Raw genomic sequence first — 57,671 nt, 5'->3', positions numbered from 1 at the left:
AAGAGGGTGTGCCGGTGGTCGAGATCGTCTTCACCCGCCTGCACGCGGGTGGCAAGTTCGACAAGGGCGCCGGCGGCGCTTACAGCTTCTCGGGCGGCCTGCACGGCGTGGGCGTGTCCGTCACCAATGCCCTCTCCAAGCGCCTGGAGGTGACGGTGCAGCGCGAGGGCCAGACCGCCAGCATCGTGTTCTCGCATGGCGACGTCATCCAGCCCGTGCAGGTGCAGCCCGGCGCGCCGCGCAAGCAGGGCACCAAGGTGCGCGTCTGGCCGGAGGCCAAATACTTCGATGCCCCCGAGTTGCCGCGCGGCGAGCTGGTGCACCTGCTGCGCAGCAAGGCCGTGCTGATGCCGGGCGTGACCGTCACGCTGACCGACGAGAAAAAGGGTGAGACGCAGACCTGGCTCTACAAGGGCGGCCTGCGCGAGTACCTGCAGGGCAGCCTGAACGCCGAACCCATCGTCGAGCTCTTCGAGGGCGCCCATTACGCCAAGGCCAGCGACACCGAGAACTTCGCCGAGGGCGAAGGCGCGGCCTGGTGCGTGGCCTTCACCGAAGAGGCCGCCAGCCAGCGCGAAAGCTACGTCAACCTGATTCCCACCGTGGCCGGCGGCACGCACGAGGCCGGCTTGAAGGACGGCCTGTTCCAGGCCGTCAAGACCTTCATCGAGCTGCATTCGCTCCTGCCCAAGGGCGTCAAGCTGATGCCGGAGGACCTGTTCGGCCGCGCCAGCTTCGTGCTGAGTGCCAAGGTGCTGGACCCGCAGTTCCAGGGCCAGACCAAGGAGCGCTTGAACAGCCGCGACGCCCTGCGCCTGGTGGCCGGCTACGTGCGCCCGGCCTTCGAGCTCTGGCTGAACCAGCATGTGGAGCAAGGCAAGAAGCTGGCCGAGCTGGTCATCAAGCAGGCCCAGAGCCGCCAGCGCGCCGCGCAGAAGGTGGAAAAGAAGAAGGGCAGCGGCGTGGCTGTGCTGCCCGGCAAGCTGACCGATTGCGAGAGCCGAGACCTGAACCTGAACGAGCTCTTCCTGGTGGAGGGTGACTCGGCCGGCGGCAGCGCCAAGATGGGCCGCAACAAGGAAACCCAGGCCATCCTGCCGCTGCGCGGCAAGGTGCTGAACACCTGGGAGGTCGAGCGCGACCTGCTCTTCAAGAACACCGAGGTGCACGACATCGCGGTGGCCATTGGCGTCGACCCCCATGCGCCGGACAGCAACCCTGACCTGAGCGGCCTTCGCTACGGCAAGGTCTGCATCCTCTCGGACGCCGACGTGGACGGCGCCCACATCCAGGTGCTGCTGCTCACGCTGTTCCAGAAGCACTTTCCGGCCCTGGTGCAGGCGGGCAACGTCTTCGTCGCCCGACCGCCGCTGTTCCGCGTGGATGCCCCGGCGCGCGGCAAGAAGCCGCCAGTCAAGCTGTATGCGCTGGACGAGGGCGAGCTCACCGCCATCCTCGACAAGCTGCGCAAGGAAGGCGCCCGCGAAGGCAGCTGGACCATCAGCCGCTTCAAGGGCCTGGGCGAGATGAATGCCGAGCAGCTTTGGGACACCACGCTGAACCCGGACACCCGGCGCCTGCTGCGTGTCAGCGCCCCAGACGCCGAGGCGGCTGCGCAGGTGCTGACCCAGCTGATGGGCCGCAATGAGGCGGCGGCGCGGCGCGAGCTGATGGAGCGCCTGGGCGACTCCGTTGAGGTGGATGTTTGAGCAGAGGGGATCCACCTGTCCAATCTGGCCCGGGCGGGCCGGATTTCGTAATCAGCTTCGCCCCTGGTGCCTTTGTCCGGTACTTGTACGTCGCCACATTTCTTCCCCTGCTGCTGTTTGTGCCCGGGCTCATTTATGCAGTCCTGTTGAAGCGCGCCGAGTTGGTGACCTTCTGGAATTACGTTTCTGTCACTGTGCTTGTGGCAATGTCATTGGCCATGCTCTGCGCTGCACTGGGCATGGTGCATGGGGTGGTTACCGCGCTCCGCTTGATGTGGAAGGCGCATTGGCAAGGGTTTGCAGTTCGTTTCGACGCCCGCGGCGTTAGCGTGGTTGGGCGCGGCCTGATTCCCTGGCGTGACATTTCGGGCCTTGACGTCGTCCAGTCGAAGGAGTCGAAGCAACCGTTCCTGCAGGTTCGCGTGCCGAGTCATGTTCCGATCAGAAGGCACTGGCTGCTTGGGCTTGTTCTGCCCCTCAAGGTCCATCCATGGGATGAAGCCCGTGCCATTCACATCCCTGTCGGAGACCTGGAGCTAGAGCCTCATGGTTTGCAGGAGGGGCTTCGCCCTTGGCAGGCCTGGGCTGAGCGTGACGACCGTGGCTGAAAGAACCTGGTCAAGCTGCAGCCTTTGAGAGCAAGGTGAACCCACCAATGGTTGAGCGATTTGTGACCCCCCGCCTGCGCCCCACCATGCTGAGCGACCTGGACTGGGTCGTCAGCGTGGAGCAGGACGGTGCCAACCGCCCCTTCATTACCCCCTGGGAGCGCACCCAGCACGAAGGGGCGATCCGCTTTCCGGATTGCCGGCACTTCATCGTCGAAAGCCCGGAACAGGACCGCCTGGGCTTCGTCATCCTGCAGGGCTGCCGCAACCCGCATGGCTCGATCGAGCTCAAGCGCCTGGTGCTGCAGACCAAGGGCCAGGGCCTGGGCAGGGCCTGTGTGCGCTTGTTGAAGAAGCTTGCCTTCACGCAGATGCACGCACACCGCTTCTGGCTGGACGTGAAGGCGCTGAACGAGCGGGCGCACCAGCTCTACCTCAGCGAAGGCTTCGTCGAGGAAGGGCGGCTGCGCGAGTCGGTGCGCGTCACCCTGGATGGCGCGGACGGCTACGACAGCCTGATCGTCATGTCCCTGCTGGATCGCGAGTACCAGGCCCGGGTGGCGATGGGCCTGGAATGATGCGGAGCGTCTGACGTCCTGAATCAGCGCCGCGGCGCGGTGCTCTGCCAACCCGCCGGGGCAGGCGGCAGCGGTTTGTCGGGGCCGCTGTGGCGCATCTGCATGACACGGCGCTCGGCCTGCAACTGTTGCCATTGCGTCAGCGTCGGCAGGGCTGCCGCCTGGGCCTTCACGCGCGGCGCAGCGGCGGGCTGCTCCAGATTGGCCGTCCAGCTTTCGCCGGCACGCATGGCAATGGGCGCAGGCAGCAGATCGACTTCGTTCTCACCGGCCCAGGGCGCCAGGTCGGCCACCACGGCGCGCGCCCGTGGGCGGATGGCGGGTTCGCCGATGCGGCCGCGCTGGCCCCAGCGCACGATGATGCTGGAACCGGTGGCGCCGGTCGGGAAATCGTCGGAAATGGCGAAGTCGCGCCGGATGCCCTGGCGCCGTTGCATCAGGAACTCCTCCAGCGTCATCGCGGTGTCTTCGCGCGAGGTGGAGTAGGCGTAGTCGTCCGTCGCCAGGTCGGGGGCGAAGAAGCCGGCGATGTCGGCGGGCGTGTAGGCCTTTTGCTGGGCGGTGGCTGTCTTGCCGCGGAACAGCACGTCGCCCAGCGCCAGCATCGGCTGGGAGCTCAGCGGGTAGAGCGCCTGCACCCGGTCCGATGTGAGCTGGTAGTTCGCGTAGCGCGGGTAGATGTTGTCCCATGCGCTGCGGAAGTTCTGCAGGCTGCTGTAGGCGGACGGTGGCATGAAGTCCAGCGCATGGGTCAGTTCGTGGAACATCAGCCAGGTGGCCTCGTTGCGCACCTCGTCCAGCGGGCGGGTGATGCGCGCGGCGGGGTCGTAGTACTTGAACAGGCGCTGGTTGTCCTTGGTGTAGCGCCACAGGGTGTCGAACTGCAGGGCGTTGCCGAATTCGCTGCGGTAGTCGGGCGCCTCGTTCATCGTGTCGCGCTCCTCGGGCGTCAGCCAGAAGGACTCGCCGTCCAGATAGATCGCCCCGGTGCCGGCGTAATAGAACGACGGCCGGATGTGGGTGGAAAGCACGATGGCGGTGACGCTGCCCAGCATGCGGCGCATGTCGCCATTCGTGTCGTGCTCGCGCAGGAAGGCTTCGAAGTTGCGGCCCAGCCAGTCGTGCGAGACCAGCACGCGGTCCATCACTTCGTCCACCGTGGGGGTGGCACCGCCCTTTTGCTGGGCGATGAAGGGCAGGGTGCTGAGCAGGCAGACGTTGTAGCGCGGCCCCGAGTGGTAGATGCCGGGGTCGTACACGCAGTTGCGCAGCACGCTGGCGTAGGGCCCGTTCGGCTTGTAGGGGTAGGTGCGCGAGATCTGGTCGCCCGCCCACATGGCATTGGTGTCGCTCGCCGGGGCCTGCTGCTTGTATTCCACCAGCACCATGGCCTCGTCGCTGTCCACCTTGCCTTGCGCGGTGTAGAGCGTGGCGCGCAGGCGGATCAGGGTGTCGCGCGCGACCGTGGGGGCGGTGAACAGGGCCTGGCGCGGGTTGCGCGTGTCCAGGGTGACGGTCGGGCCTTCGAGCTGGGTCCAGACGATGGTCTTGAGGCTGTCGCCCTCCGGCAGGCTGGGCCAGGCGCGCAGCGAGACCTTGCCGCCCATGCGCACGGAGTGGCTGGCGCGCAGGGTCAGGCGTGCGGTTTCGCTGCTGGGGGCGGCCGCCACCTGAACGGTCTGGGCTTCCTTGCGCTCCACGCCGAGCGAATCCTTGTAGCTCACCTCGAAGGCGTAGCTGCCGGGCTCCGGCGGGTCGAAGCTGATGGTTTGCGTCTTGTCGGCCGGCAGCGGCACGCTGGCGCCGCCGGTTTGACGCCACTGCACCGAGGCGATGGCACCGCCGCAGCCGGCCACCGTCAGCCCGACGTTCTTGCCTACCTGGGGGGCGAAGCTCGCAAAGCGTTCAAACCCGGCTCCGGCCGCACACAGCCGCGAGGCGGTGCGGGGCAGGGGGGTGATGAACTGCGTCAGCTCGCCCACCGGCTTGATCTCGGTGCCGAAAAAGCCGCCGAGCACGTACACCTGCCCCTCGCGCACGCCCAGGTAGATGCCGGTGCTCTCGTAATAGCGGTACAGGTAGCCGAGCGCGCTGGCCGTGGCCGGTGTGCCGGGAAAGTACTCGGGGTAATAGACCTGCGCGAACTCAAACAGCTGGCGCGCGGCTTCCTCGGGGTCCACGGCCGCGCTGTCCGCCGAGCTGGCCGAGGGGCTCGACAAGGCACGCACGCGCAGCGCCGCAGCTGCCTGCTCGGCGGGTGCTGGGGGCTGAGCCACGTCCCCTCCGCCGCAACCCGTCAAGAGGAGACTGCTTCCCAGAATGGCGCCGCAGAACCAGCGCTGAATTGCGATTCCCACCTTGTGCTCCCGATCCGTCTTGGGCAAAGGGTCGCGAGGGTAGCAGCCAGCGCGCCCAGCCTGGCGGGTCGGCCCCAAGGCGGGTGTGCGCTTTGCCGCACCGCGCTTTGGAGACAATGCGCGCCCTCCCGAGGTGACCCCGATGCCCGAGCAGTTGAGTTTGATGGATGACGTGCCCCCACCCCAAGGCCCTCAGGGCGGCGGGGGTAGCGAGGACGGTGATGCCCTGAATCTGGGCGAATACGCCCAGCGCGCCTACCTGGAGTACGCGCTCTCGGTCGTCAAGGGCCGGGCGCTGCCGGTGGTGAGCGACGGCCAGAAGCCGGTGCAGCGCCGCATCCTGTATGCGATGTTCCGCATGGGCCTGGCCTGGAGCGGCGCGAATGGCGCCAAACCCGTGAAGAGCGCGCGCGTGGTGGGTGATGTGCTGGGTCGCTTCCACCCCCATGGCGACCAGGCCGCCTACGACGCCCTGGTGCGCATGGCGCAGGATTTCGCCCAGCGCTACCCGCTGGTGGACGGCCAGGGCAACTTCGGCAGCCGCGACGGCGACGGCGCCGCCGCGATGCGCTACACCGAGGCCCGCCTGACGCCGCTGGCGCGCCTGCTGCTGGAAGAAATCGACGAAGGCACCGTCGACTTCACACCGAATTACGACGGCTCTACCGAGGAACCGCAGGCCCTGCCGGCGCGTCTGCCCTTCGTGCTGCTCAATGGCGCCAGCGGCATTGCCGTGGGCATGGCCACCGAAGTGCCCAGCCACAACCTGCGCGAGGTGGCCGAGGCGGCGGTGAAGCTGCTGCGCGACCCCAAGCTGAGCGATGACGAGCTGTACGCCGCCATCCCCGGCCCCGATTTCCCCGGTGGCGCACAGATCATCTCGGCGCCCGAGGACATCCGCGCCGCCTATGCATCGGGGCGCGGCTCGCTGAAGCTGCGCGCGCGCTGGAAGGTCGAGGACCTGGCGCGCGGGCAGTGGCAGCTGGTCATCACCGAGCTGCCGCACGGCGTCTCCAGCCAGAAGGTGCTGGAGGAGATCGAGGAAATCTCCAACCCCAAGGTCAAGACCGGCAAGAAGGCCGTCACGCCCGAGCAGCTGCAGCTGAAGAACACCCTGCTGGCCGTGCTGGACGGGGTGCGCGACGAGAGCAGCAAGGACGCCCCGGTGCGTCTGGTGTTCGAGCCGAAGAGCCGCACCGTGGCGGTGGAGGAACTGACCCAGGTGCTGCTGGCCCACACCAGCCTGGAAACCAGCTCGCCCATCAACCTGACGATGGTCGGCCTGGACGGCAAGCCGGTGCAGAAGACCCTGCGCGAGCTGCTGCTGGAGTGGCTGCAGTTCCGCCAGACCACGATCGAGCGGCGCAGCCGGTACCGCCTGCAGAAGGCCGAGGACCGCATCCACATCCTCGAAGGCCGGCAGATCGTGCTGCTGAACATCGACGAGGTGATCGCCATCATCCGCGCCAGCGACGAGCCCAAGGCCGCGCTGATCGAGCGCTTCCGACTCAGCGACCGGCAGGCCGAGGACATCCTCGAGATCCGCCTGCGTCAGCTCGCGCGCTTGGAGGCGATCAAGATCGAGCAGGAGCTGAAGAACCTGCGCGACGAAGCCGACAAACTGCGCGACATCCTCGGCAACCCCGGCACGCTCAAGCGCCTGATGGTCAAGGAGATCGAGGCCGACGCCAAGCAGTTCGGCGACGCGCGCCGCACCCTGATCCAGGCCGAGAAGCGCGCCGTGGCCGAGCTCAAGGTGGTGGACGAGCCCGTCACCGTCGTCATCAGCCAAAAGGGCTGGGCGCGCGCGCTCAAGGGCCATGAGGTGGACATCAACGGCCTGGGTTTCAAGGCCGGCGATGCGCTCTACGACGCCTTCCGCTGCCGCAGCGTGGACACCCTGATTGCACTGGGCTCCAGCGGGCGCAGCTACTCGGTGGCGGTCTCGGCCCTGCCGGGCGGCCGGGGGGATGGCGCGCCGGTGACCAGCCTGATCGAGCTGGAGCCGGGCACCCAGCTGCTGCACTACATCGCCGGCCCGGCCGGGCAATCGGTGGTGCTGGCCGGAAGCGGCGGCTACGGCCTGGTGGCCACGGTGGGCGACCTCACGGCCTCCAAGCGCGTCGGCAAGGCCTTCCTGAGCCTGGAGCCAGGCGAGCTGCCGCTGCGTCCCTGCATGGTCAGCCCGGAGCAGCCTCAGTTGGCCTGCCTGGCCGAAGACGGCCATCTGCTCACCTATGCAGTGACCGAGCTCAAGCTCCAGCCCAAGGGTGGCCGCGGCCTGATGCTGATGGAGCTGGCGCCCAAGGTGACGCTCCAGGCGGTGTGCTGCTTTGCCAGTGGCCTGCTGCTCAGCGGCATCGCGCGCGGCAACAAGCCCAAGGAGGAGCTGCTGCGCCTGTCCGGCCTGGCGGCCCATGCGGGCAAGCGCGCGCGCAAGGGCAAGCCGGTGGAAGGATTCAAACAAGTCACCGGCATGGTGGCGGGGGTCAAGGAATGAAGGCGATCTGGAACGGCGTGGTGTTGGCCGAAAGCGATGACACCCTGGTGCTGGACGGCAACCACTACTTCCCGGCTGCCAGCCTCAAGCGCGAGTTCACCACCTTCAGCAACCACCGCTCGCGCAGCGCCTATGGCGAGGAGCAGTGGCTCAGCCTGTTTGTCAACGGCGACCTGCTGCCCGATGCGGTGTGGAGCTACCCGGCGCCCAGCCTGGAGGCGCTGAAGGACCGGATCGCCTTCGTGCGCGGCGTCAGCCTCAGCGACTGAGTTCCTTGCTGCCGGCCCCGCCGCCGGCGGGTGCGGCCTGCTGCAACAGCCATTGCTCGAAGGCGCGCACCGCCGGGCGCGCGCGGGCGGCCGGGTCCACCCGCAGCTGGTAGGCGCGCGCCGAAGCCACCGGCCCGGCAAAGGGCGTGATCAGCTGGCCGCTGGCCAGCAGGTCGTCCACCAGCGGGCGGCGCCCCAGGGCCACGCCCTGGCCGGCCACCGCGGCCGCCACCGCTTCGGCATAACTGGTGAAGCTCAGGCGCGCGGCCGGGCGCAGGTCGGACAGGCCGAATGCGACCAGCCAGGCCTCCCACTCGGCCGGCATGCCGGCGGTGTCCATGTCCAGGGCGATGTGCAGCAGCGTGTGGCGGGCCAGGTCGGCCGGCTCGCGCAGCGGCAGGCCCAGCTCATCCACCAGGCGCGGGCTGCAGATCGGTTGCATGGCCTCGGCGAACAGCTGGCGTCCGGCTTCGCCCACGCGGGCATAGCGCACCGCCAGGTCAAAGCCTTCGGCCGCCAGGTTGCGGTTTTCCAGCGTGGCGTCCACGCGCACGTCGATGCCCGGATGGGCGCGCGTGAAGGCGGTCAGGCGCGGGATCAGCCAGAGCGCCGCGAAGCCCGGCGTCGTCGTCAGCGACAGCAGCTCGCGCTGCAGCGGCGCGCGCAGCTCGCGCATCGCCCCGCGCAGGCCACCCAGGGCCTGGGTGCAGGCCGCCAGCAGGCGCTGGCCCTCGGCCGTCAGCGCCAGGGCGCGGTGGCGGCGCTGAAACAGGGGCAGGCCCAGGTCCTCCTCCAGCGCGCGGATCTGCCGGCTCATCGCCGACTGGGTGACGAAGCGCTCGGCGGCGGCCTTGGTGAAGCTCAGATGGCGCGCGGCCGCCTCGAAGGCGGCCAGCAGCTCGAGCGGCGGGAGTCGGTCCAGGGGCTTGTTTTGCATGCGCTCAGGGAATGCGATGCCTTCCCATTCATCGTTTGTCAGCAGGGCGTGGACGCCCGAATATGCCGCCACGGCGGCCGAACCACAAGCTGCCCAGGGCCAGGCAGGCCTTCATGAGATGCATGCCTGGCCGGAATCCTGGAGGCATCCATGTGGATCGAAACCCAAGCCAGCCGTTTGACCCTGCAGCCCGGCCAGAGCGCGCGCCTGCTGGCCGCCTTGCACACCCGCGTGCGCAGCGCGGCCGGCACGCTCTGGCTGACCCTCGATGAAGACCCGCGCGACATCGTGCTGGGGCCGCAGGAAAGCTTCGAGGTCGACCGGTGCGCCGGCCTGTTGGTCTGTGCCCTGGGCGGCCCGGCCGAGCTGGAGTGGGAGCAGCCATGAACGCGCTGTTTCCTTCGGCCAGCGCCGGCCTGCTGGAGCGGACGGCGCCCGAGCAGCTGGCCCTGGCAGGCGGGCGCCGGCTCCAGCTCCGCGCCGTCCGGGCCGCGGACAGCCCCGCCTTGCAGGCCTTCTTCACGGCCCTGTCGGTCGATTCACGCCACCAGCGTTTCCACGCCGGCGTCAGCCAGATCGGCCCGGGCCTGCTGCGCCGCATGGTCGAAGTCGACCCGCAGCGCCACGTTGCCCTGGTGGCCGAGACGCCGGGCGCTGCCGAGCTGGTGGCCGACGCCCGCTACGTGCACGGTGCGGACGGCACGGCGGAGTTCGCGATTGCCGTGGCCGACGCCTGGCAGGGCCTGGGCCTGGCCCGTGCACTGATGGCCCGGCTGGGCCGCCTGGCGCGTGCCCAGGGCCTGCGCCAGCTCTACGGCGACGTGCTGCCCGGCAACCGGCGCATGCTGGCCGTGATGCGGGGCCTGGGTGCCGAGCTGCACCCGCACCCCGAGGACGATGAGCTGCAGCGCCTGGTGTTCGAACTGGGGCGCAGCCTGGGGGCTGACTGAGCACGCCAGAACGGCCCGGTGCGCCTGACGGAAGGCGGATGCACCCGCCCGCGCGGACAATGCCGGGATGAAAATTTCAAGCCTTTCCCTGGCACTCGCTGCCGCCCTTGGCCTGGGCCTGGCCCGGGCCGATGACCAGCCCCTGCGCCAGCTGCCCTACACCCCCAGTCTCGATGTCTCGGCCATGGACCGCAGCGTCGACCCCTGTGAAGACCTGTACCAGTACGCTTGCGGCGGGTGGATGAAGAACAACCCCATCCCCGCCGACGAGGCGCGCTGGGGGGTTTACTCCAAGGTGGCGAACGAGAACCGGCTCTACCTGTGGGGCGTGTTGCAGGAGCTGGCACAGCCCGCCGCCACTGCGCGCAGCGCCCAGCAACAACAGCTGGGCGACTACTTCGGCGCCTGCATGAACGAGCAGGCCGTGAACGAGGCCGGCCTCAAGCCCTTGAAGCCGCTGCTGGAGCGCATCGACGCCCTGCGGCACAAGCGTGACCTGCCCGCCCTGCTGGCTGCACTGCACCTGCTGCTGGACAACGAGCGCGCCTTTTTCCGCTTCGCCAGCGGCCAGGACTTCAACGACGCCACCCAGGTCATCGCCTTCGTCTCGGCCGGCGGCCTGGGCCTGCCTGAGCGGGACTTGTACCTGAAGAACGACGCCCGCTCGCGCAAGCTGCGCGCCGAGTACCAGGCCCATGTGGCACGCAGCCTGGCGCGTGCCGGTGCCGCGGCCGAGCAGGCGCAGCGCCAGGCACGCAGCGTGCTGGCCTTCGAGACCGAGCTCGCCCGCGCCACGCTCAGCCCCGTGCAGCGACGCGACCCCTACAAGCTCTCGAACCGCCTCAGTTTCGAACAGCTGCAGGCCCTGACGGCCGGCTTCGACTGGGCCGCTTACCGCAGCGCCCTGGGAGTGGAGCAGGCCCTGCCGGTGCTGAACGTGACCGAGCCGCGCTTCATCAAGCGCTGGGCGGCTCTGCTGCAGCAGACCGACCTGGCCACGCTCAAGACCCTGCTGCGCTGGCAGGTGTTGAGCAGCCAGGCCGAGTTCCTGGACGCCGGCTGGCAAGCCGAGCAGTTCGGCTTCTATGGCAAGACCCTGCAAGGCGTGCCGGCCCAGAAGGCGCGCTGGAAGCGCTGTGTGGAACTGGTGGACGCGCAGCTGGGCGAGGCCCTGGGCCAGGAGTTCGTGGCGCGCAACTTCAGCCCGGAGCTGAAGGAGCGCGTCATCAAGATGACCGACCAGATCAAGGCCGCGATGGCGCGCCGCATCGAGGCGCTGGACTGGATGAGCCCGGCCACCAAGGCGCGCGCGCAGGAAAAGCTCGCCAGCATGGTCAATAAGGTCGGCTACCCGGACAACTGGCGCGACTACAGCGCCTTCCAGGTGCGGCGCGATGACTTCCTCGGCAATCTGCAGCGCGGCAATGCCTTCGAGCTGAAGCGCCAGCTGGCCAAGATCGGCAAGCCGCTGGACCGCGGCGAGTGGGGCATGACACCGCAGACGGTGAACGCCTACTACAACGCCCAGATGAACGACATCAACTTTCCGGCCGCGGTGCTGCAGCCGCCGCTGTACGACGCCAAGCTGGACGACGCGCCCAGCTACGGCAACACCGGCGGCACCATCGGCCACGAGCTCATCCACGGCTTTGACGATGAAGGTCGCCAGTTCGACGCCCAGGGCCGCCTGAAGGACTGGTGGACCACCCAGGACACCAAGGCCTTCGAGCGCCGCGCCGCCTGCGTGAGCAAGCAGTACGGCCAGTACACGGTGATCGACCAGCTCAAGATCAACAGCCAGCTGACCCTGGGCGAGGACCTCGCCGACCTCGGCGGCCTGGTGCTGGCGCTCGAAGCCTGGAAAGAGCAGATCAAGGGCCTGACGCTGGAGAACCGCGACGGCCTCACACCCGAGCAGCGCTTCTTCGTCGGTTTCGCGCAGTGGGACTGCAGCCACGCCCGCCCCGAGTACGCGCGCCTGCACGCCGCCACCGACCCGCACTCGCCCGGCCGCTACCGCATCAACGGCGTGGCGGTGAACATGCCCGAGTTCGCCCAGGCCTTTGCCTGCAAGCCGGGGCAGAAGATGGTCAAGAAGGACGCGGAGCGCTGCCGCGTCTGGTGATCAGGACAGGTAGCGCTGGCGCAGCTCGCGCAGTTCGCCACTCTCGCGCAGGGCCTTGAGGCCGCGGTCGATCAGCGCGCGCAGGGCCTCGCCCTGCGGGTGCTGGCGCGAGATCAGCATGTGGAACTCGCCGCGCGCCAGGCCGGGAATCGGCGCGTGGCCGAGGTCGGGGTCCGCCAGCAGGTCGCGCCCCAGGCGCTTGAAGCCGGCCACGGCCTCCAGTTTTTCGATGCCGATCTCGCAGCGGCCCGCATGAAGCTTGGCGATCACGCGCGAGAAGTCGAGCGCGCCGCGATCCACCTGCTCGTCGCTGAGCCCGTAGGCGCTGTAGTTGTAGCCATGCACGCCGCAGATGTGATAGCGGGTGAGGTCGGCCACATCGCGCAGTTGCAAGCCACGCGGGTAGACCTTGCGTGAGTAGAAGTAGGTGTGGGTGGTCTCGTAATAGGGCTGGCTCAGCAGGAAGCGCGCCTCGCGCTCCGGGCTGAAGCTGGCGTTCAAGGCCATCTGGAACTGCTGGCCCGACTCGACCTCGCGCAGGCAGCGCACCCAGGGCAGCAGCTCCACCTTCAGGGTGATGCGCTGCGGCGCCAGGATGCGGCGCAGCACCTCCACCGAATAGCCCACCACCTTGGCCTGCGCCTGGCCGCGCGCATCGCGTTCGCGGTAGGTGAAGGGCGGCCATTCGGCCACGTCGTCACACACCGCCACCGTTCTCAGGGCCGGGTTGGCCAGGGCGCCCCCGCTGCCAAGTGCGATCAGGGACAGGAATACGGCGGCGAAACGGAGCTTGAGCATCGGCTGTCAGCGTACGGGCGCGCGCCGAAGCGCGCGTGACAGATTGGTACAAAACCGACAAACCCGCCTGTGCATTTCTCACGACCCGAGCGCCCACCGGTTCATTGCGGCACGCATTGGCCAAAGCCTTCGTTTTGAAAGTAGTGATAGGCTGTAATCACGCGAAGATTCCTTCATCAACGAAGCTTTAGAGTGACCACCATGCGCCTTGACCTCACCACCCTCCACCTCGTGCTGGCCATCGAGCGCACCCGCTCGATCACCGCCGGTGCCAAGGCCGAGCATTTGGCGCTCGCGGCCGCCAGCAAGCGCCTGGCGGACCTGGAGACGCGTCTGGGGGTCAAGTTGTTCGAGCGCCGCGCCCGTGGCGTGGAGCCCACCGAGGCTGGCCGCGCGCTGGTGCGCCACATCCGCACCTTGCAGGCCAGCTTGCACGCGATGGAATCCGAGGTGGTCGAGTTCGCACGCGGCATCAAGGGCCATCTGCGCATCGTCGCCAATGGCGGCGCGATTGCCGAGTGCCTGCCGGCCGACCTGGCGGCGTTCTCCAGCCGCCACCCGCAGATCCGCATCAGCCTGGAAGACCTGACCAGCGCGGAAGTGCAGGCCGCCGTGGCCGAGGGCCGTGCGGATGTGGGCATCTTCACGCCGCCGGTGCTGGACAACCGGCTCACGCACCAGATCTACCGCATCTCGCGCCTGGCCGTGGTGGTGCCGCGCGGGCATGCATTGGCCAGTCTGAACGTGGTGCGCTTCGACGACCTGCTGGACCACGACCTCATTGGCCTGCACGCCGGCGCCGCCGCGCAGGAACTGATGCGCGAGCAGGCCGCCGCACGCGGCAAGACCCTGCGCGCCCGCCTGCAGGTGCGCGGCTTCGACGCCATCGCCCAGCTGGTGGAAGCGGGCCTGGGCGTGGCGGTGATGCCGCGCGGCCCGGCCGAGCGCTTCGCCCAGCTCTTTGAAGTGGAATGCCTGACTCTGGCCGAGCCTTGGGCGGCACGCGAATACCGCTTGGCCACGCCGCGCCAGGAATCCCTGCCCACCGTGGTGCAGCGCTTTGTGGAAGCGCTGTGCCCGCCCCAGGCGGCGGCTGCCGCCGAGGCCGCCCTGGCGGCCGCCCGATCCGATTTAGCCTCCAGAAAAGACTGAGAACGTGGCCAAGACCCTGTACGACAAGCTCTGGGACGAGCATGTGGTGCGTCGCGAAGACGATGGCACCAGCTTGCTCTACATCGACCGCCATCTGCTGCATGAAGTGACCAGCCCGCAGGCCTTTGAAGGCCTGAGCCTGGCGGGCCGCAAGGTCTTCCGTCTGGCCGCCAACCTGGCGGTGAGCGACCACAACGTGCCCACCACCGACCGCAGCGCCGGCATTGCCGACCCGGTGAGCAAGCTGCAGGTCGACACGCTCGATGCCAACTGCGACAAGCACGGCATCCGCCAGTTCAAGATGAGCGACCGCCGCCAGGGCATCGTGCACGTCATCGGCCCCGAGCAGGGCGCCACGCTGCCCGGCATGACGGTGGTCTGTGGCGACAGCCACACCTCCACCCACGGCGCCTTTGCCGCGCTGGCGCATGGCATTGGCACCTCTGAGGTGGAGCATGTGCTGGCCACGCAATGCCTGCTCGCCAAGAAGGCCAAGAACATGCTCGTGCGCGTGAACGGCCGCCTGCAGCCGGGTGTGAGCGCCAAGGATCTGGTGCTGGCCATCATCGGCCGCATCGGCACGGCGGGCGGCACCGGCTACACCATCGAATTCGGCGGCGAAGCCGTGCAGGCCCTGAGCATGGAAGGCCGCATGACGGTGTGCAACATGGCCATCGAGGCCGGTGCGCGCGCCGGCCTGGTGGCGGTGGACGACACCACCATCGAGTACCTGCGGGGTCGCCCCCTGAGCCCGGCTGGCGCGGAGTGGGACGCCGCCGTGGCCTACTGGCGCACCCTGCACAGCGACCCCGATGCCCACTTCGACACCGTGGTGGAGCTGGACGCGACCCTGATCGCGCCGCAGGTCAGCTGGGGCACCTCGCCCGAGATGGTGCTGCCGGTGGATGCCTTCACGCCCGAGCCCTCGCGCGCCAGCGACGCCGTGCAGCGTGACGCCCAGAACCGTGCCCTGCAGTACATGGGCCTGCAGCCGCACCAGCGCATCGATTCCATTGCGGTGGACAAGGTTTTCATCGGCTCCTGCACCAACAGCCGCATCGAGGACCTGCGCGAAGCCGCGGCCGTGGTGCAGCGCGTGGGCGGCAAGGTGGCCAAGGGCATCAAGCTGGCCCTGGTGGTGCCGGGTTCGGGCCTCGTCAAGGCCCAGGCCGAGGCCGAGGGCCTGGACCGCGTGTTCAAGTCGGCTGGTTTCGAGTGGCGCGAGCCGGGCTGCTCGATGTGCCTGGCTATGAACGCCGACCGCCTGGAGCCGGGCGAGCGCTGCGCCAGCACCAGCAACCGTAATTTCGAAGGCCGGCAGGGTGCCGGCGGCCGTACCCACCTGGTGAGCCCGGCCATGGCGGCCGCAGCGGCCATGAAAGGGCGCTTCGTGGATGTCCGCAAGCTGAACTGATGCTTCGGGAGCGCGGCATGATTTCGGTATGTCCGCATTTCCCTGAGGCAAAACCATGAAAAAGCTGTTGACCCTGATCCTCACCCTGACCGTTCTGGCGGGCTGCAACACCATGAAAGGCTTCGGCCAGGATGTGCAGAAGGTGGGCGAAAAGATCGAGGGCGCTGCCAAGAAGTAGTTGAGGCCCGGGCTGACCCCTGGGCATGGAGAAACGATGCAAGCCTTTCGCCAGCACCAGGGGCTGGTGGTGCCCCTTGACCGGGCCAATGTCGACACCGACGCCATCATCCCGAAGCAGTTCCTCAAGTCCATCCTGCGCACCGGCTTCGGCCCGAACCTGTTCGACGAGTGGCGCTACCTGGACCGCGGTGAGCCCGGTCAGGACCCGGCCCGCCGCCGCCCCAACCCGGACTTCGTGCTCAACCAGCCGCGCTACGCCGGCGCCAGCATCCTGCTGGCCCGCGCCAATTTCGGCTGCGGTTCCAGCCGCGAGCACGCGCCCTGGGCCATCCAGCAGTACGGCATCCGGGCGCTGATCGCCCCGAGCTACGCCGACATCTTCTTCAACAACTGCTTCAAGAATGGCCTGCTGCCGGTGGTGCTGCCGGCCGAGGTGGTGGACCGGCTGTTCGCCGCCGTGCAGGCCACGCCGGGCTACCAGCTCACCGTCGACCTGGAGCAGCAGGTGGTGCGCACGCCCGAGGGCGCCGAGCACCGCTTTGAGGTCGAACCCTTCCGCAAGCATTGCCTGCTCAATGGGCTGGACGACATCGGCCTGACCCTGCAGCACGCCAAGGAGATCGAGGCCTATCAGGCCAAGCGCCTGGCAGACAAGCCCTGGCTGAAGAAGGAGTTGTCGGCATGAGCGCGAAGCTGATTGCGGTGCTGCCGGGCGATGGCATCGGCCCGGAAATCATGGCCGAGGCCGTCAAGGTGCTGCAGGCCCTGGACCTGGACCTGCAGCTGGAAACCGCACCCGTGGGCGGCGCGGCCTACGAGGCCAGCGGCCACCCGCTGCCGGACACCACGCTGAACCTGGCCAAGAAGGCCGACGCCGTGCTGTTCGGCGCCGTGGGCGATTGGAAGTACGACAAGCTGGAGCGTGCGCTGCGGCCCGAGCAGGCCATCCTGGGTCTGCGCAAGCACCTGGGGCTGTTCGCCAACTTCCGCCCCGCGCTCTGCTACGAGCAACTGACGCACGCATCCAGCCTCAAGCCCGAGTTGGTGGCGGGGCTGGACATCCTGATCCTGCGCGAGCTGACCGGCGACATCTACTTCGGCACCCCGCGCGGCCGCCGCACCGCGGTGGACGGCCACTTCCCCGGCGCCGAGGAAGCCTTCGACACCATGCGCTACTCACGCCCGGAGATCGAGCGCATCGCCCACCTGGCCTTCCAGGCGGCGCGCAAACGGCGCGGGAAGGTCACCAGCGTGGACAAGGCCAATGTGCTGGAGACCTCGCAGCTCTGGAAGGACGTCGTCACCGAGGTGCACCAGCAGTACGCCGATGTGCAGCTCGACCACATGTACGTGGACAACGCCGCGATGCAGCTGGTCAAGGCGCCGAAAGCCTTTGACGTCATCGTCACCGGCAATCTGTTTGGCGACATCCTCAGCGACGAGGCCGCGATGCTGACCGGCTCGATCGGCATGCTGCCCTCGGCCTCGCTGGACAAGAACGGCAAGGGCCTGTACGAGCCCAGCCATGGCAGTGCGCCTGATATCGCCGGCAAGGGCGTGGCGAACCCGCTTGCTACCATCCTCAGCGCCGCCATGATGCTTCGCTACACCCTCAACCAGCCCGCGCAGGCCGACCGCATCGAAGCGGCGGTCCAGGCCGTGCTCGCCCAGGGCCTGCGCACCGGTGACATCTGGAGCGAAGGCACCACCAAGGTGGGCACCCGCGAGATGGGTGACGCCGTCGTGGGCATGATTAAAACCACCCCGATTACCAAGAGCTGACGGCTCTCGGTTCGCCACGCCACCCCAGGGACCCGGCGAGCGAGCCGGGAATCCCAGGGTCCTGATATTCAAGGAAGCAAGGTGAACACGATGGCAGTTTCCAAGAACCCCCTGGTCGGCCTGGTCGGCTGGCGCGGCATGGTCGGCTCGGTGCTGATGGACCGCATGGGCGCAGAGCGCGATTTCGATCTGATCGAGCCGCTCTTCTTCAGCACCAGCAATGCCGGGGGCGCAGCACCCGCGCAGGCCAAGAACGAGACCCGGCTGCAGGATGCATTCGATCTGGAGCAGCTCAAGCGCTGCGAGGTCATCATCACCTGCCAGGGGGGCGACTACACCACCGAAGTCTTCCCCAAGCTGCGTGCGGCCGGCTGGAAGGGCCACTGGATCGATGCGGCCTCGAGCCTGCGCATGGCCGATGACGCCGTCATCATCCTGGATCCGGTCAACCGCCCGGTCATCGACCAGGCGCTGAGCCAGGGCGGCCGCAATTGGATTGGCGGCAACTGCACCGTCAGCTGCATGCTGATGGGCGTGGGCGCGCTCTACAAGGCCGGGCTGGTGGAGTGGATGAGCACCCAGACCTACCAGGCCGCCAGCGGCGGTGGTGCCCAGCACATGCGCGAGCTGCTGACCCAGTACGGCACCCTGAACGCCGAGGTGCGCGCGCTGCTGGACGACCCCAAGAGCGCGATCCTGGAGATCGACCGCAAGATCGTCGAGAAGCAGCGCAGCCTGTCCGCTGCCGAAACCCAGCACTTCGGTGTGCCGCTCGGCGGCTCGCTGATCCCCTGGATCGACAAGGATCTGGGCAATGGCGTGTCGCGCGAAGAGTGGAAGGGCATGGCCGAGACCAACAAGATCCTCGGCGCGGCTCAGGCCATCCCGGTGGATGGCTTCTGCGTGCGCATCGGCGCCATGCGCTGCCACTCGCAGGCACTGACCTTCAAGCTGAAGAAGGATGTGCCGCTGGCCGACATCGAGGCTCTCATCGCCGCCGACAACGAATGGGTCAAGCTGGTGCCCAACACCCGCGAGGCCACCATCAAGGATTTGACCCCGGTGGCCGTGACCGGCACGCTGACGATCCCCGTCGGCCGCGTGCGCAGGCTCGCCATGGGCCCCGAGTACCTGGGCGCCTTCACCATCGGCGACCAGTTGCTCTGGGGTGCGGCCGAGCCGCTGCGCCGCATGTTGCGCATCCTGATCGAGCAATGACGCTTTAAGCCCGTCGCAAACGGCGTGCAACCCCTTGTTGCACCTGCGTTGCCCTCGGGCTACAAGGCGGGGCACTCGTAGTGGAACTACGGGTGCCCGCACCGGTACTGCAGGCATTTCATGAGGTCTGCAACGGATATGCTTGCCAGCCTTGAGTTTTCTCGCTGCAAAGGCGTTCGCGCCCAGGCGGCGACGGGAGTTGCCTTGAACCAGCTTGCCCTTTCGGCGCGCATGCGCTTCACCCTCAGTCACGTGGCCCTGGCCGCGCTCTGTGCCTTCTCGTCCGGCGCCCAGGCCCTGGGTCTCGGGCGCTTGAACGTGCAGTCGGCGCTGGGTGAGACCCTGAGGGCCGAAATCGAGCTGTCCTCCCTCAGCGCTGAAGAGGCGGCCAGCCTGCGCGTGCGCGTGGCGCCGCCGGATGCCTATCGGGCCAGCGGCCTGGAATACAACGCCGTGTTGCCGGGCACCCAGGTGCAGTTGGCACGTCGTGCCGATGGGCGGCCGGTGCTGCGCATCGCCAGCGACCGCGCGGTGCAGGAGCCCTTCCTGGATGTCGTGCTGGAGCTCACTTGGGCCTCGGGCCGGCTGACGCGCGAGTTCACGATGCTGTTCGATCCGCCCTCGTCGGCGCGTGCCCCCGAGGCCGTGACGGCGCCGGTGGTCAGCGCGCCCGCGCCCGCGCCGAGCGCATTGCCTTCTCAGCCTGCCTCGGCGGTCAGTCGGGCCCCGGCGTCGGCCGAGACCCCCCGCGCGCCTCGCCCGGCCCCCGCCCCGGCGGCGGTGGCAGACGGCACGGTGGTGGTGCGCCCGGGTGAATCCCTTTCGCGTGTGGCGGCCCGGCACCTGCCCGAGGGCGTGTCGCTGGACCAGATGCTGGTGGCCCTGTATCGCCAGAACCCCGACGCGTTCATGGGCGAGAACATGAACCTGCTGCGTGCGGGTTCGCGCCTCAAGCTCCCCGCCAACGAGGCGCTGGCCGCGCTGGACAAAGCCGAGGCGCGCCAGGTCATCCGCGCGCACAGTGCGAACTTCGAAGCTGCGCGCCAGGGCCTGGCCAGTACCGCTCCTCGCGCGCCGAAGGACAGCGAGCGCGTCGCCAAGGGCCCGGTTGAGGCCGTGGTGACCGAACCCAAGGCGACCCCCAGCGGGGATCGTTTGACGCTCAGCAAGCCCGCGGTGGCAACCCCGCCGCCGGCGCCCGCCACGCCGCCCAAGCCGGTGCAACCGCCCGCCTCGCAGGTGGCCGAGCTGACGCGCAATGTCGAAGACCTGAAGAAGATCACCGAGGCCGCCAAGCCGGCTGCGAGTGCGGAGCCCGCAGCGTCGGCTGCACCGGCACCGGTGGCCGCGCCGCAGCCTGCATCGGCCACGCCTGCCGCCGTGCCGGTGGCCAAGCCCAAGCCGGTGGCGCCGCCACCCGCGCAGCCGCAGGCGGAAGAAGGGATGTTCAGCTGGCTCGCCACCCCGGTGGGTGCTGCCGGCGCGGCTGGTGTACTGGCCCTGCTTGGCTTTGGTGCCTTCCGCCTGCTGCGCAAGTCCAAGGGGGCGGAGAACCGCGAGACGATGTTCGGCGAGAGTCGCCTGCAACCTGACTCCTTCTTCGGCGTCACCGGCGGCCAGCGGGTCGACACGCGCGACGGTGGCAACACCATGTCGTCGATGTCCTACTCGCTCAGCCAGTTGGATGCGCATGGCGATGTCGATCCAGTAGCCGAGGCCGATGTCTATCTGGCTTATGGCCGCGACCTGCAGGCCGAAGAGATTCTGAAAGAGGCGCTGCGCGCCCAACCCGAGCGTCTGGCCATCCGCCTGAAGCTGCTAGAGGTCTACGCCAAGCGCCGCGATGTGCGCGGCTTCGAGCAGCTGGCCACCCAGTTCTATGCCGACACCAAGGGTGCGGGCGAGGATTGGGAGAAGGCGCAGGAGATGGGTCTGGGCATCGACCCGACCAACCCGCTCTACCAGCCCGGCGGCGGTCCGCGTTCGATGTTCGATGACGAGGCCCCGCGTCCGGAGCCGATGAACGCCACCACCATGCCGCAGGCGGCAGCGGCAATGGAAGAGGCGGAGCCCGATGTCGGCCCGCCGAGCCTGATCGATTTGGATCTCGACCTGGGTACTGCCGCACCGGCCCCGGCTCCGGCCGCCGATGCGATGGCGCGCACGCAGGGCTTGAAGGCGCAGCCCGAGGCCGTGCCCAGTGTGTCGATGGACCTGGACCTGGACCTGCCCGATCTGGGCGCCGCTGTGGCACCCGAGCCGGCGCCGGCTCCCTCGGTGGGCGGCAACAGCCTTCAGTTCAGCTTGGATGACCTGGGTGATTTCGATGCCGGTACCGTGGCCGCGCCGCTCGACAAGGGCACTGACGCCATGGGGCTGAACGACGGCTCGGCCTCCAAGGTCGGTGGCGATTCACTGATCGACGCCATGCAGGACCTCGCCGAGGACGATGGCGACCCGATGCAGCGCCAGTTGGAGCTGGCGGAAGAGTTCCGCCAGATTGGCGACACCGAAGGCGCGCGGGACGTCCTGCAGGAACTGATCAAGCAGGTGGGGAGCGGTCCGCTGTACGAGCGGGCCAAGGCGATGCTCGATCAGCTCCGCTGAGCCCAATGGTCCAATGCAAGGGCGCCTGCGGGCGCCCTTGTTTTTTTCGGAGTGAGTGCATGCGGGTTGCCTTGGGTGTGGCCTATCGGGGCGGGGCCTACTTCGGCTGGCAGAGCCAGCCGGGTGGCCAGACGGTGCAGGACCACTTGGAGCAGGCCCTGAGCCGGTTTGCCGATGAGCCCATCCGCACACTGTGCGCAGGTCGTACCGACGCGGGCGTGCATGGCCTCAATCAGGTCGTGCACTTCGACACCAGCCGGGAGCGCGAGCCCTTCTCCTGGGTGCGTGGCGTCAATCGCTACCTGCCAGCCGACATCGCCGTGCAGTGGAGCGCCTTTCCGCCGGCAGACTTCCATGCGCGCAACCACGCCCGGGCTCGGCGCTACGCCTACCTGCTGCTGGAGTCGCCGATCCGCCCCGCGCTGGAAGCCGGTGCCGTGGGTTGGGTGTTCCGCCCGCTTGACCTGGAGCCGATGCAAGCCGGCGCCGCAAGACTGATCGGCGAGCACGACTTCAGCTCCTTCCGTGCCGCCGAATGTCAGGCCGCTTCGCCGGTGAAGACCCTGCGCACGGTCGAGATCGCGCGCCGCGGGGCGTACTGGCGCTTCGAGTTCGAGGCCAATGCCTTCCTGCACCACATGGTGCGCAATTTGATGGGAGGGCTGCTGGCCGTGGGGCAGGGTATCCGCGACCCGGAGTGGCTGGGGGAGGTGCTGGCCGCGCGTGACCGCTCGGTGGCGGCGCCCACCTTTGCGCCCGATGGCCTGTATTTCGTGGGTCCGCGCTACGACGCGGAACTCGCACTGCCGGAACGCACGCCGGCGATGGATTGGTTGCCTTGACGATGAACTCCAGAACCCGAATCAAGATCTGCGGGCTGCGCGAGCCCGCGCATGTCGAGGCTGCCGTGCTGGCCGGCGCCGATGCGCTGGGCTTCGTGTTCTATGCGAAGAGCGTACGCGCCGTGACGTTGGAGCAGGCGAGCGCCTTGGTCGAGCTGCTGCCGCCCTTCGTGACACCGGTGGGGCTGTTCGTCAATGCCGATCCGAACGTGATCGATGCCGCGCTGCGAGCCATCCCGCAGTTGCTACTGCAGTTCCATGGCGATGAAGCCCCCGCGGAGTGCGAGCGTTGGGGGCGGCCCTATCTGCGTGCCCTGGCGGTGCGGCCGGAAACCAACTTGCTAGACTGCGCCCGCCGTCATCCCCACGCCCAGGCCTTGTTGCTGGACGCCCCTGTGGAAGGCTATGGCGGTGGTGGAAAGGTTTTCGATTGGTCACTGCTCAAACCAAGCGCCAACTCTCCGGTCGTTTTGTCTGGTGGGTTGAATGCGGACAACGTCGCCGATGGCATTCGGCGCGTGCGACCCTGGGCGGTTGACGTTTCCTCTGGCGTCGAGCAGACGCGGGGCGTCAAGAGCCCGGACCTGATCCGCCGCTTCTGTGCGGCGGTGCGTGCGGCGGATGCCGCGCAGACCACCGGATTGCCACCCCATGAAAACCTATGACCAGCCCGACGCGCGCGGGCATTTCGGCCCCTACGGCGGCCGCTTCGTTGCCGAAACCCTGATGCATGCACTGGCCGAGCTCGAAGCGGCCTATGCGAAGTACCAGCACGATCCCGAGTTCCTGGCCGAGTTCCGTGACGAGCTCGCGCACTTTGTGGGCCGCCCCAGCCCCATCTATCACGCCCGGCGCCTGTCCGAAGAGTTGGGCGGCGCGCAGATCTTGCTGAAGCGCGAGGACCTGAACCACACCGGCGCGCACAAGGTCAACAACACCATTGGCCAGGTGCTGCTGGCACGCCGCATGGGCAAGAAGCGGATCATTGCCGAGACCGGCGCCGGCCAGCATGGCGTGGCCACGGCCACGGTGTGTGCACGCTACGGCCTGGAATGCGTGGTCTACATGGGCTCCGAGGACGTCAAGCGCCAGTCGCCCAACGTCTACCGCATGCAGCTGCTGGGCGCTACGGTGGTGCCGGTGGAAAGCGGCAGCAAGACCCTGAAGGACGCGCTCAACGAGGCGATGCGCGACTGGGTCACCAACGTCGAGTCGACCTTCTACATCATCGGCACCGTCGCCGGCCCGCATCCCTATCCGATGCTGGTGCGCGACTTTCAGCGCGTCATCGGTGACGAGTGCATTGCGCAGATGCCCGAGATGGTCGGCCGACAACCCGATGCCGTGATTGCCTGCGTGGGCGGCGGCAGCAACGCCATGGGCATCTTTTATCCCTACATCCCTTTCGAGGGGGTGCGTCTGATCGGCGTCGAGGCCGCCGGTCGCGGCATCGAGACCGGACAGCACGCCGCCACGCTGAGCGCTGGCAGTCCGGGCGTGCTGCATGGCAATCGCACCTACTTGCTGCAGGACGAGGCGGGTCAGATCATTGAGACCCATTCCATCTCGGCCGGCCTGGACTACCCAGGCGTCGGCCCCGAGCACGCCTATCTGAAGGACATCGGCCGCGCCGAGTACGTGGGTGCCACCGATGCCGAGGCGCTGGCCGCCTTCCACCGCTTGTGCCGTACCGAGGGCATCATTCCCGCGCTGGAATCGAGCCATGCGCTGGCGCATGCGATGAAGATCGCGCCCACGATGGCCAAGGACCAGCAGCTGCTGGTGTGCCTGAGCGGCCGTGGTGACAAGGACATCGGCACCGTTGCCGACCTGAGCGGTTCGACCTTTTACTGCCGCCCCTCCTGCCGCGGCGAAGAGGCCAAGGGCGTGGCTTTCCTGAAGAAGGAGGTCCAGTGATGAGCCGTCTTGCCAAGACCTTTGACGGACTGAAGTCCGCAGGCCGCAAGGCCCTGATTCCCTATATCACCGCGGGCGACCCGCACCCGAACCAGACCCTGGGCCTGATGCAGGCCCTGGTGGCGGGCGGTGCGGACGTCATTGAGCTCGGCGTGCCCTTCAGCGACCCGATGGCTGACGGCCCGGTGATCCAGCGCGCCGCCGAGCGCGCGCTGGTGCACGGCGTGCGCCTGCTCGATGTGCTGGCCATGGTGCGCGCCTTCCGCCAGACCGACGCGCAAACGCCGGTGGTGCTGATGGGTTACGCGAACCCGATCGAGCGAATGGGGTTGGAGCGCTTTGCGCAGATGGCGCATGAAGCTGGTGTGGACGGCGTGCTGGTGGTGGACTACCCGCCCGAAGAGGCCGACGACTTTGCCAATGTGCTGAAGGCCCACCAGCTGGATCCCATCTTCCTGCTCGCGCCCACCTCATCAGACGCTCGCATCGCCAAGGTGGCCGAGCTGGCGAGTGGCTACGTTTACTACGTCTCCCTGCGCGGCGTGACCGGCGCGGCGCATCTGGATGCGGACGCGGTGGCGGCGCAGTTCCCGCGCCTGCGCGCCCAGCTCAAGCTGCCGATTGGCGTGGGCTTCGGCATCCGCGACGCCGCCTCCGCACGGGCTGTGAGCCAGGTTGCCGATGCGGTCGTCATCGGCTCCGCCCTGGTGCAACTGGTGGAACGCAGTGGGACCGATAATGCGCCGCTTGCGCTGCAACATTTCCTTGCGGAAATCCGCAGCGCCCTCGATGCAAAGGAAGTCGCCCCATGAGTTGGTTGGACAAACTGCTGCCGCCCAAGATGCAGCACAGCGACCCGGCCGAGCGCCGTCAGGTGCCCGAAGGCCTGTGGACCAAGTGCCCGAGCTGTGAAACCGTGCTCTACAAGGCCGATCTGGAGCAGAACCAAATGGTCTGCCCCAAGTGCAGCCACCACCATCGCATCGGCGCGCGCGCCCGCCTGAACGCCTTCCTGGATGGGGAAGGGCGCTACGAGATCGGCCAGGAAGTGCTGCCGGTCGACGCGTTGAAGTTCAAGGACAGCAAGAAGTACCCCGAACGCCTCAAGGAAGCGCTGGAAAACACTGGCGAGACCGATGCGCTGGTGGTGATGGGCGGTGCCGTGATGAGCATCCCGCTCGTGGCGGCCTGCTTCGAGTTCGAGTTCATGGGCGGCTCCATGGGCTCGGTGGTGGGTGAGCGCTTTGCCCGCGGTGTGCAGGCGGCGGTCGAGCAGAAGGTGCCCTTCCTGTGCTTCACCGCCACCGGTGGCGCGCGCATGCAGGAGGGCCTGCTGAGCCTGATGCAGATGGCCAAGTGCAATGCGGCGCTGACCCAGCTAGCACGTGCCCGCCTGCCCTACATCAGCATCCTGACCGACCCGACCATGGGTGGCGTCTCGGCCAGCTTCGCCTTCGTCGGTGACATCGTCATTGCCGAGCCCAAGGCCCTGATCGGCTTTGCCGGCCCGCGCGTGATCGAGAACACCGTGCGCGAGAAGCTGCCCCCGGGCTTCCAGCGTGCCGAGTTCCTGATGGAGAAGGGCGCGGTCGATCTGATCGTTGACCGCCGCGAGCTGCGTGCCACCGTGGCCAGCACCCTGGCCATGCTGCAGCGCCAGTCTGCCGACGCCGTCGCCTGAACCCGCTGCCTTCGACTGAACGGCCAGGCTCTGCCTGGCCTTTTTCATATCTGCCATGACCTTGAACGACTGGCTCGCCCGCTGCGAGCGCCTGCACCCCAAGACCATCGACATGACGCTGGACCGGGTGAACGCGGTGCGCGATCGCCTGGGTCTGCGCTTCAGCACGCCGGTGATCAGCGTCGCCGGCACCAATGGCAAGGGTTCGACCTGCGCGATGCTGGATGCGATCGCCCGTGCCGCCGGCTACCGCGTCGGCCTGTACAGCAAGCCGCATCTGGTGCATTTCGAAGAGCGCTGCCGGGTCAATGGCGAGATGGTCAGCGCCGAGTCGCTGGTGCCGCATTTCGAGGCCGTGGAGGCCGCGCGCGGTGAGATCACGCTGACCTACTTCGAATTCACCACCCTGGCGATCATGCGGCGCCTGAGCCTGGAGCCGCTGGATCTGGTGATCCTCGAAGTGGGCATGGGCGGGCGCCTGGACGCCGTCAATGCGGTCGACGCCGATCTGGCGCTGATCACCAGCATCGACCTTGACCACGTCGAGTTTCTGGGTCCCGACCGTGAATCCATCGGCCGTGAGAAGGCGGGCATCTTGCGCGCGGGGCGCCTGGCGGTGTGTTCCGACCCCATGCCGCCGGCCAGCATCGCCGCCGAGGCGGCACGCCTCGGAGTGGACCTGCGCCAGTCGGGGCGCGACTTCCGTTTCGAGGGCGACCGCCAGCAATGGCGCTGGGAAGGGCGCAGCCGCCGCTTTGCCGGCCTGGCCTATCCGGCGCTGCGGGGCGTCAATCAGCTGCTGAATGCCGCTGGGGTGCTGGCCGCCTTCGAGGCCCTGCACGATCGCCTGCCCATCAACGCCCAGGCGGTGCGCGCTGGCTTGGCACTGGTGGATCTGCCGGGGCGCTTCCAGGTCCTGCCCGGCCAGCCGGCTGTGGTACTGGACGTGGCGCACAACCCGCACGCGGTGGCGGCGTTGGCCCAGAACCTCGACCAGATGGGCTTCTCACCGCGCACCCGTGCCGTGTTTGGTGCCATGGCGGACAAGGCCCTTGACGGCGTGTTCGCGGCCATTTCGCCCTGGGTGGACCACTGGTGCTTCACCGACCTTCCCACCCCCCGGGCCGCACGCGCGGCCGAACTGAGCCAGCGCTGGGCAGCGTTGCAGCCCGGTCTCAAGACGCCCGGTGCGGTGACGGTCAGCGAGCATGCCGACCCGGTGCAGGCCCTGGCCCATGCCCGGGCCTTGAGCGAGCCCGCCGATAGAATCTTGGTCTTCGGTTCCTTCTACACGGTTGGCGCGGTGCTGGGCTCCATGTCGCAGCGTTGACGCGTCGGCGTCACCCCCGCTCGCATGGACTTGCTGTCCCTTTTCCGGCGCTCTGCCGCCCCTGCCGAAGCACCGCGCGGCAAGCGCTCCCGCAGCGCCGCCGCCCACGACCAGGCCGTGCAGCAGCTGCGCCAGCGCGCCCGCCACCGACTGATTGGTGCGGCCGTGCTGGTCGGCCTGGGCTTGCTGGCCTTCCCGCTGGTGTTCGAAACCCAGCCGCGGCCGGTGCCGATGGACCTGCCCATCGTCATTCCGGCCAAGGAGACCGCCCCACCCTTGGCCCCCCCTCCGAGCGTGGCTGCCGCCACTTTGCCCGAGGCGGCCCAGCGCCAGCCACTTCCCGACCCGGTGCCGGAAGCGGCTGCCGAGCCCGAACCCAGGCCGGCCCCAGCGCCGGAGGCCGCCGCCGCATCCAAGCCGGAAGCGTCCAAGCCTGTCGCACCGCCGGCCGAGCGCAAGCCGCCCCAAACGGCTCAGGTGGCCCAGGCCGCCCAGGTGGCCTCGGCGCCAGTCGCGGCCGGGCGCTTCATCGTGCAGGTCGGCGCCTTTGCCGAGCGGGCCGCCGCGCAGGAGGCGCGCGCCAAGCTGGAGCGCAAGGGCTTGAAGACCTACACCCAGGTGGCCAAGACCAAGGACGGCGACCGCATCCGTGTCCGCCTGGGGCCGTTTGCTGACCGCGCCGAGGCCGAGCGTGCCGCTTCCACGGCCAAGGGCCTGGGCCTGGCGGGCCAGGTGCTGACGCTCTGATGCCCGAGTCCGTGCTCCTGAGTTGGGCCGATCTGATGGTGTTGGCCCTGCTGCTGATCTCTTTGATCGTCGGGGCTTGGCGCGGTCTGGTGCTCGAAGTGTTTTCGCTCGCGGCCTGGGTACTGGCCTATTTCTTGGCGCCCTGGCTCGCACCGGTGGTGGAAGGCTGGCTGCCGGCGAAGATCGCCCAAGGTGGCTGGCAGGAGTTGGCCGCGCTGGTGCTGGCCTTCATCCTGGTGCTGGTGGTGTGCGGCCTGACCGGACGCCTGCTGCGCATGCTGCTGCATGCCACCCCGCTTGCTTTTGTCGATCGGCTGCTCGGTGCCGGCTTTGGCCTGCTGCGCGGTCTGCTGCTGGCGCTCTTGGGGGCCGTGCTCATCGGCTTCACGCCCTTCAAGCGCCATCCGGCCTGGACTGAATCCATTTCACGCCCCATCCTGCACGGCACGCTGCAGCTGGCGGCGCCCCTGCTGCCGCAAGCGCTGCAGGGCCTGCTTGAATCTCGCAAGTCTTAAGGATCCCATCATGTGCGGCATCGTCGGCGCCATCTCCCAGCAACCCGTCAACCAGCTGCTGTACGACAGCCTGCTGCTGTTGCAGCACCGCGGCCAGGATGCGGCCGGCATCGTCACCATGCAGGGCACCAAGTGCTTCATGCACAAGGCCAAGGGCATGGTGCGCGACGTCTTCCGCACCCGCAACATGCGCGCGCTGCCGGGCCAGATCGGCCTGGGCCAGGTGCGCTACCCCACCGCCGGCAATGCCCATAGCGAAGAAGAGGCCCAGCCCTTCTACGTCAATGCGCCCTTCGGCCTGGTGCTGGTTCACAACGGCAATTTGACCAATGCCGCGGCGCTGCGTCAGGAGCTGTTCGACCTGGACCGTCGCCACATCAATACCGAGAGCGACACCGAAGTGCTGATCAATGTGGTGGCGCACGAACTGGAAAAGGCCGCGCGTGACCTGCCCGTCACGCCGGAAGCGGTTTTCAAGGCCGTGACGGCCGTGCACCGCCGCCTGCGCGGCAGCTATGCGGTGATCGCCCTGATCGCCGGGCATGGCCTGCTGGCATTCCGCGACCCCTACGGCATCCGCCCGCTCTGCTTCGGCCAGGGGCAGACCGGCGAATGGATGGTGGCCAGCGAATCGGTGGTGCTTGAGGGCACGGGTTTCAAGCTGGAGCGCGATGTGGCGCCCGGTGAGGCCCTTTTCATCGACGCCAAGGGCGGCCTGCACACCCAGCAATGTGCGGATGCCCCCAAGCTCAACCCCTGCATGTTCGAGTTCGTCTACCTGGCGCGCCCGGATTCGGTGATGGACGGCATTTCCGTTTACCAGGCCCGCCTGAACATGGGCGAGACGCTGGCGCAGCGCGTGATCTCGACGATCCCGCCGACCGAGATCGATGTGGTGATCCCGATCCCCGAATCGAGCCGCCCCTCGGCCATGCAGCTCGCGCACCGCATCGGCCGGCCCTACCGCGAGGGCTTCGTCAAGAACCGCTACGTGGGTCGCACCTTCATCATGCCGGGCCAGGGCGTGCGCAAGAAGTCGGTGCGCCAGAAGCTCAATGCCATCGGGCAGGAGTTCAAGGGCCGGCGCGTGCTGCTGGTGGACGACTCCATCGTGCGCGGCACCACCTCGAAGGAGATCGTGCAGATGGCGCGGGACGCCGGTGCCACCAAGGTCTACATGGCCTCGGCCGCGCCGCCGGTGAAGTTTCCGAACGTGTACGGCATCGACATGCCGACCAGCAAGGAACTGATCGCTCACGGCCGCACGCTGGAGGAAATCCGCGCCTACATCGGTGCTGACGCGCTGATCTACCAGGACGTGGATGCGATGAAGCGCGTGGTCGCAGCCCTGCGTCCGGGGCTGGACGGCTTCGAGGCCAGCTGCTTCGACGGCCACTACATCACCGGCGACATCGGCGCCGAGCAGATCGCCGCCATGCAGGCCATTCGCCCCAAGGGCAGCGAGGAAGAGGACGGCGCAGACACCGGCCGCCTGGCCCTGCAGGAGCGTGGCGAATGACGATCCCGGCATCCGGCCTGCCCCAGGGCCTGCAGATCGACACCCTGGCCGTGCGTGAGGGCTTGCCCGCCACACCCTGGGGCGAGAACAGCGAGGCCTTGTTCCTAACCAGCAGCTTCTGCCACCCGAATGCCGCCACCGCGGCGGCACGCTTTTCGGGCGAGGAGGAAGGCTTCGTCTACAGCCGCTTCTCCAACCCGACGGTGATGATGATGGAGCGCCGCCTGGCCGCGCTCGAAGGCACCGAGGCCTGCATTGCCACCAGCTCGGGCATGGCCGCCATCCTGTTGCTGCTGATGGGCCTGCTGAAGAGCGGCGACCATGTGGTCTGCTCGCGCTCGGTGTTCGGTTCGACCATCAAGCTGCTTCAGGCCGAGTTCGGCAAGTTCGGCGTGAGCTCGAGCTTTGTCTCGCAGACCGATCTGGGCGAATGGCGCGCGGCCCTGCGGCCCGAGACCAGGCTGCTGCTGGCCGAGTCCCCCACCAACCCGCTGACCGAGGTCTGCGACATCGCCGCGCTGGCCGAGTTGGCCCATGGCCATGGTGCACTGCTGGCGGTGGACAACTGCTTCGCCACCCCGGCGCTGCAACGCCCGGCCGCGTTCGGGGCGGACCTGATCATCCATTCGGGCACCAAGTACCTGGACGGCCAGGGCCGGGTGCTGGCCGGCGCGCTGTGCGGATCCAAGGCCCTGATCGACAAGGTGCTGACCCCGGTGCTGCGCAGCGCCGGCATGTCGCTCTCGCCCTTCAATGCCTGGGTGGTGCTAAAGGGGTTGGAGACGCTCTCGATCCGCATGCAGGCGCAATGCGCACGCGCGCTCGAGCTGGCGCGCTGGCTGGAAGCCCAGCCCCAGGTTTCGCGCGTGCATTACCCGGGGCTGCCCAGCCACCCGCAGCACGAATTGGCGCTGCGCCAGATGGGCGGGCAGGGCGGGGCGGTGATCGCCTTCGAACTGGCCGCGGGCCAGGGTGCCGTGGCGCAGCGCAGCGCCGCCTTCGCTTGCATCGACGCCACGCGCCTGATGTCCATCACCGCCAATCTGGGCGACACCAAGACCACCATCACCCACCCGGCCAGCACCTCGCATGGCCGCCTGACCGAAGAGCAGCGCCAAGCCGCCGGCATCAGCCAGGGCCTGATCCGCATCGCCGTCGGTTTGGAAGATGCCCGCGACCTGCAAGCCGATCTGGCGCGCATGCTGGCCGCTGTTTGAAGAAGAGACCATGAGCCAAGTCCGTACCCGTATCGCCCCGTCGCCCACCGGCTTCCTGCACCTGGGCACCGCGCGCACTGCGTTGTTTTCCTGGGCCTATGCCCGTCACCATGGCGGCCAGTTCGTGCTGCGCATCGAAGACACCGATGTGGCGCGCTCCACCCAGGATTCGGTCGAGCAGATCCTGGCCTCTATGCATTGGCTGGGCCTGGAGTACGACGAGGGCCCGATCTATCAGATGCAGCGTCTGGAGCGCTACCAGGCCGTCGCCCAGGAGCTGATTGCCGCGGGCAAGGCCTACTACTGCTATTGCACGCCGGAAGAGCTGAACGCGATGCGCGAGGCGCAGAAGGCACGCGGCGAGAAGACCGGCTACGACGGCCGCTGGCGCCCGGCGCCGGGCAAGACCCTGCCGGCGATTCCCGAAGGCGTGAAGCCGGTGATCCGGTTCGCCAACCCGGAAGAGGGCGATGTGGTCTGGAACGACCTCGTCAAGGGCCCGATCAGCATCAACAACCGCGAGATCGACGACCTGATCATCGTCCGCCCCGATGGGGTGCCGACCTACAACTTCGCCGTCGTGGTCGATGACTGGGACATGCAGATCACCCATGTGTTCCGGGGTGACGAACACGTCAACAACACGCCCTGGCAGATCAATCTGTTCCGTGCCCTGGGTGCGCCGCTGCCGGCCTTCGGCCATGTGCCCATCATCCTGGGCGACGACGGACTGAAGCTCTCCAAGCGCCGCGGCGCCGTGAGCGTCACGGCCTACGAAGAAGCTGGCTACCTGCCCGAGGCCATGCTGAACTACCTGGCACGCCTGGGCTGGAGCCATGGCGACGACGAGATCTTCAGCCGTGAGCAGCTGGTGGCCTGGTTTGACGGCTCGCACCTCACCAAGAGCCCGGCGCAATGGGATGCGGCGAAGCTGGAGTGGGTCAACGGCCAGTACATCAAGGCGGCCGATGACGCCCGCCTGGCTGCATTGGTCAAGCCGCGCCTGCTAAAGCGCGGCCTGACCGTGCCTGACACCGCCCCGCTGGCGGCGATGTGTGCCTTGTTCAAGGACCGCTGCAACACGCTGGAGGTGCTGGCGGACTGGCTGGCCATGTTCTTCGGGTCGGTGCAGGCCAGCGAGGCCGATCAGACCCAGCACTTGACCGAGGGCGCACGTGCCGCCCTGCAGGAGCTTGCCGCCGCGCTGAAGGAGGCCGAGTGGACGCCGGCAGGCGTTTCCGCCGCGATGAAGGCCGTGCTGACGGCGCGCGGTCTGAAGATGCCGCAACTGGCCATTCCGCTGCGCGTGCTGGTCTGCGGTCGCAGCCAAACGCCCGCCATCGACCAGGTCCTGGCCCTGTTCGATCGAGAAATTTTGATGGCCCGCTTGCAATCCGCCTGAAAAGTGTTCTATAGTCGCTGTCTCGCTTGAACGGCGTACTTCCTTTGGGGGTATAGCTCAGCTGGGAGAGCGCTTGCATGGCATGCAAGAGGTCAGCGGTTCGATCCCGCTTACCTCCACCAAATCAGCAAGTGCGCCGTTTGAGGTTGAAGGATTTGTCCCCTTCGTCTAGAGGCCTAGGACACGACCCTTTCACGGTTGTAACAGGGGTTCGAATCCCCTAGGGGACGCCAAAATTAGAATGGTCTGGCAAACCGGCGAAGCAATTCGCGAATTTGCTACCGACGCGGAGTGGTAGTTCAGTCGGTTAGAATACCGGCCTGTCACGCCGGGGGTCGCGGGTTCGAGTCCCGTCCACTCCGCCAAAGTATTTGAAAAGCCCGCTTAATCAGCGGGCTTTTTCTTTATTAGTGTGAGGCTGCAGTTTTGTGGCGAAATTTTCCGGTGTTGCCGGTTAATGAAACCAGAAAATCTGCGATATAGTTTCAACATTGCTTGAACAGCGTGCCTTCTTCGGGGGTATAGCTCAGCTGGGAGAGCGCTTGCATGGCATGCAAGAGGTCAGCGGTTCGATCCCGCTTACCTCCACCAAAGCAAAGCGCGCGGTTCGGGTGGTGAGAGTTTCTGTCCCCTTCGTCTAGAGGCCTAGGACACGACCCTTTCACGGTTGTAACAGGGGTTCGAATCCCCTAGGGGACGCCAAAATTCGACTAGGGCTTGACGGAGCCCTCGAGTATCTCGATAATATCGTCACCGACGCGGAGTGGTAGTTCAGTCGGTTAGAATACCGGCCTGTCACGCCGGGGGTCGCGGGTTCGAGTCCCGTCCACTCCGCCACTAATTCAAAAGGGCCTGCTGATTCAGCAGGCCCTTTTTCTTTTCCGGCCGCGATGAGCGAATTCCCGATCGATACGGAACTGGCGCGTGATGAGCCTGCGTTGGGAGAATTCTTCCGCGACGGCGAAGCGCCGCTGGATGCCGGCCTGTGGTGGCAGCTGGATCGTCAAGGTGCCACGTTGGGTGCGCTGCGCGCGCTCTTCCATGGCCCGGCCGCTCTGGCGCGGCTGCGCGTCTGGGTCTTCCTGGAGCTGATGGGCCTGCCCGAGGGCCGGCTGGCGCGCGAGCAGCTGAACCGCCACTTCCATGTCCTGACCGACGAGGCGCTCGAACTGGTGCTTCGGCGCTTGCGCGAGGCCGATCTGCTGAGCTGGGATGCGAGCGAGCAGCTCTACAGCGTCACCCCGCTGGCGCAAAGCCTGCTCGGCCTGCTGGCGCCGCTGACCGCCGCGCCGGCCGAGCACGATGAACTGGCCACGCTGCTGGCCGGCGTGGCGGGCGCGCAGCAGCTCGGCACCCTGCAGGCCGGCCAACTGCAAAGCCTGCAGGCCCAGCTGGCGCGCCTGAACGACGAGTTTGCCGAGGCCATCGCCAGCGGCTCCGAGTTCCGCCTGCGCAAGGCGCGCGGCCGCTTCGAACGCGCGCTGGGCCTGGTTGAAAAAGCCTCGGAAGCCCTGACGGCCATCATCCGGGGCGCCGAGGACCGCAACGATGCCCGCCTGGAGCGCCTCGCCCGCGACCTGGGCCTGGCTCAGGCGCGCTTGCTGGCGATGGCCAGCCAGTTCAACCGCGCGCTCCAGCAGGCCGACCGCCAGCGCATCACGCTCGGCTCCACCGGCATCACCACCACGGATGTGCGCCGCTGGTTGCAGCAGCAGGACGATCTGGGCGCCCTCTTGGCGGATGCTTGCGCCGTACCCGTGGCGCCTGTTTTCGTGGCCCAGCACGAGCTGCTGGATGCCACCGAGGGCGAGTTCGAACGGGAGCGGGCCCGTGCCCCGCAGGCCGAGCCTCTGCCGGGCGCCAGAACGGCGCCACCCGGCACCTTGGATGTGGCGGAGTTCCCGCCCGATCTGGCCGCCTTGCAGGTGCTGCTCCAGCGCTGGAGCGCCGAAGACCCGACCGAGCGCCCGCTCGCCCCCGCGCTGCTGGGAAGCGGCTACGCGCGCGCCGCCTACCGCGCCCAGCTGCTGCCGCTGATGGGCGACCCGCAATCCACCGGCCTGGCCGGTGCCACCGGCGAGCTGGCGCGCCAGCCCTGGCGAGCGCGCTTCGCGGCCGAGCAGGGCCCGGTGGATGACCCGCATGTGCGCTGGATGAGCCAGGGCCGCCTGATTCGAACTGATGGATCCCCCGAGGGAGACGCCGAATGACACCGCCTTTCGACGAAACCGCGCAGCTCGCCGCCCAGTTGCTGGCGCGCCGCTGGCTGCCGCGCAACCACCCGCTGGTGCGCAAGGTGCTGATCGACGCCGACCTCTGGCGCCAGCTGGAAGAACGCGTGGCCGGCGTGGGCCTGCGCGTGGTGGACAACGTGCATGCCGACCACATCGCGCTGGCGCTGCTGCGTCCGGCCGAGAACGCGGTGTTCAGCGAGTCCGCGCTCAATGCCAACAACAACCTCGATCTGCCGCGCGACGGCGTGGCCCTGCTGGTGGTGGTCTGGGCCCTGATCGTGCTGCCCAAGCGCCAGCGCCAGCTGGCCCGTGCCGAGGCCCACGAGGCCGGCCAGGGCGAGATGTTCGCCAGCGACAAGCCGCTGCCCAGCGCCGAACGCAGCGCGCCTCTGCTTTCTTACAAGAGCCTGCTGGCCGACTTCGGCAAGCAGCTTGGCGGCGCCTTGCGCATCAACACGCACCTGAAGCTGCTGGAGCGCCAGGGCTTCATCACGCGCAAGGGCGAGGACATCGCCGAGGGCCCGCTGCTCGATCTGCTGCTGGACTACGACCGCCTGGCCCCGCGCGTGCTGGAGGGCACCCTGGCCGAGGTGCTGGGCCGCTCCTCCGACCCGCAGGCCGGCCCTGCCATTCAGGTCATCCAGGCCGCGCGCCGCGCCCAGGAAGAGGCCGAACAAGACGATCAGGAGGCCCGCTGATGTTCCATCTGCAAGAACTGGAGCTGCTGCACTGGGACTACTGCCAGCGCGTCAGCATGCCGCTGGATGCGGCCATCATCACCATCGCCGGGCCCAATGGATCGGGCAAGACCACCTTGCTGGACGCGCTGCGCACCCTGCTGGGGCTGGAATGCTCGGGCGGGCGCACCTACAAGACCTATGCGCGCCATGCGAATGCCACCACCGCCTGGCTGCGCGCCAGCGTGGACAACCGGCCGCGCCATCGCCAGAACAGCAGCCGGCCCTTCGCCAGCTCGCTGCTCTACGACGACAAGGTCACGATCGCCTGCCGCATCGAACGCCAGGGCGGCGACTGGACGCGCCGCTACACCCTCGTCGACGGCGTGCAGAGCATCGAGCAGCTGGCCGAGCGGCCCGACAAGGACTGGATGGGCATCGAAGCCTGGAAGCGCCGCCTGGAGGCCGCCGGCTTGACGCGCGCCATCGGCCGCGTGCTGGCGCTGGAGCAGGGCCAGACCGACCGATTGTGCGAGCTGAGCCCGCGCGAGCTGCTGCGCCTGGTGTTTGAGGTGTTCGGCGACCAGGAGGTGCTGGACCGCTACGACCTGGCGCGCAACCACCAGCAGCAGCTGGAGCGCGAAGTGGGGCAGGGCCAGCAGGAGCTGGCCCATGCGCAGGCGCAGCTGGCCGAGCTCTCGCAGCGCGTGAACCTCTACAAGAGCTGGCAGCTGCGCATCTCGGAGCGTGAGCGGCTTTCCACCGAGGTGCTGCCGGTGCTGCAGTGGGCCGACGCCCGCCAGGCCACGGCGCGCGAGGCGCGCGAGCTGCACCGGCACCGCCTGCAGCTGGCGGCCGAGGAGCGCAACCAGTCCGACTCGCGCCGCGCCCTGCACGAATCCTTTGAAGCCGCCGAGGCGGCGCGCCGCCAGTTGGCCGAGCTGGCCGAGCAGCGCGCTGCCGCCCGCAAGGCCTTCGAAGAGACGCGCGACGCCGAACGTCCGCTCGAAGACCTCGTCAAGCACGCCGAGGCCCTGCAGGCCCTGGCCGCGGTGGAAGGCGATGGCGACGAGCTGCAGCACCTGCTGGCCGGTCTGGGAGAACGCCAGCAGAAGCTGCGCGCCGACTACACCCGCGCCCACGATGCCAGCGCCAAGGCCCAGGCCGCGATCTCTGCGCTGCAAGGCCAGCGCCTGCCGCCGCCGCCGCCCGAGGTGCTGCGCTTCAGCCGCGTGCTGAACGAAGCGGACATCGCCCACCACCTGCTGGCCGATGCGATCGACATCGCCGACGAGGCCTGGCGCGGAGCGGTGGAGGGCTATCTGCGCGGCTCGCGCTGGATCGTGGTGTTGAAGAACCCGGCCGATGAACGCCAGGCCTTCGCGCTGGCAGCACGCGAGCGCTACCGCCATTACGTGGTGGCCGAGAGCGAGGCCGCGCCGAGCGCCCCCAAGGGCAGCCTGCTGGCCGCCATTCGCGTGACGCAGCCCCTGCCGGGTTGGTTGCTGCGCCAGCTGGCCGGCATCCGCTGCGTGGCCGACACGGCCTCCGGCAGCGGCACCGACTGGATCACCCCCGACGCCTACTACCGCGACAACCGCGGCGGCCGCAGCCTGTTCGTGCCGCCGGCCGAGCACCAGTTCGGCGCCTCGGCCACGGCCTCGCGCCGCCAGGCGCTGGAAGCTGAGCTGGCGCGTGCAGACGCCGAACTGGCCCGCCTGGCGCGCGAGCAGACCGAGATCGACCGCCAGCTCAAGGATGCCCAGAAGGCCGCCGCCGGCCACAAGGCGGCGCAGGAGCTGATCACCCGCGCCGGTGAATTCAGCGAGGCGCGCGAGCGCCTGCCGCAGCTGCGCGCCGCCCGCCAGGAGGCCGGCAGCCGCTGGACTTCGCTGGACCAGGCGCATGCCCAGGCCGTCAAGGATGCCGACCGCGCCGAGCGCGACTACCAGGCCCTGCAGACCCGGCTCAAGCTGGGGCTGGACCAGATGCAGAGCCTGCGCTCCGGCCTGGCCGAGCGCGCCGCCCAGCTGCGCCAGGCCAGCCAGGCCTCGCGCCGCGCGCGTGCCGAGTTCCCGGCCGGCTGGGTCACCCCCGCGCGGCTGGCTGCCCTCAGGGACGAGTTCGGCAGCATCCAGCAGGCCCGCATCGCGCTGGGCCACATCGAGAAGGAGCTGGAGCAGGGCAACTGGGAAACCGACCACCAGGTGCTGGAGCGCCATGCCCGCATGGACCTGCAGGTGCGCGAGCAGCAGCGCATGCTGGACGACCGCCGCGCCAGCAACGAGGCGGCGCGCATCGCCTCCAGCAACGCGCGCGAGAAGTACATCGACGTGCTGCGCGCCACCATGCGCCGCTACCGCAAGAACGTGCAGGAGCTGGGGGAGCTGGCCGGCGTGGTGGCCCTGGCCGAGCTGCCGCATCTGGAGAACGACGACACCGTGCTGGCCCAAGCCGGCCTGCACGTGCGCTTCAGCTTCGACGGCAAGGGCGAGGTGGGCCTGAACGACGGTGAGGCCAGTGGCGGCCAGCAGGTGCTGAAGAGCTTGATCCTGCTCGTGGGCCTGATGAAGGACGACGACGCGCCAGGCGGTTTCGTCTTCATCGATGAGCCCTTTGCGCACCTGGACGTGCGCAACATCCAGCTGGTCGGGCACTTCCTGAAGAGCACGCGTGCGCAGTACCTGCTGACGACGCCGATCACCCACAACGTCGAGGTCTTCGAGCCCTCGGAAATCACGCTGGTGACGAGCAAGAAGCCGCGCGGCGAGCGCTGGGCGCCGCCGATCGGGGTGATCCAGCGGCGCTTCGAGAACGAGGTGTACGCCTGATGCCGCTCAGCGGCGGTACAGCTGCTCGGCGCGCTGGAACAGGATCCAGCTGGTGAGGATGTACTTGTCCCCGCTGAGCGGCACGCAGCCGCGGTGTGTGTGCGTGAAGCCGGCCGGGGCAATGACCATGGTGCCGGCACGCGGCTGCAGCCGGCGCTGCTGGTGGAAGAACTCGGTCTCACCGCCCTCGGCCACGTCGTTCAGGTAGAACATGAACAGAAAGGCGCGGTGCAGGGTCTCGGCGTCGGGCTGGGCGGGATAGGTCTCGCAATGCCAGTAGCCGTAGTTGCCGCGGCCCTGCTCGTACTTCTGCATCTGGATATTGCCGAGCCGGTAGACCGAGCGCATCAGATCCATGGCGCGCGGCGCGCCCAGGCGTTCGAAGTTGTCGATCGTGAGCTGGGCGGGCTGGCCGGTCTCGGGGTCCTGCAGGGTCAGAGCGATCGGGGCGATCAGGCCGAAGGGGTAGCGCTTGAAGTATTCGGCCGCCTTGAAGGTGGTGACCTTCTGCACCTGCTGCAGCGCGGCGCGCCACTCGGGGTGCTCGTTCAGGTAGAGGTCGGTGCTGAGCTTCTTGCTGGTGTCGACGCCGCCGCCGGTGCGGCCGGGCTGGCGGTGCGGGCTGGCCTCGAAGGCTTGGATCAGCCGGGTGCAAAACTCGCGGTCCAAGGCGTCGTCGAAGACCTCGATGAAATCGGCGGGAGCATGCATGGCTGTCAGTATCGGCCGGGCCTGCGGCGATGATGCGCGCCCCATGACGCCGATCGAGATCTACTGCCTGTGCGCCGCCTGGTGCGGCACCTGTCGCGACTACCAGCTTCAGTTGCAGGACTGGGCGCGCAGCCAGCCGGCCTGGCGCGTGCACTGGGTCGACATCGAGGACGAGGCCGAGCGCCTGGGCGAGCTCGACATCGAGACCTTCCCGACCCTGTTGATCGCTGTCGACGGGCAGGCCCGTTTCCTGGGACCGGTGCTGCCGAATGCGGCGGCCCTGCACGCCCTGGTGGAGCGGGCGCCCCAATGGGCGCCGGGTGATGCGGCGATGCAGGCCCTGCTGGCGCGCCTGCAGGAGCAGGCGGCGCCGCGCTGACATTCACTTACACGGCCTCGCGGGCGCCGTTCTCCAATCGCGGCTTCCTCTTTCCCTTCCACAGGAGCACGCGATGCGCGCATGGATGCACACCTTGCTGGGGACCGCCCTGGCCCTTGGCAGCCAGGCCGCCCAGGCCGCCTGGGACCCGGTCAACACCAGCACCGCCTATCAGGCCATCCCCCTGGCCAGCGACAACACCGTCAACCCCTTGCGCGGCTACCACCGCTGGCGCGGTGTGGAGCTGGTGCCGCAGAGCGAGCGTGCGCTCGAGGCCTACCAGCGCTACCAGTGGCGTGACCTGGAAACCAGCCCTGGCGTCTACAACTTCAGCGGCCTGCTGGCCGAACTGGCCACCGCCCGCAGCGAGGGCCGCAAGTTCGCGCTGCGCCTGCGCATGATGGCTGGGTACGACGACGGCCAGGTCTACCTGCCCAGCTACCTGGTCAATCACCCCTCCTGCCAGGCCGGCTGCGGCTTCTGGGCCGATGACGACGCCGCCCAGACCGGCCTGACCTTCGTGCCGGACTGGAACGACCCTTACCTGCAGGAGCGCGCCCGGGCCCTGCTGCAGGCCCTGGCCCAGGCCATGGGTACGCAGCGCCATGACCTCGCTTGGATCGATGTGGGCCTCTACGGCCAGTACGGCGAGTGGGCGCTGCACAGCGCGCTCTACGCCCAGGCGCCGGCCGGCATCCTGCCCGCCACCGAAGCCAGCAAGCGCGCCTTTGCGGACATGCATTTCCAGGCCTTCCCGGACGTGCAGCAGGTGATGTTTGCGCTCTACAGCAATCGGGTGGCGCTGAACTACGGCCTGAACCAGCAGACCACCACGCTCAAGCCGGTGGGCCTGCGCGTGGATTGCCTGGCCCGTGCCAGCTTCTTCGATCAGTGGACCCACCACCCGACCGACTGGGCGATGTTCTCCAACCGCTGGCAGACAGCCCCCTTCGTGGCGGAGTTTTGCCCGTTCGAAAGCGGTGACTTGGTCAACAACCCGGCGGCCGCGCGCCAGCAGGCGGCGCAATTCCATGTCTCCAGCATCGGCAACGGCAACTTCGCCTCCAGCGTGCCGCGCGACCAGCGCTGGGCCTCGCTGACCGATGCCGAGCGCAATGATTTGCTGATGCTGGGCCGCGAGGCCGGCTACCGCTATGCGCTGCAGTCCGCCACGGTCAAGCTCAGCAGCACCGGCCAGTTGAACCTGACGGCGCAGGTGCAGAACCTGGGCAACGCGCCCGCCTATGAACCCTGGCAGCTGCGTGCGGAGCTGGTGAACGCCAGTGGCACCGTGGCCTGGAGCGGCAACCTGGCCATGAACCTGCGCACCAGCCTGGGCGGCGGCAGCAGCCAGAGCGCTTCAGCCGGCTGGAAGCTGCCCAAGAACCTGCCCAAGGCCAGCTACACCCTGCGCCTGGTGGTGCGTTCCACCGCTCCAGCGCCGCGCCGCGCGCTGCAACTGGCCAATGTGGAGCGAGTGGGTGAGGGTGGGGTGGTGCTGGGTACGCTGCGCAATCGCTGAGCGGCTGGCGCCTGCGGCTACGCTCCTGCTTCATGAGCCATCTGATCTTTGTCTACGGCACCCTGAAGCAGGGCTTCCGCAACCACCACATCAATCATGGCGAGCGCCTGCCCGGGGTGTTCCACACCGTGGCAGCGCTGCCGCTGTACGTCGTTGGCCCCAACCACCTGCCCTGGCTGGTGAACGCCCCGGGGCAGGGCGAGCCGGTGGCCGGGGAGCTGTACCGCGTGGATGACGCCGGCCTGGCGCGCATGGACGAGCTGGAGCAGATCGAGCGCCCGGACTGGTACCGCCGCCAGCCCCTGCAGGTGCGCGGGGAGGATGGGCGGGTGTGGGACTGCGAGGTCTATTTCGGCGCCGCCAGCCGCTTGCAGCTGGACCCCGTGCACCTGGGCCCGCTGCCGGCCTACACGCAGGCGCACGCGGCCCTGCGCGAACGCGCGCTGGCGGCTGGCTGAGCGCCAGGTTCAGCACCGGCAGCGACTTTCCGCACGTTTCCGCGCGGTTTGGGGTGCGGTGGGGCAATCAGGCGGGCATTGACCCTCCATTTCGCACCCGGCCGCCCGATAGCCGCTCATAACATGACCAATCCCGGGACTCTGCCCAGGATCCGCCGTGCCCAAAGTCGTGCCTCTCGCCAAACCTGCCGCCTTGCCCGAGCCGCAAGCTTCGATCGAGGCTGCCCGCCAGGGCCGCCTGAACCTGCCCGAGCTGATGGGCCTGGCCGGCCAGTGGCAGGCCCAGGGCCAGACCGAGGCCGCCGCCCAGCTCTATGAGGCCTGGCTGTCGCACACCGGCCACCCCACCGCCCACCGCGCCGTGGCCGCCTTCAACTGGGGCACGCTGCTGGGCAATCTGCGGCGCCATGAGGCGGCCCAGGCCGTCTACCTGCAGGCCCTGGCCGAGAAGCCCGACTTCGCCCAGGCCCGCCTGAACCTGGCGCACCAGTACGAGCACCTGGGTCGCAACGACGAGGCGCTGGCCGCCTGGCGCGAGGTCTACGACCGCATCGAGCAACTGGACACCGTGGGCGCCCACAAGCTGGACCTGCAACTGCATGCGCTGAAGAACAGCGCGCGCCTGCTGGAACAGCTGCGCCGCTATGACGAATCCGAGGCGCTGATGGTGCGCAGCCTGGAGCTCAAGCCCGACCAGGGTGACGTGATCCAGCACTACGTGCACATCCGCCAGAAGCAGTGCGAGTGGCCGGTCTACCGCACCGTCGGCGAAGTGACCGAGAACCAGCTGCTGACCTACACCTCGCTGCTGGCCATGCTCAGCGCCAGCGATGACCCGGCGCTGCAACTGCTCACCGCCCAGCGCTTCGTGTTCGAGAAGGTCGTCAAGTACGCCGGTGCGCCTTTTCACAAGCTGCACGGCCCGGCGCAGCGCCAGGGGCGCTTTCGCATCGGCTACCTGAGCGGCGACCTCTGCACCCATGCCGTGGGCCTGCTGACGGCCGAGCTCTACGAACTGCACGACCGCAGCCGCTTCGAGCTGATCGCCTACGAGTGGAGCAAGGAAGACGGCACGCCGCTGCGTGAGCGCCTCAAGGCCGGGTTTGAGCGCCGTGTCAGCCTGCATGGGGTGGAGGCCGAGGCCGCGGCGCGCCAGATTGCCGCCGATGGCGTGGACGTGCTGGTGGACCTGCAGGGCCTGACCAACGGCGCCCGGCCGGACATCCTGGCCTACCGCCCGGCGCCCGTGCAGGTGTCCTACCTCGGCTTGCCCGCCACCTCGGCCGTGCCTGGGGTGGACTGGATCCTGGCCGACCGCTACGTGATGCAGCCCGACTATCTGAAGTACTGCAGCGAAAAGCCGCTCTACATCGGGCCCTGCTACCAGGTCAGTGACCGCAAGCGCCCCATGGGCGCGCCGCCCACCCGCGCGCAGTACCAGTTGCCCGAGGGCGCCTTCGTGTTCGCCAGCTTCAACAACAACCACAAGATCGGCGAGGCCATGTGGGCCGCCTGGATGCGCATCCTGCTGGCGGTGCCCGGCTCGGTGCTCTGGCTGCTGGCCGACAACCGCTGGTGCGAAGCCAATCTGAAGGCCGCCGCCCGCGCCGCCGGAGTGGACGAACAGCGCCTGATCTTTGCCCCGCGCGTGCCGCCGCACGATTACCTGGCCCGCTTCGCGCTGGCCGATTTGGTGCTCGACACCTTCCCCTACAACGCCGGCACCACCGCCAGCGACTGCCTGTGGGCCGGCGCGCCCATCCTCACGCTTTCCGGCCGCAGCTACATCAGCCGCATGTGCGGCAGCCTGCTCACGGCCGTGGGCCTGCCCGATCTGATCACCGACACCCTGGCCGATTACGAGCGCCTGGCCATCCAGATCGGCCGCAACCCGGCGCGCGCCGCTTCCTACAAGCGCTACCTGCGCGAGCAGGGCCGGCAGAGCGCGCTGTTTGACATTCCGGCCATCGTGCGCGATATAGAACGCCAGTTCGCCCATTTGGCCACCCAGGCGCGCGCAGGTTTGCCCCTGCGGGCCTTGGATTGACACCGATTGCCGTGAATGCCTGACAAGCCGGATCCCTTCTTCGACGAGCCACCGCGCGGCGCCAGCCCGCGCGGCGGGCGCTCGCCGTTGCAGGTGGCGCCGGCCTACACCCCGCCCAAGGACGAAGCCAAGGCGCCCGCCGGTGCCTCCGGCCGCGGCGACCCGCTGCTGCAATGCCTGGCCTGGCTGACGGCTTTCCACGGCAAGCCGCGCTCGCCCGAAAGCCTGCGTGCCGAGCAGCCGGTCGACGAACTGGTCACCCCCAACCAGGCCCTGCGCATCCTGCGCGAGAGCGGCTACAACGCCGGCCTGCTGCCCAAGCGCATCTCCGAGATCAACCCGCTGCTGCTGCCGGCGGTGCTGCTGCTGGGCGAGGGCGACGCCTGCGTGCTGGTGCGCAAGCTCGATGGCGAAGGCCCGGCCCGCTACGAGGTGGTGTTCCCGGACGGCGACGGCCAGGCCGTGCAGGCCGGGGCCGAGGAACTGGCGGCCGAGTACAGCGGCTTCCTGCTGGTGGCCACACCCAAGCTGGAAAGCGCCAGCGAGCGTCGCGCCGAGCAGCTGCTGGCCGGCAGCGACGAACACTGGCTCTGGGGCACGCTGAAGCGTTTCACACCCTACTACCGGGCATCCATGGTGGCGGCGCTGCTTTCCAATGTGCTGTTGCTGGCGATCGGCCTGATCACCTCGGTGATCTTCGACAAGGTCATCCCCACGCAGTCCACCGTCACGCTCTGGACCCTGGCAGTGGGCGGCGCCATCGCGCTGACCTTCGACCTGTTCGCGCGTCAGCTGCGCAGCCATCTGATCGATCTGGCCGGCCGCAAGACCGACCTGATCGTCGGCTCCAAGCTGTTTCGCCACACCTTGGGCGTGCGCATGGAGCACCGGCCCGAATCGGCTGGCGCCTATGGCTACCAGCTGGGGCAGATCGAGGTGGTGCGCGACTTCTTCGCCTCGGCCTCGCTGTCGGTGGTGTCCGATCTGCCCTTCGTGCTGGTCTTCATCGGCATCACCTTCGTGGTGGCGGGGCCGCTGGGCTGGGTGCTGGCGCTGGCCGTGCCGGTGCTGTTCGGCCTGACCTGGTTCATCCAGTCGCGCCAGCGCCGCATGCAGCAAGCGCACCAGCAGGAGCAGGCCGACCTGCAGGGCACGCTGGTGGAGGCGCTGGAAGGCCTGGAAGACCTGAAGACCTCGGGTGCGCAGGGCCGCTTCATCCGCCGCTACGAATCCGCCACGGCGGTCGCGGCCGAGGCCTCGCTGCGCTCGCGCACGCTGATGGCCCTGTCCAACAACCTGACCATGACGGCGCAGCAGCTGATCACGCTGATCATCCTGGTCTGGGGCGTCTACCTGATCAAGGACGGGCAGACCACCCAGGGTGCGCTGGTGGCGGCGGTGATGTTCGCCAGCCGTGCGTTGGCGCCGCTGTCGTCCCTGGTTTCGCTGACCACGCGCTACCAGGGCGCCAAGGCCTGCCTGATGGCGCTGAACAAGCTGATGGCCAAGCCGCAGGAGCGCGAGGCGCACCGTGCCTATGTGCCGCTCAAGGACGTGAAGGGGCGGTTGGCGCTGAACGACGTGGGCTTCTGCTACCCGCTGCCGGCCGGTGTGGACGGCAACCCGCCCAAGGTGCTCAAGGCGGTGGGCCTGAAGTTCGAGCCGGGTGAGCGGGTGGCCGTGCTGGGTCGCATCGGCTCGGGCAAGAGCACCATCCTGCGCCTGCTCGCCGGCCTCTACCAGCCCACCGAGGGCGCGGTGGAGCTGGACGGCGTGGACCTGCGCCAGATCGACCCGGCTGAGTTCCGTGCCCGCATGGGCTTCGTCGGCCAGGAGCCGCGACTCTTCAACGGCACGCTGCGCGACAACGTCACCATGGGCCGCGGCGACATGGACGCGAGCCGCCTGGCCGAAGTGGCGCGCTTGACCGGCCTGGACCGCGTGGTGGCTGGCCACCCGCAGGGCTGGGACCTGAACGTGGGCGAGATGGGTGGCCAGCTCAGCGGCGGCCAGCGCCAGCTGGTGGCGCTGGCGCGTGCCCTGGTCCACAAGCCCCAGATCCTGCTGATGGACGAACCCACCAGCAGCATGGACGCCCAGAGCGAGCTGCAGTTCCTGCGCCAGCTGAAGGATGCGATGGCGGCCAGCCAAGGTAGCCTGATCGTCGTCACCCACCGCCCGGCGGTGCTGGAGCTGGTGCAGCGCATCGTGGTGGTGGATGCCGGCCGCGTGGTGATGGATGGGCCGCGTGATGCCGTGCTGGCGGCCCTCTCGGGCACCCGTCCGCCGGCAGGCGCCGAGGCGGCCGAGGGCCAGAAGGTGCGCATCCATCCCACTGCGCAGCCGGTGGCGAAGTCCTCGACCTTATGAGCGCTCCCGCACGGCCTCCCTCGGGGAGGTGGTCACGAAGTGACCGGAGGGTGGTCCAGTGAGCGGTCTGGGCCCGAAGGACGGCCAGTTCCTGAGCCCGCTGGCTGCCGCGCAGGTGGACGAGGCCCTGCCGCGCTCCACCTGGGTGCTCTACCTGATGCTGGCGCTGGTGATCAGCTTCATCGTCTGGGCCTCGCTGGCCGAAGTGGATGAGGTGGCGCGCGCCGAAGGCCGCATCGTGCCGGACGGGCAGATTCAGATCATTTCCTCGCTCGAGCCCGGTTTGCTGGGCGAGCTGCTGGTCAAGGAAGGCGAGCTGGTGGCCAAGGGCCAGGAGCTGGTGCGCCTGGACCCGACGCGCATGGAGGCCGCGCAGAACGAAGGCCAGGTGCGCCGCCTGGCCCTGCTGGCCACGGCCACCCGGCTGCGCGCCGAGGCCAACGGCAGCGAGCCCAAGTTCCCCCCCGAGCTGGCAGATGCCAAGAAGTTCACCGACGCCGAGCTGGAGTCCTTCCGCAGCCGCCGCAAGCTGCTGGAGGAGACCCTGGCGGGCATGTCCAACTCCATGGCCCTGGTGAACAAGGAGCTGGCCGTGGCGCGCCAGATGGCGGCCCAGGGGCTGATGAGCAATGTCGAGGTGATGCGCCTGACGCGCCAGCTGGGCGAGATGCAGGTGGCGCGGCAGGAGCGCATCAACCGCTTCCGCCAGGAAGCCAGCAGCGAACTGGTGCGGGTGCAGAACGACCTGGCCGCCGTCGAAGAGCAGATGGTCGTCAAGGATGATGTGCTCAAGCGCACCGTGCTCACCAGCCCGGTGGATGGTGTGGTGCGCAGCGTCAAGATCAACACGGTGGGCGGTGTCGTCACCACCGGCGCGCCCATCCTCGAGATCGCCCCCATGGGCGGGCGGGTGCTGGTGGAGGCGCGCGTCAAGCCGCGCGACATCGGTTTCGTCGGCATCGGCCAGAAGGCCGAGGTCAAGCTTTCGGGCTACGACGTCAACATCTATGGCGGGCTGTCGGGCCGGGTGGACTACATCAGCCCGGATGCCGCGGGCGAATCCGAAAAAAGCGCCGAGGCCGGCTATTACCGCGTGCTGGTGGTGAGCGAGCGCAATACGCTCAAGAAGCTCAAGGGCAAGCAGCTGCCGCTGATCCCCGGAATGGCGGCCACGGTGGACATCCGCACCGGTGAGCGCTCGGTGCTCAGTTACCTGGTCCGGCCGATGCTCAAGAGCCAGGAAGCCCTGCGCGAGCGCTGAAAAGCCCCGCTTCCACCGGCCTGCGCGGCCCTTCGGTGGGCCGCGCGGCCCCTGAGAATGCGGCGACCTTTTCTGGAGCCGCCATGTCCGACACCGCGAGCCGCTACGAGCTGTCCAACAACTGGTTCGAGATGGGCGCACGCCCGGTGTGGGAAGCGCTGATCCCCAGCATCAAGCCGGCACGCATCCTGGAGATCGGCAGCTTCGAGGGCGCCAGCGTCTGCTACCTGATCGACAAGCTCGGCGCCCAACAGGCGCTGGAGCTGCACTGCGTGGACACCTGGGAAGGCGGCATGGAACACGCCGGCCTGAACATGGGCGCGGTGGAGCAGCGCTTCGACGCCAATGTGGCCAAGGCCAGCGCCGCCGCCGCGCACCCCGTGGTGGTGCACAAGCACAAGGGCTACAGCGACGGGCAGCTGGCCAAGCTGCTGGTCGAGGGCAAGGCCGGCTACTTCGATTTCGCTTACGTGGACGGCTCGCACCAGGCGCCCGACGTGCTGTGCGACGCCGTGCTGGCCTTCCGCCTGCTGCGCGTGGGCGGCGTGCTGGTGTTTGACGACTACATCTGGGGCTTTGGTGGCGCCGCCTGCGACCCGCTGAACGCGCCCAAGATTGCGGTGGATGCCTTCAGCACGATGTATGCGCGCAAGCTGGCGATGCTGAACGCGCCCTGCCTGCAGAAGTACTTCCAGAAGACCGCGAACTGAGCGGCTGAGCCCTCAGCCCGGCAGCGAGCCGCCCCCCGGCCCCACGCTCGCCTGCAGCGCCAGGCAGGCCGCCTGCACGGCATCGCGCCCCTCGGCCTGGCGCTTGAGCAGGGTCATCTGTGCCTCGGCGTGGCGCTTGAAGCTGTCCAGCGCCGCGCGCCAGTGGCCCTGGGCCTCGGCCAGCGCCGATTGCTCCAGATGGGCCTGCGCCTGGCGCTCCAGTTCGGGGCTGTCGGCCAGCAGTTGCAGCGCCAGCGCCATGTGGGCGGCGGCGCTGCGGTGGCGGCCGGCCTGGCGCTCCAGCCGGGCCAGGTTCAGCTCCAGCACGCCGCGGTCCGAGCCCAGGCCGGCGCGTTCGACCAAGCCGCTGCAGCGCTGCAGCAGGGCCAGCGCACGCTCGTTCTCGCCCAGGCGCTGCAGGGCTTCGGCCGCGCGTTCGGCGGTGCGGGTCAGCAGATGGTGCTGGCCGTCGCGGGCCAGCTCGTCGATGCCCTCCAACATGGCCTGCAGCGCCGGGCGCAGGGCGGGGCTGTGCTCGCGCTCCAGCGCCTTCTGCAGGCGGTAGTGCTGCAGATTGGCCTGGCAGATGGCGCGCAGTCCGGGCTCGCCCGGCGGCAGCAGGCGCAGCGCCTGTTCGGCGGCCGAACAGGCGGCGTCCAGCTCGCCCAGCTCGTGCAGGGCGGCGCCGGCGTTGTTCCAGAAGATGCAGTGCTCACGCTCGGCCTCGATGCCAGGCAGCAGCGTGGCGGCGCGCTCAAACAGGCGGCGCACCTCGGTCTGCGCACCCAGGCGCGCCAGCGAGACGGAGTGCAGCCCCAGGCCGCGCAACAGGCGCACCGGGCAGGGGCGGGGGGCGCAGCGCTCGAAGCAGGCGAGGGCGGCGTAGCCCGCCTGCACGGCTTCGCGCAGACGGCCGGCGTACTGCAGGCATAGGGCCAGCAGGTGCTGGCACAGGCCTTGTTGCTCGGCCGTGCCCTCGGCCTGCAGCTGCGGCCACAGGCGCTCGCAGGTTTGCTGCGTGAAGGCCAGGCGGCCTTCGCGGCTGGCTTGTTCGGCCTGCAGCAGCTGCTCGGCCAGGGGGCCGGGCGGGGGCTCGGGGGGCTTGCGCGTGCGGGCACGCCGCGGTGTGCTGCTGGCCGCTGCGCTCTGGCTCAGGCTGGCCACCAGCTGCGCAAAGCCGCCGGCCTGGGACGGCTGCGCGGGCGTGGCGGCGCTGGGCGGGGCGGTTTTGCGGGGCGGCGGCATGGTGGACGAAAGAGCAGGGCGGCGATCCTATGCCGCACCGTCTGCGCACCTGTTACGAGCCGACCCCTAATCCGCCTCGCTTCTGGGCAAGCCAGGCTCTCCCGCCGGCGCCATTCGTGATCAATGCCGCACAAACACCACCGCCGAGCGGGCCGGCAGCGTGAAGCGGCCGCTGGCGGTATCGAAGCGCGCTTCCTGGCGCACGCGGGCATCGGCCGCCGAGGCTGCCTGCTGCACCGGGTGCAGTTGCAGCTGCTTGCCCTTGAATGCATCGAGTTGCAGCTGCTGCGGCTGCTTGTCCACGTTCACGAAGTACAGCAGCTCGGCATAGCGCGCGCCGGGGTAGGCGCTGCCGTCGATGGAGGCGGCGATGACGGTGGCCACCTGGCCCGAGCCGGTGTTGTGGAAGCGCAGGCGCTCGCGGATGTCGGCGGCGGTGCGCAGGCGCAGCAGGGTGGTGCTGGCGCGGATCTTCAGCAGGTCGCGGAAGGCGTCGCGCGTCCAGGCGATCTCGGCCGGCGTGGGCTTGATGCCGGCGTCCTGCAACAGCGGGCGCGCCACCGCCCAGTTGGCCTGGTTCTCGCCCTTCAGCGGCAGGCCGGTGGCGAAGAAGTTGTCGGCGTAGCTCCAGTCCAGGCGGTTGAACCAGTCGCCGGCGTCGTAGCTGTTGCGGTCCAGGCTCTTGCTGCGCAGGGTGTCCACGCCGGCGTGGAAGTAGGGCACGCCCTGGGCGAAGGTGTTGAGCGCGGCGGCCAGGATCTGCACGCGCGCCCGGTCGCCGCGGCTGGTGCCGGGCGGCAGGCGGAAGGCGTTGAGGTCGAACAGGGTGTGGTTGTCGTGGTTCTCGACGTAGTTGATGACCTCGCCGGGCTCGGCCACATAGCCCACCACCTGGTTGCCCAGCTGATCCAGCCGCTGCTGCGCGTCCCAGTGGGTCTGCAACTCGTAGCTGCGCACCGAACCGGCCAGGCCGGCCTTGATCAGATCCCCCGCCCACAGCAGGTCACCGCGCGTCTTGCCGCCGCCCTGCGGGTTGGGGTCGTAGAAGGCGCCGTTCACGAAACCCTGATTGCCGACGAAGCTGTTGCCTTCACCAAAGCTGCTGCCGCGCACGGCGTCGCGCAGGCGGTCGTTGAAGCTGCCGATGCCGCTGCCGGCCAGGTTGAGCTGGCTGGCCTGCACGAAGCGGCGGTTGTCGGCCACCTCGCCGAAGTTCCAGCCCTCGCCCAGCAGTTGCACCTCGCGGCCCAGCTCGGCCTTCAGGCGGGCCCGTATGACCGCCATCGCCGCCAGCGGCTGGTGGCCCATCAGGTCGAAGCGGAAGGAGCTGATCTGGTACTCGCGCGCCCACAGCAGCACCGAGTCGCTCATCAGCTTGGCCATCATCAAATGCTCGGTGGCGGTGTTCTCGCAGCAGGTGCTGCGCTCGATGCCGCCCTCGGCATTCAACCGGTGGTAGTAGCCGGGCACGATGCGGTCCAGCACCGAGCGCTCGTTCTGGCCGCTGGCGCTGGTGTGGTTGAACACCACGTCCATGCCCACGCGCAGGCCCACTTGGTGCAGGCCCTGCACCAGGGTGCGGAACTCGCGCACGCGGGCGAAGGGGTCATTGGCGTCGCTGCTGTAGCTGCCCTCGGGGGCGTTGAAGTGCTGCGGGTCGTAGCCCCAGTTGAAGCAGTCGCTGCCCTGGGTGGCGGCCACCAGGGCCTGCTGGGTTTCATCCGCCGCGCCGCCGGCAGGGCTGGGCGTGCTGCAGCCGGTTTCGGGCACGCTGCTGAAGTCGTAGACGGGCAGCAGGTGCACGTCGGTCAGGCCGGCGTCGGCCAGGGCCTTCAGGTGCTTCATGCCGGCGCTGCTGCGCTCGCCAAAGGCGGCGAACTTGCCGCGCAGGGCGGCGGGCACGCTGGCGTCGCTGGCGGAGAAATCGCGCACATGCAGCTCGTAGATGCTCATGTCGGTGGCAGCGGCCACGGTTTGCGGCGGCTTGACTCCGGCCCAGCCGGGCGGCTGGGTGCGGGCGTCGGCCAGGTCCACCAGCGCGCTGCGGCGGCCATCGGCGCTGAGCGACACGCTGTAGGGGTCCGTCACCAGGTTGCGCACCAGGCCCACGCCGCGCACGAACAGCTCCACGCCGTAGCGGTAGAACTGGCCGCGGAGATCGCCGGTGGCGCTGGCCACCCAGCTGCCGGTGGCGGGGTCGAAACGGGCTTCGATGGCCTGGCTGGCGGGCGCACCGGCACTCGGGTAGACGTAGACGGTGACACGCTGCGCCGTGGGGGCCCACAGGCGCCAGCGGGCGCCTTCCGCGCTCACCTGCGCGCCCAGGTCGTTCAGTTCCCCGGCCGGGGCGTACAGCGCATCGAGCGCGCCCGGCGTCTGCAGGCTGGTGGCGTTCTGCACCCGGCCCTGATCGTCCTCTTCCACGATCAGCAGCTGCCCCTGCAGCCCGATCCACAGGCTGGGCAGGATGGCATCAGGCAGGCGGAAGCGCGCGCCGGCGCCAATCCAGCCGAAGCGCTCGGCCAGGGGCTGGGGCAGGGCGCTGGTGTCGGGCTCCAGCGCCACGCTGGCATCGCTGCCGCGCACCGGCTCGTCTTTCACCACCACCAGCTGCCCCCTGGCGGAGTAGTGGATCTTCACGGTGCCGCGCCCGTCATGGGCGGGCCACTGGATGCGCTGCGGGTCCAGCCAGTAGGCGCGCGCATCGGTGCTGGAGACGCGGCGCAGGTCCGGCGGCGCCAGGTACACGGTGGCGTCGCCTTGCACCAGCCAGATGGAGGCCACGCCTTCGACCGCGCGCAGGCCGGCGTAGGCCACGCGGATGTTGTCGGGCCGGCCATCCTTGTCGTTCTCGTTCGGGGCCTTGCCGTGGATGATGAATTCGAGCGCTTCGCGGCTGGCGTCCTGGCGCGGGTTCAGCACCGGGATGTCGAACACCAGCTCGCCGCTGCCGGCTGCGTAGCCGGGCATCTGCTCGAAGCCCACGGCGGCATTCCACTGGTTGATGGCCAGGCCGGCGGGGAGCCGCGCCACGTCCATGCCGTTCCAGGGCCACAGGTGCAGGCCCCAGGCGCTGTAGGCGCCGTCGAGGCGCTTGTAGTGCACGCGCACGGTGTGCAGGTCCGGCGGCTGGCCGGGGCCGGCCGGGGGGCTGGTGTAGGTGCTGGCATCGCCCTGGCGGCGCCAGATCTCGTTCTTGCCGGGCTGCAGGGTCCAGCTCTGGTCCGCGCCGCCGTGGTCCTTGTCGTCGCCCTTGTGGAACAGATAGCCCACCGAACCGCTGCCGGCCACCAGGGGCAGTTCGTACACGGCGCCAAAGCCGTCCTGCCCCACGGGGTTGTGGCCCTGGTTCCAGCCGGGGTCGGCCGCGGCGCCCCAGCTGTGCACCTGCCAGCCGGCGGTGTTGCCGTCGCTGCGCTGGTAGTGGAGGGTCAGCGTGGTGGCGGCACCGCCGCCGCCCGTGCCTACCTGCGGGGGCACCGGCTGCAGCACCGTCTGGAACGGGCCGTCACCCAGCGTGGGGTTTGGGGCTTCGGCGGCGCTGGCCTGGCGCTTTTGCACGAAGGGGCCGGGTTCGGTGCCTCCCCCACAGGCCGTAAGGGCCAGCGCCACGCCGCCTGCCACCACCCAATCGCGTACCCGCAGCGCATGCCCGCGCAAGCTCAGCCAGCCCATCTTGGTCTCCGGTCGATGCTGAATCGAGCGGCAGGATAAGTAGCAAAACTACATTTTTCGAGCGTGCATTCCCTTGGAAACGTAGTGAAACTACGCATGCTTCCGTATCGCCTGGCGCCCCTCAAGCGGGGGTGGGCGCAACGCCCGGTGATGGATGGCTGCGCGGGTGCATCAAGATGTTTCCCGCCTGCGTCGGGCTTCAAGCCCGAACGTGGGTGCGTCGGGCCCAGGTTGATGGGGCTTGGCGGACCGAATGGCCCTCGGCCCCTTGACCAGCCTGGAGACACCCATGAGTGACTACATCGTTCCCAACGTTCCCTATATCCCCCAGAAGACCTACGAGACCTGCTGGCTGGCCGCCTACAAGATGCTGCTGGCCTGGAAGGGCCGGCCGCAGGAAATGGCCGAGAGCTTGCCCAACCACCAGATCATGCGGCGGGACGGCATCCTCGATTCGCAGTTCCTGGCCTGCCGCACGGCGCTGGGCCTGATGTCCAGCACCTACACGGGCTTTCGGGACGCCGACGCCATCGAGGGCAAGCTGCAAAGCTATGGGCCCATTTGGGTATCGGGCACCTACGCCAAGGGCCACAAGCACATCGTGGTGCTTCGCGGCGTGCGCGGTTCCGGCAACGACGCGGAGGTCCTGATCAACGATCCGCAGACCGGCATGAACATCAGCAACCCGAAGGATGACTGGTGGCCCATCAGCTGGTTCTCGAACCGGCTGAACCCGGTTGCCTTTGCCTGCCAGCATTGGTGCGACTGACATCAAGCCGCCCAAAACCCCGCTTTTCCTCCTCAAGCCCCAGCCGGGCCTCTGGTGTGATGCCGCCTGTGTTCCTGCGAGTTCAGCAGCCGCTGCATCCCCATGCCTGCCACGCCCACTGCCCGATCCCTTTGCTTGCTGCTGGCCCTGGCGTTGAGCGCGGCGCCGCTGCAGGCCGCTCGGCCCAAGGCCAAGGCGCCGGTGCGCGCCAAGGCCCCGGCTGCGGCCGTGGCCGAGCCGGCCATGCCGGCCACCCGCTGTGGCGATGACGACCAGCTGCGCCTGAAGCGCGAGCCCGCCGCCGCGGCCGACACGGCCATGGCGCAGACCGACCCGCGCGCCTACCTGGTGCAGGTGGCGGAAACCGCCATGCAGCGCAGCCGCCAGGTGGGCGTATCGCAATTGCTGGCCCAAAGTGCCGCCGACGAACTGCGCGAGGCCGAGTTGGCCGGGCTGCCACAGGTGCAGCTGAGCCTGTCCGGATTCGGCGTGGCCAGCACGGTGCGCAGCGTGCGCCAGCCTGATGGTGCCGAAGCTCGCGTGGCCCTGCAGGCGGCCGGGCCGGTGTGGGACTGGGGCCAGCGCAAGCAGCTGGTGGAATGGCGCCGCCAACTGGCCGAGGCCGCCCAGGCCGCGCGCCAGGGTCAGGCCGAGCAGATCGCGCTGCAAGCCGTCTCGCTCAGCCTGGAGCGCAGCCGCTTCACGCTGCAGCTGCAGGTCTACGGCCAGTACATCCGCAAGATGGCCTGCCTGGTGGAGGCGCTGGAAACCATCACCGAACTGGACCGCGGCCGCGCCAGCGAGCTGGTGCAGGCCCAGAAGCAGCAGCAACTGGCCGAGCTGGCCCTGGTGGCCACGCAGGACCAGCTGCGCGGTGTCGAGACCCGGCTGCGCCGCCTGCTGGGCGACCCGCTGCCGCCGGTGGCCAGCCTCTCGGCCGTGCTGGCGCGTCTGCCCGATCTGGGCCAGATGCAGAAGGAGCTGCTGGCTTCCTCCGAGGTCACTCAGGCCAATGCCCAGGCCCTGGCCGCGCAGCGCCTGGCCGATTCGGTGAGCGCCGGCCAAAAGCCCCAGGTCAGCTGGCTGGCCAACGCCAATCTGGCGCGCGGCAATGGCGACAACCGCGAATACACCGCCGGCGTGCAGGTGAGCATTCCGCTGTTCCGCGCCACCGATGCCCCGCAGCGCGACGCCGCCCGCCGCCGCGCCGAGGCCGCCAATCTGCAGCGCGACGAAACGCTGGAAGCCAAGCACTGGCGCCTGACCGAGGTACACGATGCGGCGCAGAACTCCCTGGACCGCGCGCGCCGCATCGCCGAGCTGCTGCGCGCCAGCCAGCAGCTGCGCGGCGCCACCTTGCAGCAGTGGCAGCAACTGGGCCGGCGTTCGCTGTTTGACGTGATGGGCGCCGAGGCCGACTACTACAGCCTGCGCGTGGCGCAGGTGAACGCGCTCTACGACGCCCAGCAGGCCGTGGCCATGATGGGGTCGATGGGGAAGGGCGTCCTGGAACTGCTGCGGTAGTCTCGGCCGATGCCCCGCATCGTCGTCTACACCGTGCTCACCGGCTCCAAGGAGCCGCTGGGCGACCCGCTCGAAGGTCTTTCGGGTGCGGCCCTGCAGTCCGATCTGGAATTTGACTGGGTCTGCTTCACCGACGACCCCGCGCTGCGCAGCCCGCGCTGGCAGATGCGCCTGCTGCAGGAACCGCTGCCGCCCGAACGCAGCTCGCGCCGACCCAAGATGCTGCCGCACGAGTACCTGGGGGAGTGGGCGCACAGCCTGTACATCGACAACATCGTGCGCTTTTCGCGCCTGCCCACGCAGGCCGACCTGTTTGGCGCGCACGATCCGGCAGCCAGCGAAGCGCTGCTGCGCTGCTTCCGCCACTCGAACCGCGACGACCTGCTGACCGAGGCCGAGGCCATCGTGCAGCTGGGCTACGAGCGCGTCGATCGCCTGGCCGAGCAGCTGGACTTCTACCGCGCCAAGGGCTGGCTGGAGCAGGTGCAGGGCCTCTCCACCTGCACCCTGATCCTGCGCGCCAACCACGGCCACGCGCAGCTGCGCCGCTTCGGGCAGATCTGGTGGGAGCAGTTCCTGCTCTACGGCAAGCGCGATCAGATGAGCTTTGACCTGGCGCGCGTGCTCACCCCGCAGCCGGTGGACTATTGGCCCGGCCTGAAGAACGACTGCCCCTGGCTGCACAACACACCCAACATCGCCCCCACGCGCGTGCTGGCCAATTTCGACGCCACCCGCTACCGCTGGCGCTACCGGCACGACGAAGCCGCCCAGCGCGACCCACGCCGCCACTTCCAAGAGAAGGGCCGGCACGACGGCCGCCAGCACGCCCGCCGCCTGCAGATCCTGGAGTGGCTGAGCTACCGCTACGGCGCCAGCCTGGGCAGCCAGGTGGCGCCGCGCCGCCAGCTGGCCCAGCCGCTGGATGATTTGCTGGAGCCGCTGCGCAAGCAGGGCGGCCGCCTGCTGGTGATGCCGGTGCGGGTGGACGACCCCAAGCTGCCCGCCCGCTACCTGCCCGAGGAACTGGACGCTGCCGTGCGCGTGCTGGCCGGCTTCCTGGGCGCCTGGGAGGGCACGCGCTGCGACATCACCGCCGCCGACCTCGCCAGCGGCCGCGCCAAGCTGCACCCGGACGCCGGCCGCTTCGACCTCGTGCTCGTGCTCGGCTGCCCCGGCCCGCTGGCCGGCGCGGCGCTGCGCTTCGTGCAGGAAGGGCTGAACCCCACCCAGGGCCTGCTTCTGATGGCCCTGGCCTCCAGCGCGGATGCCGCCGGCCTGCACGCACTCGAAAGCCAACTCGGCCAGGCCCTGCAGGCCCACACCCTGGTGGCCGCCCACCCCAGCCAGCATGATGAGCTGGACGCCCCGCTGCCCAACACCCTGCTGGCCCTGAACTGGCTGCACGACCCCAAGCTTCCGAAGGCGGCACCCGCGCCAGCCCCCGCTCCATCCTCCGTCGCCCCCATGCCCGCCACCGAAAAGCTCTACATCGCCTACTGCACCAGCGGCATGGGCAACCGCCTGCGCCCGCTGGCCTCGGCCCTGGCCTACTGCCAGGCCACCGGCCGCAAGCTCAAGGTCTATTGGGACGACATCACCCCCAACGGCTGCCTGACACCCTGGAGCGACCTCTTCACCACGCCGATCGAAGCGATCAGCCTGGCCGAGATCGCCGCGCTCGACCCCGCCCGCACCGCGCTCTTCACCGAGAAGGGCCCCGGCCACGGCGTGGAGCGCGAGGCCAGCCGCCACGAGCGCCCGCAGCTGCTGGGCCTGGCCCAGCGCGGCGCGCGCCTCGAGCATGCCCAGGCCCTGCGCCTGGACGAAGCGGCCGATGTCGTCATCGTCTATGACAACAACTACCTGCTGGGCCTGCCCAAGCAGGCCAGCATCGAGGCCCTGCGCCGCCTGCAGCCGCACCCCGCCGTGCGCGACAAGGTGCTCGGCACCGTGGCCGGCCTGGGCCTGAGCCCCAGCACCCCGGCCGTGCACGCCCGCGGCACCGACTTCAACATGAAGGAGGCCCTGGCCACCTACAGCGCGTTGATCGACGAGCGCATCCCGCAGGGTGAGTTCTTCCTTTCCACCGAAGACGCCGAACTCGAGGCCGGCCTGCGCCAACGCTACGGCGCGCGCCTGAAAAGCCGGCCCGACCGCCTGCACCTGCAGCTGCAGGAGGGCAAGACCAGTTGGAGCGACCCCGACAGCTACACCATCACGCGCGAGCACGGCATCGACGCGCTGGTCGACATCTACCTGCTGGCCAGCGTGCAGCTGGTGGTCTTCCACCCCGGCTCCACCTTCTCGGAAATCGCCCGCCACCTGCACGGCGTGCTGCAGGGCCTGCCCGCGCCGCAAGACCAATGGCCCGCAGGCAGTGAACCGCCGGCGCTGGCCGCGGCACCAGCGGCCAAGGCAGAACCCCCGGCCCTGGCCGCCGCCAAGCAGCAGTTCGAAGCCCGCGTGCGCGCCCTGATGCCGCGCGGTGGTGCCGCCTACCCGCTGGACACCGACAACGGCCCCGCCGGCCCGCTCACCCCCGAGCAGCTGCCGCCCGACTTCTTCTACTGGGAGAGCCTGGGCTACCGCATCCCGCTGATGGAACGCCTGTTCATGAACAGCTACAGCGGCCAGCCCGAGCTGAAGTGGGACGGCGCGGTGTTCAACCAGCTCGCCGCCATCCCCTTCGCCAACTTCCCGCGCGAGATCTTCAAGCGCATCTGCCCCTACCCGGAGGCCTGGAGCCAGATGGCCACCATGCGCGGCTACATCGCCGGCCGCAAGGTGCTGGTGATCGGCTCCGAGACCTTCTGGATCGAGCTGCTCTGCGCGCTCGGCGGCGCGGCCGAGATCACCACGGTGGAGTACCGCCCCATCCACTGGACCGAGCCGCCGCAGGCG

45 protein-coding genes and 6 tRNA genes (2 of these 51 running past the window's edge) are annotated in these 57,671 nt (G+C 68.8%); 45 read left to right on the top strand and 6 right to left on the bottom strand.

Features of this window, described 5'->3' with window-relative positions:
* The 3 genes from I7X39_RS06130 to I7X39_RS06120 all read left to right on the top strand — a co-directional run.
* Window positions 1-1,709, top strand: the 3' portion of a protein-coding gene (locus tag I7X39_RS06130) for a DNA topoisomerase IV subunit B (RefSeq protein WP_198110091.1). The gene continues 247 nt to the left of window position 1, outside the view; 1,709 of the gene's 1,956 nt are visible here — the last part of the coding sequence; its start codon lies off the left edge, out of view; it ends in the stop codon at window positions 1,707-1,709.
* Between the two features lie 83 nt (window positions 1,710-1,792).
* Complete coding sequence (locus I7X39_RS06125) at window positions 1,793-2,317, top strand: hypothetical protein (RefSeq protein WP_198110090.1); 525 nt, start codon at window positions 1,793-1,795, stop codon at window positions 2,315-2,317.
* An 86-nt stretch (window positions 2,318-2,403) separates the two neighbouring features.
* A complete protein-coding gene (locus tag I7X39_RS06120) occupies window positions 2,404-2,895 on the top strand; it encodes a GNAT family N-acetyltransferase (RefSeq protein WP_232351747.1) in 492 nt (163 codons plus the stop codon).
* A gap of 23 nt (window positions 2,896-2,918) precedes the next feature.
* Here I7X39_RS06120 and I7X39_RS06115 read toward each other — a convergent pair whose 3' ends face one another.
* Complete coding sequence (locus tag I7X39_RS06115) at window positions 2,919-5,171, bottom strand: hypothetical protein (RefSeq protein WP_198110088.1); 2,253 nt, start codon at window positions 5,169-5,171, stop codon at window positions 2,919-2,921.
* A gap of 244 nt (window positions 5,172-5,415) precedes the next feature.
* Between I7X39_RS06115 and parC the strand changes: the two genes are divergently transcribed.
* Together parC and I7X39_RS06105 are read left to right on the top strand one after the other, a co-directional pair.
* Window positions 5,416-7,752 (top strand): DNA topoisomerase IV subunit A, encoded by a 2,337-nt coding sequence (gene parC, locus I7X39_RS06110; protein WP_198110241.1) that lies wholly within the window; start codon window positions 5,416-5,418, stop codon window positions 7,750-7,752.
* The gene (locus I7X39_RS06105) at window positions 7,749-8,021 is read left to right on the top strand and encodes a DUF427 domain-containing protein (protein WP_198110087.1); all 273 of its coding nucleotides are present in this window, start codon (window positions 7,749-7,751) and stop codon (window positions 8,019-8,021) included. The genes parC and I7X39_RS06105 overlap by 4 nt, the downstream gene beginning before the upstream one ends.
* Here I7X39_RS06105 and I7X39_RS06100 read toward each other — a convergent pair.
* A complete protein-coding gene (locus tag I7X39_RS06100) occupies window positions 8,011-8,958 on the bottom strand; it encodes a LysR substrate-binding domain-containing protein (protein WP_198110086.1) in 948 nt (315 codons plus the stop codon). The genes I7X39_RS06105 and I7X39_RS06100 overlap by 11 nt on opposite strands.
* A gap of 150 nt (window positions 8,959-9,108) precedes the next feature.
* Between I7X39_RS06100 and I7X39_RS06095 the strand changes: the two genes are divergently transcribed.
* The 3 genes from I7X39_RS06095 (at window position 9,109) to I7X39_RS06085 (ending at window position 12,033) form a co-directional block, all read left to right on the top strand.
* Entirely contained in the window at window positions 9,109-9,345 is a 237-nt protein-coding gene (locus I7X39_RS06095; protein ID WP_198110085.1) for a DUF2917 domain-containing protein, read from the top strand.
* Complete coding sequence (locus tag I7X39_RS06090) at window positions 9,342-9,908, top strand: GNAT family N-acetyltransferase (RefSeq protein WP_198110084.1); 567 nt, start codon at window positions 9,342-9,344, stop codon at window positions 9,906-9,908. Before I7X39_RS06095 ends, I7X39_RS06090 begins: the two co-directional genes overlap by 4 nt.
* A gap of 67 nt (window positions 9,909-9,975) precedes the next feature.
* A complete protein-coding gene (locus I7X39_RS06085; protein ID WP_198110083.1) occupies window positions 9,976-12,033 on the top strand; it encodes a M13 family metallopeptidase in 2,058 nt (685 codons plus the stop codon).
* Here I7X39_RS06085 and I7X39_RS06080 read toward each other — a convergent pair whose 3' ends face one another.
* Window positions 12,034-12,831 carry a substrate-binding periplasmic protein gene (locus I7X39_RS06080; protein ID WP_198110082.1) on the bottom strand — a complete coding sequence of 266 codons (798 nt, stop codon included), beginning with the start codon at window positions 12,829-12,831 and terminating at the stop codon, window positions 12,034-12,036.
* 201 nt (window positions 12,832-13,032) lie between these two features.
* On the opposite strand from I7X39_RS06080, the gene I7X39_RS06075 reads away from it, so the two are divergent.
* From I7X39_RS06075 to I7X39_RS05945, 27 genes are all read left to right on the top strand, one after another.
* Entirely contained in the window at window positions 13,033-13,983 is a 951-nt protein-coding gene (locus I7X39_RS06075; RefSeq protein ID WP_198110081.1) for a LysR family transcriptional regulator, read from the top strand.
* 4 nt (window positions 13,984-13,987) lie between these two features.
* A complete protein-coding gene (leuC, locus tag I7X39_RS06070) occupies window positions 13,988-15,397 on the top strand; it encodes a 3-isopropylmalate dehydratase large subunit (protein ID WP_198110080.1) in 1,410 nt (469 codons plus the stop codon).
* 55 nt (window positions 15,398-15,452) lie between these two features.
* Window positions 15,453-15,575, top strand: coding sequence for an entericidin A/B family lipoprotein (locus I7X39_RS06065; protein ID WP_198110079.1), 123 nt, complete (start codon window positions 15,453-15,455; stop codon window positions 15,573-15,575).
* 36 nt (window positions 15,576-15,611) lie between these two features.
* A complete protein-coding gene (leuD, locus tag I7X39_RS06060; RefSeq protein ID WP_198110078.1) occupies window positions 15,612-16,262 on the top strand; it encodes a 3-isopropylmalate dehydratase small subunit in 651 nt (216 codons plus the stop codon).
* Window positions 16,259-17,359 carry a 3-isopropylmalate dehydrogenase gene (gene leuB, locus I7X39_RS06055; protein ID WP_198110077.1) on the top strand — a complete coding sequence of 367 codons (1,101 nt, stop codon included), beginning with the start codon at window positions 16,259-16,261 and terminating at the stop codon, window positions 17,357-17,359. Before leuD ends, leuB begins: the two co-directional genes overlap by 4 nt.
* A gap of 90 nt (window positions 17,360-17,449) precedes the next feature.
* The gene (asd, locus tag I7X39_RS06050; protein ID WP_198110076.1) at window positions 17,450-18,577 is read left to right on the top strand and encodes an aspartate-semialdehyde dehydrogenase; all 1,128 of its coding nucleotides are present in this window, start codon (window positions 17,450-17,452) and stop codon (window positions 18,575-18,577) included.
* Between the two features lie 204 nt (window positions 18,578-18,781).
* Complete coding sequence (locus tag I7X39_RS06045) at window positions 18,782-21,184, top strand: FimV/HubP family polar landmark protein (RefSeq protein WP_232351746.1); 2,403 nt, start codon at window positions 18,782-18,784, stop codon at window positions 21,182-21,184.
* Window positions 21,185-21,243: 59 nt separating this feature from the next.
* A complete protein-coding gene (gene truA, locus I7X39_RS06040) occupies window positions 21,244-22,026 on the top strand; it encodes a tRNA pseudouridine(38-40) synthase TruA (RefSeq protein ID WP_198110075.1) in 783 nt (260 codons plus the stop codon).
* A gap of 2 nt (window positions 22,027-22,028) precedes the next feature.
* Window positions 22,029-22,691 carry a phosphoribosylanthranilate isomerase gene (locus I7X39_RS06035; RefSeq protein ID WP_198110239.1) on the top strand — a complete coding sequence of 221 codons (663 nt, stop codon included), beginning with the start codon at window positions 22,029-22,031 and terminating at the stop codon, window positions 22,689-22,691.
* Window positions 22,678-23,943 (top strand): tryptophan synthase subunit beta, encoded by a 1,266-nt coding sequence (gene trpB / locus I7X39_RS06030; protein WP_198110074.1) that lies wholly within the window; start codon window positions 22,678-22,680, stop codon window positions 23,941-23,943. The genes I7X39_RS06035 and trpB overlap by 14 nt, the downstream gene beginning before the upstream one ends.
* Entirely contained in the window at window positions 23,943-24,755 is an 813-nt protein-coding gene (gene trpA / locus I7X39_RS06025; RefSeq protein WP_198110073.1) for a tryptophan synthase subunit alpha, read from the top strand. Before trpB ends, trpA begins: the two co-directional genes overlap by 1 nt.
* Window positions 24,752-25,624 carry an acetyl-CoA carboxylase, carboxyltransferase subunit beta gene (gene accD / locus I7X39_RS06020; RefSeq protein WP_198110072.1) on the top strand — a complete coding sequence of 291 codons (873 nt, stop codon included), beginning with the start codon at window positions 24,752-24,754 and terminating at the stop codon, window positions 25,622-25,624. Before trpA ends, accD begins: the two co-directional genes overlap by 4 nt.
* 55 nt (window positions 25,625-25,679) lie before the next feature.
* Window positions 25,680-26,954, top strand: a complete 1,275-nt coding sequence (folC, locus tag I7X39_RS06015) for a bifunctional tetrahydrofolate synthase/dihydrofolate synthase (protein WP_198110071.1) — start codon at window positions 25,680-25,682, stop codon at window positions 26,952-26,954.
* 24 nt (window positions 26,955-26,978) lie between these two features.
* Window positions 26,979-27,701, top strand: a complete 723-nt coding sequence (locus I7X39_RS06010; protein ID WP_198110070.1) for an SPOR domain-containing protein — start codon at window positions 26,979-26,981, stop codon at window positions 27,699-27,701.
* Window positions 27,701-28,216: a CvpA family protein gene (locus tag I7X39_RS06005; protein ID WP_198110069.1), complete on the top strand. Its 516-nt coding sequence runs from the start codon at window positions 27,701-27,703 to the stop codon at window positions 28,214-28,216. The genes I7X39_RS06010 and I7X39_RS06005 overlap by 1 nt, the downstream gene beginning before the upstream one ends.
* Window positions 28,217-28,226: 10 nt before the next feature.
* Window positions 28,227-29,735 carry an amidophosphoribosyltransferase gene (purF, locus tag I7X39_RS06000; protein ID WP_198110068.1) on the top strand — a complete coding sequence of 503 codons (1,509 nt, stop codon included), beginning with the start codon at window positions 28,227-28,229 and terminating at the stop codon, window positions 29,733-29,735.
* Complete coding sequence (locus I7X39_RS05995; protein ID WP_198110067.1) at window positions 29,732-30,952, top strand: O-succinylhomoserine sulfhydrylase; 1,221 nt, start codon at window positions 29,732-29,734, stop codon at window positions 30,950-30,952. Before purF ends, I7X39_RS05995 begins: the two co-directional genes overlap by 4 nt.
* Before the next feature lie 10 nt (window positions 30,953-30,962).
* Entirely contained in the window at window positions 30,963-32,354 is a 1,392-nt protein-coding gene (gltX, locus tag I7X39_RS05990; RefSeq protein WP_198110066.1) for a glutamate--tRNA ligase, read from the top strand.
* A 46-nt stretch (window positions 32,355-32,400) separates the two neighbouring features.
* A tRNA-Ala gene (locus I7X39_RS05985) sits at window positions 32,401-32,476 on the top strand.
* 35 nt (window positions 32,477-32,511) lie between these two features.
* Window positions 32,512-32,587: transfer RNA gene (locus I7X39_RS05980), tRNA-Glu, on the top strand.
* A 55-nt stretch (window positions 32,588-32,642) separates the two neighbouring features.
* Window positions 32,643-32,719, top strand: a tRNA-Asp gene (locus I7X39_RS05975).
* A 150-nt stretch (window positions 32,720-32,869) separates the two neighbouring features.
* Window positions 32,870-32,945: transfer RNA gene (locus I7X39_RS05970), tRNA-Ala, on the top strand.
* Between the two features lie 35 nt (window positions 32,946-32,980).
* Window positions 32,981-33,056: transfer RNA gene (locus I7X39_RS05965), tRNA-Glu, on the top strand.
* A 58-nt stretch (window positions 33,057-33,114) separates the two neighbouring features.
* Window positions 33,115-33,191, top strand: a tRNA-Asp gene (locus tag I7X39_RS05960).
* Window positions 33,192-33,244: 53 nt separating this feature from the next.
* The gene (locus tag I7X39_RS05955; protein ID WP_198110065.1) at window positions 33,245-34,564 is read left to right on the top strand and encodes a hypothetical protein; all 1,320 of its coding nucleotides are present in this window, start codon (window positions 33,245-33,247) and stop codon (window positions 34,562-34,564) included.
* Entirely contained in the window at window positions 34,561-35,286 is a 726-nt protein-coding gene (locus tag I7X39_RS05950; protein ID WP_232351745.1) for a hypothetical protein, read from the top strand. The genes I7X39_RS05955 and I7X39_RS05950 overlap by 4 nt, the downstream gene beginning before the upstream one ends.
* Complete coding sequence (locus I7X39_RS05945; RefSeq protein ID WP_198110064.1) at window positions 35,286-38,096, top strand: ATP-binding protein; 2,811 nt, start codon at window positions 35,286-35,288, stop codon at window positions 38,094-38,096. The genes I7X39_RS05950 and I7X39_RS05945 overlap by 1 nt, the downstream gene beginning before the upstream one ends.
* 6 nt (window positions 38,097-38,102) lie before the next feature.
* On the opposite strand, the gene I7X39_RS05940 is transcribed toward I7X39_RS05945, so the two are convergent.
* A complete protein-coding gene (locus I7X39_RS05940; protein ID WP_198110063.1) occupies window positions 38,103-38,807 on the bottom strand; it encodes a 2OG-Fe(II) oxygenase in 705 nt (234 codons plus the stop codon).
* Window positions 38,808-38,850: 43 nt separating this feature from the next.
* Between I7X39_RS05940 and I7X39_RS05935 the strand changes: the two genes are divergently transcribed.
* The 7 genes from I7X39_RS05935 to I7X39_RS05905 all read left to right on the top strand — a co-directional run bounded on the left by I7X39_RS05935 (window position 38,851) and on the right by I7X39_RS05905 (window position 47,554).
* On the top strand, window positions 38,851-39,186 hold the full coding sequence (locus tag I7X39_RS05935) for a thioredoxin domain-containing protein (protein ID WP_232351744.1): 336 nt from the start codon (window positions 38,851-38,853) through the stop codon (window positions 39,184-39,186).
* Between the two features lie 73 nt (window positions 39,187-39,259).
* Window positions 39,260-40,708: a DUF4832 domain-containing protein gene (locus I7X39_RS05930; RefSeq protein WP_198110061.1), complete on the top strand. Its 1,449-nt coding sequence runs from the start codon at window positions 39,260-39,262 to the stop codon at window positions 40,706-40,708.
* A 32-nt stretch (window positions 40,709-40,740) separates the two neighbouring features.
* Entirely contained in the window at window positions 40,741-41,166 is a 426-nt protein-coding gene (locus tag I7X39_RS05925) for a gamma-glutamylcyclotransferase family protein (RefSeq protein WP_198110060.1), read from the top strand.
* Between the two features lie 157 nt (window positions 41,167-41,323).
* The gene (locus I7X39_RS05920; RefSeq protein WP_310739880.1) at window positions 41,324-43,213 is read left to right on the top strand and encodes an O-linked N-acetylglucosamine transferase, SPINDLY family protein; all 1,890 of its coding nucleotides are present in this window, start codon (window positions 41,324-41,326) and stop codon (window positions 43,211-43,213) included.
* Between the two features lie 15 nt (window positions 43,214-43,228).
* Window positions 43,229-45,583 (top strand): type I secretion system permease/ATPase, encoded by a 2,355-nt coding sequence (locus I7X39_RS05915; RefSeq protein WP_198110059.1) that lies wholly within the window; start codon window positions 43,229-43,231, stop codon window positions 45,581-45,583.
* 58 nt (window positions 45,584-45,641) lie between these two features.
* Window positions 45,642-46,844: an HlyD family type I secretion periplasmic adaptor subunit gene (locus I7X39_RS05910; protein WP_198110058.1), complete on the top strand. Its 1,203-nt coding sequence runs from the start codon at window positions 45,642-45,644 to the stop codon at window positions 46,842-46,844.
* Between the two features lie 83 nt (window positions 46,845-46,927).
* Window positions 46,928-47,554, top strand: coding sequence for a class I SAM-dependent methyltransferase (locus I7X39_RS05905; RefSeq protein WP_198110057.1), 627 nt, complete (start codon window positions 46,928-46,930; stop codon window positions 47,552-47,554).
* Between the two features lie 12 nt (window positions 47,555-47,566).
* On the opposite strand, the gene I7X39_RS05900 is transcribed toward I7X39_RS05905, so the two are convergent.
* On the bottom strand, window positions 47,567-48,799 hold the full coding sequence (locus tag I7X39_RS05900; RefSeq protein WP_198110056.1) for a tetratricopeptide repeat protein: 1,233 nt from the start codon (window positions 48,797-48,799) through the stop codon (window positions 47,567-47,569).
* A gap of 120 nt (window positions 48,800-48,919) precedes the next feature.
* A complete protein-coding gene (locus I7X39_RS05895; RefSeq protein ID WP_198110055.1) occupies window positions 48,920-52,474 on the bottom strand; it encodes an alpha-1,6-glucosidase domain-containing protein in 3,555 nt (1,184 codons plus the stop codon).
* Window positions 52,475-52,763: 289 nt separating this feature from the next.
* Between I7X39_RS05895 and I7X39_RS05890 the strand changes: the two genes are divergently transcribed.
* From I7X39_RS05890 to I7X39_RS05880, 3 genes are all read left to right on the top strand, one after another.
* A complete protein-coding gene (locus I7X39_RS05890) occupies window positions 52,764-53,243 on the top strand; it encodes a papain-like cysteine protease family protein (protein ID WP_198110054.1) in 480 nt (159 codons plus the stop codon).
* Between the two features lie 135 nt (window positions 53,244-53,378).
* Entirely contained in the window at window positions 53,379-54,767 is a 1,389-nt protein-coding gene (locus I7X39_RS05885) for a TolC family protein (RefSeq protein WP_198110053.1), read from the top strand.
* 9 nt (window positions 54,768-54,776) lie between these two features.
* Window positions 54,777-57,671 carry the 5' portion of a DUF268 domain-containing protein gene (locus I7X39_RS05880; protein WP_198110052.1) on the top strand. 468 nt of this gene lie beyond the right edge of the window, so only the first 2,895 of its 3,363 coding nucleotides appear in the window; its start codon is at window positions 54,777-54,779; its stop codon lies beyond the right edge, outside the window.

Source organism: Inhella proteolytica (assembly GCF_016093275.1).
GTDB classification, from domain to species: Bacteria; Pseudomonadota; Gammaproteobacteria; order Burkholderiales; family Burkholderiaceae_C; genus Inhella; species Inhella proteolytica.
This window is presented reverse-complemented; position numbering and strand designations above follow the sequence as displayed.

Bases quoted from the DNA above. Each gene is read 5' to 3' on its own strand.
- I7X39_RS06120 (WP_232351747.1), top strand. From the start codon at position 2,404: ATGCTGAGCGACCTGGACTGGGTCGTCAGCGTGGAGCAGGACGGTGCC.
- parC (WP_198110241.1), top strand. From the start codon at position 5,416: ATGGATGACGTGCCCCCACCCCAAGGCCCTCAGGGCGGCGGGGGTAGC.
- I7X39_RS06105 (WP_198110087.1), top strand. From the start codon at position 7,749: ATGAAGGCGATCTGGAACGGCGTGGTGTTGGCCGAAAGCGATGACACC.
- I7X39_RS06100 (WP_198110086.1), bottom strand. From the start codon at position 8,958: ATGCAAAACAAGCCCCTGGACCGACTCCCGCCGCTCGAGCTGCTGGCC.
- I7X39_RS06095 (WP_198110085.1), top strand. From the start codon at position 9,109: ATGTGGATCGAAACCCAAGCCAGCCGTTTGACCCTGCAGCCCGGCCAG.
- I7X39_RS06090 (WP_198110084.1), top strand. From the start codon at position 9,342: ATGAACGCGCTGTTTCCTTCGGCCAGCGCCGGCCTGCTGGAGCGGACG.
- I7X39_RS06085 (WP_198110083.1), top strand. From the start codon at position 9,976: ATGAAAATTTCAAGCCTTTCCCTGGCACTCGCTGCCGCCCTTGGCCTG.
- I7X39_RS06080 (WP_198110082.1), bottom strand. From the start codon at position 12,831: ATGCTCAAGCTCCGTTTCGCCGCCGTATTCCTGTCCCTGATCGCACTT.
- I7X39_RS06075 (WP_198110081.1), top strand. From the start codon at position 13,033: ATGCGCCTTGACCTCACCACCCTCCACCTCGTGCTGGCCATCGAGCGC.
- I7X39_RS06065 (WP_198110079.1), top strand. From the start codon at position 15,453: ATGAAAAAGCTGTTGACCCTGATCCTCACCCTGACCGTTCTGGCGGGC.
- leuD (WP_198110078.1), top strand. From the start codon at position 15,612: ATGCAAGCCTTTCGCCAGCACCAGGGGCTGGTGGTGCCCCTTGACCGG.
- leuB (WP_198110077.1), top strand. From the start codon at position 16,259: ATGAGCGCGAAGCTGATTGCGGTGCTGCCGGGCGATGGCATCGGCCCG.
- asd (WP_198110076.1), top strand. From the start codon at position 17,450: ATGGCAGTTTCCAAGAACCCCCTGGTCGGCCTGGTCGGCTGGCGCGGC.
- truA (WP_198110075.1), top strand. From the start codon at position 21,244: ATGCGGGTTGCCTTGGGTGTGGCCTATCGGGGCGGGGCCTACTTCGGC.
- I7X39_RS06035 (WP_198110239.1), top strand. From the start codon at position 22,029: ATGAACTCCAGAACCCGAATCAAGATCTGCGGGCTGCGCGAGCCCGCG.
- trpB (WP_198110074.1), top strand. From the start codon at position 22,678: ATGAAAACCTATGACCAGCCCGACGCGCGCGGGCATTTCGGCCCCTAC.
- trpA (WP_198110073.1), top strand. From the start codon at position 23,943: ATGAGCCGTCTTGCCAAGACCTTTGACGGACTGAAGTCCGCAGGCCGC.
- accD (WP_198110072.1), top strand. From the start codon at position 24,752: ATGAGTTGGTTGGACAAACTGCTGCCGCCCAAGATGCAGCACAGCGAC.
- folC (WP_198110071.1), top strand. From the start codon at position 25,680: ATGACCTTGAACGACTGGCTCGCCCGCTGCGAGCGCCTGCACCCCAAG.
- I7X39_RS06010 (WP_198110070.1), top strand. From the start codon at position 26,979: ATGGACTTGCTGTCCCTTTTCCGGCGCTCTGCCGCCCCTGCCGAAGCA.
- I7X39_RS06005 (WP_198110069.1), top strand. From the start codon at position 27,701: ATGCCCGAGTCCGTGCTCCTGAGTTGGGCCGATCTGATGGTGTTGGCC.
- purF (WP_198110068.1), top strand. From the start codon at position 28,227: ATGTGCGGCATCGTCGGCGCCATCTCCCAGCAACCCGTCAACCAGCTG.
- I7X39_RS05995 (WP_198110067.1), top strand. From the start codon at position 29,732: ATGACGATCCCGGCATCCGGCCTGCCCCAGGGCCTGCAGATCGACACC.
- gltX (WP_198110066.1), top strand. From the start codon at position 30,963: ATGAGCCAAGTCCGTACCCGTATCGCCCCGTCGCCCACCGGCTTCCTG.
- I7X39_RS05955 (WP_198110065.1), top strand. From the start codon at position 33,245: ATGAGCGAATTCCCGATCGATACGGAACTGGCGCGTGATGAGCCTGCG.
- I7X39_RS05950 (WP_232351745.1), top strand. From the start codon at position 34,561: ATGACACCGCCTTTCGACGAAACCGCGCAGCTCGCCGCCCAGTTGCTG.
- I7X39_RS05945 (WP_198110064.1), top strand. From the start codon at position 35,286: ATGTTCCATCTGCAAGAACTGGAGCTGCTGCACTGGGACTACTGCCAG.
- I7X39_RS05940 (WP_198110063.1), bottom strand. From the start codon at position 38,807: ATGCATGCTCCCGCCGATTTCATCGAGGTCTTCGACGACGCCTTGGAC.
- I7X39_RS05935 (WP_232351744.1), top strand. From the start codon at position 38,851: ATGACGCCGATCGAGATCTACTGCCTGTGCGCCGCCTGGTGCGGCACC.
- I7X39_RS05930 (WP_198110061.1), top strand. From the start codon at position 39,260: ATGCGCGCATGGATGCACACCTTGCTGGGGACCGCCCTGGCCCTTGGC.
- I7X39_RS05925 (WP_198110060.1), top strand. From the start codon at position 40,741: ATGAGCCATCTGATCTTTGTCTACGGCACCCTGAAGCAGGGCTTCCGC.
- I7X39_RS05915 (WP_198110059.1), top strand. From the start codon at position 43,229: ATGCCTGACAAGCCGGATCCCTTCTTCGACGAGCCACCGCGCGGCGCC.
- I7X39_RS05905 (WP_198110057.1), top strand. From the start codon at position 46,928: ATGTCCGACACCGCGAGCCGCTACGAGCTGTCCAACAACTGGTTCGAG.
- I7X39_RS05900 (WP_198110056.1), bottom strand. From the start codon at position 48,799: ATGCCGCCGCCCCGCAAAACCGCCCCGCCCAGCGCCGCCACGCCCGCG.
- I7X39_RS05895 (WP_198110055.1), bottom strand. From the start codon at position 52,474: ATGGGCTGGCTGAGCTTGCGCGGGCATGCGCTGCGGGTACGCGATTGG.
- I7X39_RS05890 (WP_198110054.1), top strand. From the start codon at position 52,764: ATGAGTGACTACATCGTTCCCAACGTTCCCTATATCCCCCAGAAGACC.